This window comes from Rhodoferax antarcticus ANT.BR, from assembly GCF_001938565.1.
Classification (GTDB): Bacteria; Pseudomonadota; Gammaproteobacteria; order Burkholderiales; family Burkholderiaceae_C; genus Rhodoferax; species Rhodoferax antarcticus.
The window spans coordinates 169,571-222,917 of the sequence record NZ_MSYM01000005.1 but is presented as its reverse complement, the minus strand read 5'-3'; the positions used below and the strand labels follow the sequence as shown (position 1 = coordinate 222,917).

The 53,347-nt window shown below is 58.1% G+C and carries 55 protein-coding genes, 1 other RNA gene and 1 pseudogene (1 of these 57 only partly in view); 46 read left to right on the top strand and 11 right to left on the bottom strand.

Annotated features, from left to right (window positions below):
- Nucleotides 1–127 precede the first annotated feature (127 nt).
- The 36 genes and pseudogenes from asnB to BLL52_RS02600 all read left to right on the top strand — a co-directional run bounded on the left by asnB (nucleotide 128) and on the right by BLL52_RS02600 (nucleotide 31,207).
- Nucleotides 128–1,990 carry an asparagine synthase (glutamine-hydrolyzing) gene (gene asnB, locus BLL52_RS02775; RefSeq protein ID WP_075585190.1) on the top strand — a complete coding sequence of 621 codons (1,863 nt, stop codon included), beginning with the start codon at nucleotides 128–130 and terminating at the stop codon, nucleotides 1,988–1,990.
- Nucleotides 1,987–3,048 carry a glycosyltransferase family 2 protein gene (locus tag BLL52_RS02770; protein ID WP_075585189.1) on the top strand — a complete coding sequence of 354 codons (1,062 nt, stop codon included), beginning with the start codon at nucleotides 1,987–1,989 and terminating at the stop codon, nucleotides 3,046–3,048. Before asnB ends, BLL52_RS02770 begins: the two co-directional genes overlap by 4 nt.
- Nucleotides 3,045–4,118 carry a CgeB family protein gene (locus BLL52_RS02765; RefSeq protein ID WP_075585188.1) on the top strand — a complete coding sequence of 358 codons (1,074 nt, stop codon included), beginning with the start codon at nucleotides 3,045–3,047 and terminating at the stop codon, nucleotides 4,116–4,118. Before BLL52_RS02770 ends, BLL52_RS02765 begins: the two co-directional genes overlap by 4 nt.
- On the top strand, nucleotides 4,119–5,048 hold the full coding sequence (locus tag BLL52_RS02760) for a class I SAM-dependent methyltransferase (RefSeq protein WP_075585187.1): 930 nt from the start codon (nucleotides 4,119–4,121) through the stop codon (nucleotides 5,046–5,048).
- A 20-nt stretch (nucleotides 5,049–5,068) separates the two neighbouring features.
- A complete protein-coding gene (locus tag BLL52_RS02755; protein ID WP_075585186.1) occupies nucleotides 5,069–6,211 on the top strand; it encodes a glycosyltransferase family 4 protein in 1,143 nt (380 codons plus the stop codon).
- 84 nt (nucleotides 6,212–6,295) lie between these two features.
- Nucleotides 6,296–7,339 (top strand): polysaccharide biosynthesis protein, encoded by a 1,044-nt coding sequence (locus BLL52_RS02750; protein WP_075585185.1) that lies wholly within the window; start codon nucleotides 6,296–6,298, stop codon nucleotides 7,337–7,339.
- 4 nt (nucleotides 7,340–7,343) lie between these two features.
- Nucleotides 7,344–8,471 (top strand): UDP-2-acetamido-2,6-beta-L-arabino-hexul-4-ose reductase, encoded by a 1,128-nt coding sequence (gene wbjC, locus BLL52_RS02745; protein WP_075585184.1) that lies wholly within the window; start codon nucleotides 7,344–7,346, stop codon nucleotides 8,469–8,471.
- The gene (locus BLL52_RS02740; protein ID WP_139313283.1) at nucleotides 8,459–9,043 is read left to right on the top strand and encodes a conjugal transfer protein TraN; all 585 of its coding nucleotides are present in this window, start codon (nucleotides 8,459–8,461) and stop codon (nucleotides 9,041–9,043) included. Before wbjC ends, BLL52_RS02740 begins: the two co-directional genes overlap by 13 nt.
- Nucleotides 9,043–9,249, top strand: coding sequence for a hypothetical protein (locus BLL52_RS02735; protein ID WP_139313282.1), 207 nt, complete (start codon nucleotides 9,043–9,045; stop codon nucleotides 9,247–9,249). Before BLL52_RS02740 ends, BLL52_RS02735 begins: the two co-directional genes overlap by 1 nt.
- An 89-nt stretch (nucleotides 9,250–9,338) precedes the next feature.
- Nucleotides 9,339–10,475 (top strand): UDP-N-acetyl glucosamine 2-epimerase, encoded by a 1,137-nt coding sequence (locus BLL52_RS02730; protein ID WP_075585181.1) that lies wholly within the window; start codon nucleotides 9,339–9,341, stop codon nucleotides 10,473–10,475.
- A gap of 12 nt (nucleotides 10,476–10,487) precedes the next feature.
- Nucleotides 10,488–11,732 (top strand): glycosyltransferase family 4 protein, encoded by a 1,245-nt coding sequence (locus tag BLL52_RS02725; protein WP_075585180.1) that lies wholly within the window; start codon nucleotides 10,488–10,490, stop codon nucleotides 11,730–11,732.
- A complete protein-coding gene (locus BLL52_RS02720; RefSeq protein ID WP_075585179.1) occupies nucleotides 11,729–12,703 on the top strand; it encodes a UDP-glucose 4-epimerase family protein in 975 nt (324 codons plus the stop codon). Before BLL52_RS02725 ends, BLL52_RS02720 begins: the two co-directional genes overlap by 4 nt.
- An 8-nt stretch (nucleotides 12,704–12,711) precedes the next feature.
- Nucleotides 12,712–12,960 (top strand): type II toxin-antitoxin system RelE/ParE family toxin, encoded by a 249-nt coding sequence (locus BLL52_RS02715; RefSeq protein ID WP_075585178.1) that lies wholly within the window; start codon nucleotides 12,712–12,714, stop codon nucleotides 12,958–12,960.
- On the top strand, nucleotides 12,938–13,261 hold the full coding sequence (locus tag BLL52_RS02710; protein ID WP_075585177.1) for a helix-turn-helix domain-containing protein: 324 nt from the start codon (nucleotides 12,938–12,940) through the stop codon (nucleotides 13,259–13,261). Before BLL52_RS02715 ends, BLL52_RS02710 begins: the two co-directional genes overlap by 23 nt.
- A 33-nt stretch (nucleotides 13,262–13,294) precedes the next feature.
- Complete coding sequence (locus BLL52_RS02705; protein ID WP_075585216.1) at nucleotides 13,295–13,855, top strand: sugar transferase; 561 nt, start codon at nucleotides 13,295–13,297, stop codon at nucleotides 13,853–13,855.
- Between the two features lie 165 nt (nucleotides 13,856–14,020).
- Nucleotides 14,021–14,275, top strand: coding sequence for a UPF0175 family protein (locus BLL52_RS02700; protein ID WP_075585176.1), 255 nt, complete (start codon nucleotides 14,021–14,023; stop codon nucleotides 14,273–14,275).
- Nucleotides 14,272–14,751, top strand: a complete 480-nt coding sequence (locus BLL52_RS02695; RefSeq protein WP_075585175.1) for a PIN domain-containing protein — start codon at nucleotides 14,272–14,274, stop codon at nucleotides 14,749–14,751. The genes BLL52_RS02700 and BLL52_RS02695 overlap by 4 nt, the downstream gene beginning before the upstream one ends.
- Before the next feature lie 117 nt (nucleotides 14,752–14,868).
- Nucleotides 14,869–15,165 (top strand): annotated as a pseudogene (locus BLL52_RS02690) (sugar transferase); the annotation flags it as partial.
- 504 nt (nucleotides 15,166–15,669) lie between these two features.
- On the top strand, nucleotides 15,670–15,951 hold the full coding sequence (locus BLL52_RS02685; RefSeq protein WP_075585173.1) for a hypothetical protein: 282 nt from the start codon (nucleotides 15,670–15,672) through the stop codon (nucleotides 15,949–15,951).
- Nucleotides 15,948–16,340, top strand: a complete 393-nt coding sequence (locus BLL52_RS02680) for a type II toxin-antitoxin system VapC family toxin (protein ID WP_206744487.1) — start codon at nucleotides 15,948–15,950, stop codon at nucleotides 16,338–16,340. Before BLL52_RS02685 ends, BLL52_RS02680 begins: the two co-directional genes overlap by 4 nt.
- Nucleotides 16,337–16,804 carry a HipA domain-containing protein gene (locus tag BLL52_RS02675; protein ID WP_076072293.1) on the top strand — a complete coding sequence of 156 codons (468 nt, stop codon included), beginning with the start codon at nucleotides 16,337–16,339 and terminating at the stop codon, nucleotides 16,802–16,804. Before BLL52_RS02680 ends, BLL52_RS02675 begins: the two co-directional genes overlap by 4 nt.
- Nucleotides 16,801–17,247: a type II toxin-antitoxin system RelB/DinJ family antitoxin gene (locus tag BLL52_RS21235; protein WP_139313281.1), complete on the top strand. Its 447-nt coding sequence runs from the start codon at nucleotides 16,801–16,803 to the stop codon at nucleotides 17,245–17,247. The genes BLL52_RS02675 and BLL52_RS21235 overlap by 4 nt, the downstream gene beginning before the upstream one ends.
- A gap of 19 nt (nucleotides 17,248–17,266) precedes the next feature.
- Nucleotides 17,267–17,443, top strand: a complete 177-nt coding sequence (locus BLL52_RS20680) for a hypothetical protein (RefSeq protein ID WP_156876285.1) — start codon at nucleotides 17,267–17,269, stop codon at nucleotides 17,441–17,443.
- Between the two features lie 188 nt (nucleotides 17,444–17,631).
- Nucleotides 17,632–18,192, top strand: a complete 561-nt coding sequence (locus BLL52_RS02660) for a sugar transferase (protein ID WP_075585170.1) — start codon at nucleotides 17,632–17,634, stop codon at nucleotides 18,190–18,192.
- A 56-nt stretch (nucleotides 18,193–18,248) separates the two neighbouring features.
- Nucleotides 18,249–18,566: an H-NS histone family protein gene (locus tag BLL52_RS02655; RefSeq protein WP_075585169.1), complete on the top strand. Its 318-nt coding sequence runs from the start codon at nucleotides 18,249–18,251 to the stop codon at nucleotides 18,564–18,566.
- Nucleotides 18,567–18,620: 54 nt separating this feature from the next.
- Nucleotides 18,621–20,495, top strand: a complete 1,875-nt coding sequence (locus BLL52_RS02650; RefSeq protein ID WP_075585168.1) for a polysaccharide biosynthesis protein — start codon at nucleotides 18,621–18,623, stop codon at nucleotides 20,493–20,495.
- Between the two features lie 68 nt (nucleotides 20,496–20,563).
- Nucleotides 20,564–20,788, top strand: a complete 225-nt coding sequence (locus BLL52_RS02645) for an AbrB/MazE/SpoVT family DNA-binding domain-containing protein (RefSeq protein ID WP_075585167.1) — start codon at nucleotides 20,564–20,566, stop codon at nucleotides 20,786–20,788.
- 23 nt (nucleotides 20,789–20,811) lie between these two features.
- Complete coding sequence (locus BLL52_RS02640; RefSeq protein ID WP_075585166.1) at nucleotides 20,812–21,231, top strand: PIN domain-containing protein; 420 nt, start codon at nucleotides 20,812–20,814, stop codon at nucleotides 21,229–21,231.
- Between the two features lie 21 nt (nucleotides 21,232–21,252).
- On the top strand, nucleotides 21,253–22,143 hold the full coding sequence (gene argB / locus BLL52_RS02635) for an acetylglutamate kinase (RefSeq protein WP_075585165.1): 891 nt from the start codon (nucleotides 21,253–21,255) through the stop codon (nucleotides 22,141–22,143).
- Between the two features lie 195 nt (nucleotides 22,144–22,338).
- Nucleotides 22,339–23,031: a TetR/AcrR family transcriptional regulator gene (locus BLL52_RS02630; RefSeq protein WP_075585164.1), complete on the top strand. Its 693-nt coding sequence runs from the start codon at nucleotides 22,339–22,341 to the stop codon at nucleotides 23,029–23,031.
- A gap of 18 nt (nucleotides 23,032–23,049) precedes the next feature.
- Nucleotides 23,050–24,846 (top strand): acyl-CoA dehydrogenase C-terminal domain-containing protein, encoded by a 1,797-nt coding sequence (locus BLL52_RS02625; RefSeq protein WP_075585163.1) that lies wholly within the window; start codon nucleotides 23,050–23,052, stop codon nucleotides 24,844–24,846.
- 152 nt (nucleotides 24,847–24,998) lie between these two features.
- A complete protein-coding gene (locus BLL52_RS02620; protein ID WP_075585162.1) occupies nucleotides 24,999–25,433 on the top strand; it encodes a DUF2147 domain-containing protein in 435 nt (144 codons plus the stop codon).
- 16 nt (nucleotides 25,434–25,449) lie between these two features.
- A complete protein-coding gene (locus tag BLL52_RS02615) occupies nucleotides 25,450–27,873 on the top strand; it encodes a 3-hydroxyacyl-CoA dehydrogenase/enoyl-CoA hydratase family protein (RefSeq protein ID WP_075585161.1) in 2,424 nt (807 codons plus the stop codon).
- A 215-nt stretch (nucleotides 27,874–28,088) separates the two neighbouring features.
- Complete coding sequence (locus tag BLL52_RS02610) at nucleotides 28,089–29,285, top strand: acetyl-CoA C-acyltransferase (RefSeq protein ID WP_075585160.1); 1,197 nt, start codon at nucleotides 28,089–28,091, stop codon at nucleotides 29,283–29,285.
- A gap of 549 nt (nucleotides 29,286–29,834) precedes the next feature.
- Complete coding sequence (locus tag BLL52_RS02605; RefSeq protein WP_075585159.1) at nucleotides 29,835–30,599, top strand: enoyl-CoA hydratase; 765 nt, start codon at nucleotides 29,835–29,837, stop codon at nucleotides 30,597–30,599.
- A gap of 122 nt (nucleotides 30,600–30,721) precedes the next feature.
- Entirely contained in the window at nucleotides 30,722–31,207 is a 486-nt protein-coding gene (locus BLL52_RS02600) for a thioesterase family protein (RefSeq protein ID WP_075585215.1), read from the top strand.
- Here BLL52_RS02600 and BLL52_RS02595 read toward each other — a convergent pair.
- On the bottom strand, nucleotides 31,204–31,665 hold the full coding sequence (locus BLL52_RS02595) for an acyl-CoA thioesterase (protein ID WP_075585158.1): 462 nt from the start codon (nucleotides 31,663–31,665) through the stop codon (nucleotides 31,204–31,206). The two genes, BLL52_RS02600 and BLL52_RS02595, sit on opposite strands and share 4 nt — an antisense overlap.
- A gap of 55 nt (nucleotides 31,666–31,720) precedes the next feature.
- Between BLL52_RS02595 and BLL52_RS02590 the strand changes: the two genes are divergently transcribed.
- Complete coding sequence (locus BLL52_RS02590) at nucleotides 31,721–33,586, top strand: ABCB family ABC transporter ATP-binding protein/permease (protein ID WP_075585157.1); 1,866 nt, start codon at nucleotides 31,721–31,723, stop codon at nucleotides 33,584–33,586.
- A 384-nt stretch (nucleotides 33,587–33,970) separates the two neighbouring features.
- Here BLL52_RS02590 and BLL52_RS02585 read toward each other — a convergent pair whose 3' ends face one another.
- Together BLL52_RS02585 and BLL52_RS02580 are read right to left on the bottom strand one after the other, a co-directional pair.
- Nucleotides 33,971–34,270: a flagellar basal body protein gene (locus BLL52_RS02585; RefSeq protein WP_075585156.1), complete on the bottom strand. Its 300-nt coding sequence runs from the start codon at nucleotides 34,268–34,270 to the stop codon at nucleotides 33,971–33,973.
- Between the two features lie 48 nt (nucleotides 34,271–34,318).
- On the bottom strand, nucleotides 34,319–35,626 hold the full coding sequence (locus BLL52_RS02580; protein WP_075585155.1) for an SPOR domain-containing protein: 1,308 nt from the start codon (nucleotides 35,624–35,626) through the stop codon (nucleotides 34,319–34,321).
- 102 nt (nucleotides 35,627–35,728) lie between these two features.
- Between BLL52_RS02580 and BLL52_RS02575 the strand changes: the two genes are divergently transcribed.
- The 7 genes from BLL52_RS02575 (at nucleotide 35,729) to rhtB (ending at nucleotide 41,305) form a co-directional block, all read left to right on the top strand.
- Nucleotides 35,729–36,334 (top strand): hypothetical protein, encoded by a 606-nt coding sequence (locus BLL52_RS02575; protein ID WP_075585154.1) that lies wholly within the window; start codon nucleotides 35,729–35,731, stop codon nucleotides 36,332–36,334.
- Nucleotides 36,335–36,580 (top strand): hypothetical protein, encoded by a 246-nt coding sequence (locus BLL52_RS02570; RefSeq protein WP_241838963.1) that lies wholly within the window; start codon nucleotides 36,335–36,337, stop codon nucleotides 36,578–36,580.
- Nucleotides 36,581–36,693: 113 nt separating this feature from the next.
- A complete protein-coding gene (pyrC, locus tag BLL52_RS02565) occupies nucleotides 36,694–37,749 on the top strand; it encodes a dihydroorotase (protein WP_075585153.1) in 1,056 nt (351 codons plus the stop codon).
- Nucleotides 37,750–37,795: 46 nt separating this feature from the next.
- A complete protein-coding gene (locus BLL52_RS02560; protein ID WP_075585152.1) occupies nucleotides 37,796–38,692 on the top strand; it encodes an NYN domain-containing protein in 897 nt (298 codons plus the stop codon).
- On the top strand, nucleotides 38,692–39,465 hold the full coding sequence (locus tag BLL52_RS02555) for a DUF3025 domain-containing protein (protein WP_083633749.1): 774 nt from the start codon (nucleotides 38,692–38,694) through the stop codon (nucleotides 39,463–39,465). Before BLL52_RS02560 ends, BLL52_RS02555 begins: the two co-directional genes overlap by 1 nt.
- A 117-nt stretch (nucleotides 39,466–39,582) precedes the next feature.
- Complete coding sequence (gene htpX, locus BLL52_RS02550; protein ID WP_075585150.1) at nucleotides 39,583–40,458, top strand: protease HtpX; 876 nt, start codon at nucleotides 39,583–39,585, stop codon at nucleotides 40,456–40,458.
- 217 nt (nucleotides 40,459–40,675) lie between these two features.
- The gene (gene rhtB, locus BLL52_RS02545; protein WP_075585149.1) at nucleotides 40,676–41,305 is read left to right on the top strand and encodes a homoserine/homoserine lactone efflux protein; all 630 of its coding nucleotides are present in this window, start codon (nucleotides 40,676–40,678) and stop codon (nucleotides 41,303–41,305) included.
- Between the two features lie 81 nt (nucleotides 41,306–41,386).
- On the opposite strand, the gene BLL52_RS02540 is transcribed toward rhtB, so the two are convergent.
- The 3 genes from BLL52_RS02540 to cysK all read right to left on the bottom strand — a co-directional run bounded on the left by BLL52_RS02540 (nucleotide 41,387) and on the right by cysK (nucleotide 45,704).
- Nucleotides 41,387–43,177, bottom strand: coding sequence for an NAD(P)/FAD-dependent oxidoreductase (locus BLL52_RS02540; RefSeq protein ID WP_075585148.1), 1,791 nt, complete (start codon nucleotides 43,175–43,177; stop codon nucleotides 41,387–41,389).
- 100 nt (nucleotides 43,178–43,277) lie between these two features.
- Entirely contained in the window at nucleotides 43,278–44,621 is a 1,344-nt protein-coding gene (gene gdhA, locus BLL52_RS02535) for an NADP-specific glutamate dehydrogenase (protein ID WP_075585213.1), read from the bottom strand.
- Between the two features lie 165 nt (nucleotides 44,622–44,786).
- Nucleotides 44,787–45,704 carry a cysteine synthase A gene (cysK, locus tag BLL52_RS02530; RefSeq protein ID WP_075585147.1) on the bottom strand — a complete coding sequence of 306 codons (918 nt, stop codon included), beginning with the start codon at nucleotides 45,702–45,704 and terminating at the stop codon, nucleotides 44,787–44,789.
- Nucleotides 45,705–45,863: 159 nt separating this feature from the next.
- Between cysK and rnpB the strand changes: the two genes are divergently transcribed.
- Nucleotides 45,864–46,207: RNase P RNA component class A (gene rnpB / locus BLL52_RS02525), an RNA gene on the top strand.
- Between the two features lie 60 nt (nucleotides 46,208–46,267).
- On the opposite strand, the gene BLL52_RS02520 is transcribed toward rnpB, so the two are convergent.
- A complete protein-coding gene (locus BLL52_RS02520) occupies nucleotides 46,268–46,789 on the bottom strand; it encodes an Rrf2 family transcriptional regulator (protein WP_075585146.1) in 522 nt (173 codons plus the stop codon).
- Nucleotides 46,790–46,926: 137 nt separating this feature from the next.
- Here BLL52_RS02520 and nhaR point away from each other — a divergent pair, with 137 nt between their 5' ends.
- Complete coding sequence (gene nhaR / locus BLL52_RS02515) at nucleotides 46,927–47,823, top strand: transcriptional activator NhaR (RefSeq protein ID WP_075585145.1); 897 nt, start codon at nucleotides 46,927–46,929, stop codon at nucleotides 47,821–47,823.
- Nucleotides 47,824–47,913: 90 nt separating this feature from the next.
- Here nhaR and BLL52_RS02510 read toward each other — a convergent pair whose 3' ends face one another.
- From BLL52_RS02510 to BLL52_RS21705, 4 genes are all read right to left on the bottom strand, one after another.
- Nucleotides 47,914–48,720 (bottom strand): RNA pseudouridine synthase, encoded by an 807-nt coding sequence (locus BLL52_RS02510; RefSeq protein ID WP_083633746.1) that lies wholly within the window; start codon nucleotides 48,718–48,720, stop codon nucleotides 47,914–47,916.
- A 40-nt stretch (nucleotides 48,721–48,760) separates the two neighbouring features.
- Nucleotides 48,761–49,558: a M90 family metallopeptidase gene (locus BLL52_RS02505; protein WP_075585144.1), complete on the bottom strand. Its 798-nt coding sequence runs from the start codon at nucleotides 49,556–49,558 to the stop codon at nucleotides 48,761–48,763.
- Nucleotides 49,559–49,726: 168 nt separating this feature from the next.
- On the bottom strand, nucleotides 49,727–52,249 hold the full coding sequence (locus BLL52_RS02500; RefSeq protein ID WP_075585143.1) for a putative bifunctional diguanylate cyclase/phosphodiesterase: 2,523 nt from the start codon (nucleotides 52,247–52,249) through the stop codon (nucleotides 49,727–49,729).
- 34 nt (nucleotides 52,250–52,283) lie between these two features.
- Nucleotides 52,284–53,347, bottom strand: partial view of a methyl-accepting chemotaxis protein gene (locus BLL52_RS21705; RefSeq protein ID WP_075585142.1) — the 3' portion only. 697 nt of this gene lie beyond the right edge of the window; only the last 1,064 of its 1,761 coding nucleotides appear in the window; the start codon falls outside the window, past its right edge — the gene reads right to left on this strand; the stop codon is at nucleotides 52,284–52,286.

Genomic DNA, 53,347 nt, shown 5'->3' with positions numbered 1-53,347 from the left:
GCATTTTATAAGAGCCTTCTTACTGGTTTAATATTATTCCTTGTTTACCATATTATTTTGCAATTAGTTCAGAATATTAAATATGTGAATAAGTTGCAGGACGTATCAGATAGAAGGTTGTTAAATAATGTGCGGAATTTATGGCGAAGTATCAATAATTGGCTCTCTGAAGAAATCATGGTGGCGGCATGGCGATACTGCATTGATTCATCGAGGACCTGATGCATCCGGCACTTGGATTTCTGGGTGTGGGAGGGTCGGGTTGGGTCATCGTCGGCTGTCCGTCATTGATCTTTCCGAAACGTCACGACAACCCATGCGCAGTCCAGACGGCCGATACACCATCGTTTTCAACGGCGAGTTGTACAACTTCGCTGAAATTCGACGTGAATTGCAATCACTTGGTCATCGATTTGTGTCAACTGGCGATACGGAAGTCTTGATTGCGGCTTACACGGTTTGGGGCGAGGCGTGTTTATCTCGCCTTAATGGCATGTTTGCCTTTGCAATCCATGACAAGGGCACCTCAACAGTGCCAGCCTCGCTCTTTTTCGCCAGAGACCGCGCTGGAGAAAAACCCTTCTACTTTTCGCACTCACCCAATGAGTTTCGTTTTGCGTCTGAAGTGAAGGCATTGGCACATAGTGGCAATATCAATTTGCAGGCATTAAATCACTATTTGTCGCTTGGTTATGTGCCGGCCGACCTTTGCTTGTTTGAAGGCGTTCACAAACTACCTCCGGCGCATTGGGGGCGGCTAGATTTGATGACCGGTGAATTAATAACTCGCCGGTATTGGGCTTTGCCAGCGAACCAGCCTTTGGTGACGGCAAATGGAGAGGCGCTGGCAGACGAGGCGGGTGCCTTACTTGAAGATTCTGTGCGCTTGCGGTTGGTGGCCGATGTACCGGTGGGCGTGTTGCTGTCAGGTGGCCTGGATTCCAGTCTGGTCGTTGCCGCGGCGGCACGCGTGAGTTCAACTCCAGTGGAGACGTTTACGATTGCCTTGCCTGGGTCATCGCTCGATGAGGCGCATCATGCTGAAAAGGTCGCCAGTTATTTCGGTACCCGGCACCATGTTTTGCCGCTGGACAAACCCAGCCTCAACCTGCTGGACGGTTTGGCCCCTTTCGTTGATGAGCCAATAGCAGATTCCTCCATTCTTCCGGCCTGGCTGGTGTTTGGGTTGGCGCGCAAGCAGGTAACGGTGGCGCTGGGGGGCGATGGGGGAGACGAATTGTTCGGCGGCTACTCTGACTACACAACGAGTATGGCTGATGCGCGCCGTTGGGGTTGGGTGCCGCCGCCTGTCTTGCGCTCCCTAGCGGGTGCGGCCTCACTTTTGCCAGCCGGGGTCCGGGGGCGAAATCGCGTGGCATCCTTGCGGGGGGGGGCTTACCAACAGCTTATCTGGGGGCGTCCCTATTTTGACAGCCAGCTAAGGCGCCGTGTTTTGAAGTCCGGCGCGCTGGCTGAGTTGGGCGCCGGTCTCGAAGCGCCTGAACGCTTTCTTCTTGACCTTTTTCATCAAGGCACCGATCCACTGGACAACATGACGCGCACCCATTTCGGCAGTATTCTTCCCGATGATTTTTTAGTTAAGGTGGACCGCGCCAGCATGGCGCACAGTCTTGAGGTGCGTGCACCATTCCTGGATCATCGGCTCATTGAGTTCGCGTTTGGGCGTGTACCGTCGAATTGGAAGGTGCATGGCGGCGAATCGCGGCGTCTTGAGCGCATGCTGGCAAAGCGCTGGTTGCCACCGGATTTGGACATTAACCGCAAGCAGGGGTTTTCCATTCCTATCAATGAGTGGCTTCGCAGCGAGGGCGAACGAGGCCTCATGGCGCGGATGGAGGGCCTGCCTTCAATGATCAACCTGGATGAGGTGCGCCGCCTGGTGCGTGGCCATATTGCGGGCCGTGCAAATGGCGGGCGCCTTTTTGCCTTATTGATGTTAGCCATTGCCATGCGAAATATTCATCCATGAAAAATAAATCTCTCTGTCGCCCTTTGCTAACGGTTTGTATCCCGGCCTATAACCGTGCCAGTTTGCTATCCCCCCTGCTTGAATCCATCCTCTGCCAGGATTTCGATGACTTTGACGTTTTGATCTGTGAGGATGGATCACCTGATCGCGCTGCGATTGCTGGTGTGGTGCTTCAGTACCAGCAAACGTATCCTGGCCGTATTCACTATGAAGAGAATGCCGTTAATCTGGGCTACGACGGCAATATCCGCCAACTTGTGGAGTGCGCCAACGGTCAATATTGTGTTTTCATGGGGAATGATGATTTGATGTGCTCAGGGGCGCTGGCGGCGATTGCATCAGCCATTCAACGCACACCAGATTGCGGTGTCGTAGTGCGCACCTATGCAACGTTTGAGAAAAGTCCCGATGAGTTAAAGCAGGTTTTTCGGTATTTTCCGCAAGAGCATGTAATACCTGCTGGCGAACAAGCCATGTTCACTGCTTACAGGCGCTCCGTGGTTATACCCGGCATGGTGATTCATCGTGAATCTGCACTTGCAGTTGCCACCACGCGCTTTGATGGCACCTTGCTTTACCAGCTTTACCTGGTTGGCATGATCCTAGCCAAACGCAGTGTAATTTTTGTGCCGCAGATCATTGCTCTTCGGCGCGATGGCACGCCACCAGACTTTGGCAACAGCGCGTCAGAGCGGGGCAAGTTTGTTCCTCATGATCAAACTCCCGAGTCATCGATTCACTTCATGCAGGGCATGCTTGCGATTGCAAAGTTCGTCGGGGATGCGACTCTAGAGAACGTTTTTTCGCCAATACGGTCGGATATTGGTAACTATGCATATCCCATTTTGTCTATCCAGGCCAAGCGTCCGCTACCTGTCTTTGTAAAATATGGGGTGGCGCTTGCCAGACTTGGACTTTGGCGCTATCCCTTGTTCCATTTGTATTTCGTCACATTGCTATTGATTGGCCCCGATCGCTCGGACAGTATCATCAAAATGATCAAACGTCGGTTGGGTCACACGCCGCGTTTTGGCGCAGCCCGTGAAAGTCACAAATGAAGGTGCTCGTTGTTGGTGACTGGCACTCAGATTTGCATGAACAAGAAGTTTTGCGCGCCCTGACCAGGTTGGGACATGAGGTTGGCGAGTTCAAATGGCATCCTTATTTTTCGTTTGAACCGCATGCGCGTTTGGGGGCTTTGGTCAAACGTGTGCAAAACAAGTTTGTGACAGGTCCTGTGCTCACTCAGATTAACCGCGACTTTGTGGCGAAAGCATGTGAATTTCGCCCCGACATTGTGTTTGTCTATCGCGGCACCCACATCGAAGCAAGTGCATTGCAGGCGGTGCGTGCTGCTGTGCCGGGCTGCGTGCTGGTTGGCTACAACAACGATGATCCGTTTGCACCCGCCCAGCCCAAGTACTTGTGGCGGCACTTCATGGCAGCGATTCCCCACTACGATTTGATGCTGGCTTATCGCCATGCGAACGTGGAAGCATTTCGTGTTGCGGGGGCAAAGCGTGTCGAGTTGATGCGCTCTTGGTACGTGGCGGATCGCAACTATCCGGTTGAACTATCTGACGAGGAGAGAGCCAAGTTTTCCACTGACGTTGTGTTTGTGGGTCACTATGAGCCTGATCAACGATTGGACTATCTCGAAGAGATCGTTCGACAGGGATACAGCCTTCGATTGTTTGGTCCTACCAAGTATTGGGCAAAACCACTCGCTCAATCCCAACTTTTACGGCATTTGGCTCCTACTCGAATGGTCTGGGGGACAGACTACAATCGCGCGCTTTGTGGCGCTAAGGTTGCCTTGTGTTTCTTTTCCAAACTGAACCGTGATACTTACACGCGCCGGTGTTTTGAAATACCAGCCACTCGCACACTAATGCTGTCGGAGTATTCTGATGATTTAGCCAGTTTATACATAGAGGGGGTAGAAGCAGATTACTTTAGAAATTGTGATGAAATGATCGATAAAATTAAGTTTTATCTATTGCATCCGAATGTGGCTCAGAAGCTAGCTGTGGCGGGCCACATTAAAGTGCAGCGTGCTGGACATGATATTGATTCGAGATTTAAGTCATTTTTGGCATTACCTATGGTTTCAGAAAGAAAGAAATAAATGAATATTTATATAAATCACGAATCAGTTGGCATGCAGTTATCTAGGTATCTTGGCTTGCATAAACTCTACTGGAGTCTTCGCAGATTACATGTTCCAGTCAATCATGAAGCACTTGTATTAGAGGTTGGTGCGGGTGGCAATCCGTATCCTAGGGCTAATGTGATGTTAGATGCTCTTGAGGAAACTGTGGAGCGTAATGAACAAACATTAATCAGAGACCGCCCGTTAGTTCTTGGTTTAGTTGAGGAATTGCCATTCAAAGATAAAGCATTCGATTTTGTTATTGCCTCACACGTTTTGGAGCACACAGACAATCCTGAGGCATTTTTGAATGAGCTTATGCGTGTCGCTAAAGCTGGGTATATTGAAACGCCCGACGGATGGTTTGAAAAGATTTGTGCGTTTACATATCATCGTCTCGAAGTTAGTAACGATAATGGAACTCTGTTGATTCAAAAAAAGAGTAGTTACAAACCTGAATCTATTGCGTATTTTTGGGACAAAATTAGATCCAATCGAAATTTCATGAAATTTTTAAGAGTTAATCCCGAATTCTATCATATGAGATATTATTGGAAGGATTCTATTAGTTATAAAATCATGAATCCTGAAACTGATGCAAGTTGGGAATATCCGACGGAGCTGGTTAACAGAGGGGGTGTCAAGACAGGTAGTGGCTTTATAATATATTTCAGAGAGCGATATTTAAATATTCGCCGTTTTATTTTTTCGCAAAACAGGAGAAATAAAAAAATAAACATTAACTCATTGTACCGATGCCCAAGCTGTCACTCTGAAGAATTAGTATTCTCGTCCAATATTTCTTGCAAACATTGCAAAGCGATTTACGAAGTTAAGAATGGTACTCCTCGACTCTTTCCAAAGGAAATAATCGGCTTCAATAAATCTAGAATAATTGGCAGTTAATTGATTATTCACAATATAAAATGAATTTAGACATTGATGCCTGCAACATCCGGCAAGGCGGTGGTGTCACGCACCTTTCTCAGTTGTTGCATGCCGCCGATCCGATAGCTGCTGGGTTTAACAGGGTGACGGTGTGGACTTGCAAGGCCACTGCTGCGTCGCTACCCGATAGGCCTTGGCTGGTCAAACGCAGTGCGCCATGGATGGAGGCTGCTTTGCCACTGCGCATGGCTGGACAACAGTTTCGGCTGCCAAAAGAACTGGACGCTGCCGCCTGTGACGTGTTGTTTTCTCCAGGCGGTACCTTGCCCGCTTGGTGTCCTGTGCCTGCAGTCACGATGTCGCAGAACATGCTGCCGTTCGAGCCTTTGGAGGCGGCACTCTTCGGTCGTTTTAGCCCGATGCGTCTCAAGATGCGGCTGTTGCGATCTACACAAGGGCGTTCGTTTCGGAGGGCAGATGGCATTATTTTTTTGACGCAATATGCCGCGACTGCGGTTTCAAAAGCACTGGGCGGCGTGCCGAGTAACTTGGCATTGATTCCTCATGGAGTTGAACCGCGCTTCATTCAGGCTCCGCGTCCTCAGCGGCGGCTTGCAGACTGTTCGGCTCAGAACCCTTTCCGCGTACTTTATGTGTCAATTCTGATGCCCTATAAGCACCAGGTACAGGTGGCGCATGCAGCAAACCAGCTTCGTTCCGCGGGTGTGCCGATCGAGATGAGATTCATTGGCCCTCCTTGGGGTAGGTACGGCCAACAGTTCAGGGCTTTGCTGGACGAGCTTGATCCAAAGCGCGAGTTCTTGCTGTGGTCAGGGGCTGAGCCTTTTGACGCATTGCATAATTTTTATCAAAACGCAGACGCTTTTGTGTTCGCGTCGAGCTGTGAAAATTTGCCCAATATTTTGATTGAGGCGATGGCTGCGGGATTACCTATCGCGAGCTCCGACCGTGGACCTATGCCTGAGGTGTTGGGGGATGCTGGTGTCTATTTTGACCCCGAAATGCCAGCCTCGATTGCCGAAGCACTGCGTAAGCTCGCGCTTGATGCGCCGCTAAGAGCGAATTTGGCAGAAATGGCATGGCGCAAGGCACAAGCATATTCATGGGAGCGCTGCGCACGGGACACCTTTGAATTTATTGCACAGGTGGCACGACAATGAACCGGGTGGGACGAGTAGTTCGCGATATCCATTGGTTTCTGCTAAAAAATCAATTTCCCGTATTGAAGTCACTTATTAAATTACATGTTTACCAATAAAACTCTTCTGATTACGGGGGGCACCGGCTCCTTCGGTAACGCTGTCCTCAAGCGCTTTCTTGATACGGATATTTCTGAAATCCGCATCTTCAGCCGCGATGAGAAAAAACAGGATGACATGCGCAAGCGCTACAACCATCCCAAGCTCAAGTTCTACATCGGCGATGTGCGTGATGCGCGCAGCGTTGCTACTGCAATGCGCGGTGTCGATTACGTTTTTCACGCGGCCGCGCTCAAGCAGGTGCCCTCATGCGAGTTTCACCCGATGCAGGCAGTTCGCACCAACGTATTAGGCACAGAGAACATGTTGGAGGCGGCCATTGCCGCTGGCGTGCAGCGCGTGGTGTGCTTGAGCACCGACAAGGCGGTGTACCCCATCAATGCCATGGGCATCAGCAAGGCAATGATGGAAAAAGTGATGGTGGCCGCCAGCCGCAACCTGGAAGGCACCAACACCGTTATTTGCGGCACGCGCTATGGCAACGTGATGGCCTCGCGCGGATCAGTGATTCCGCTGTTTGTTGAGCAGGTGCTAGCAGGCAAGCCCATTACCGTGACTGACCCAGCCATGACGCGCTTCATGATGACGCTGGACGACGCGGTGGACTTGGTGCTGTACGCGTTTGAGCATGGCAACAATGGCGACATCTTTGTGCAAAAGGCGCCTGCAGCATCAGTGGAGGTGCTTACAAAAGCCATTTTGGCTTTGATGGGTAAGCCCGATCATGAGGTGCGTTGCATTGGAACCCGTCATGGCGAAAAGCTGTTTGAGGCTTTGCTGAGCCGTGAGGAAATGGCCTGTGCGCAGGATCTGGGTGATTACTTTCGTGTACCGCCCGATGGCCGTGATTTGAACTATGCCAAGTTTGTGGAGCAGGGTGAGCAACGGCTGACCCAAAGCTCCCACGCCGAGGAATATCACTCGCACAACACCACCCGGCTGGATATAGCGGGTATGAAGGCGCTGCTGCTCAAGCTCGACTTTATGCAGCGTATCGCGCGTGGTGAACATGCCATGGCCGAGGACTGACGCCATGAAGGTGTTGATTACTGGTGCCGACGGTTTTGTGGGAAAAAACCTGCAACTGCACTTGGCTGAGCGCAAAGATGTGGAGGTGGTTTGCTTCACTCGCAGCCATGAGGTGGCGCAATTGCCACACTTGCTGCAAGGGTTGGACTTTGTGTTTCATCTTGCGGGCGTTAACCGCCCGCAAGACCCGTTTGAGTTCACCACGGGCAATGCGGATTTGACGCAGGCGTTGTGCAAGGCTGTTTGCAATGTGGCCGACGCCACCGGTAAAAAGGTGCCGATTATTTGCACGTCTTCCGCGCAGGCGGGACGGGACAACCTTTACGGTCAGAGCAAGCTAGCGGCCGAGGCCGCACTTCAGGCTGCTGCCCTTAGCCACGGCATTCCGGTTCACATCTTCCGGTTGCCCAATGTCTTCGGCAAATGGTGCAAGCCCAACTACAACTCGGCGGTGGCTACGTTTTGCCACAACATTGCGCGTGGCCTGCCCATTCAGGTGAATGACCCCGCTGCCCCCGTCACGCTGGTTTATGTGGACGATGTGATTCAACGCTTTGTGCAGCTGATGTACGGTGCCGACGCGGCTATAGGGTCAGACGGTTTTGCCACGGTTGCTCCCCAATACACCACTACGGTGGGCGAGTTGGCTCGGCTGATTCAGGCCTTTAAAGACAGCCGCAGCACGCTGATGACAGAGCGCGTGGGCACCGGGCTGGTGCGCGCGCTGTATGCCACTTATGTGAGCTACTTGCCCTTGGAGTCGTTCACCTACACCGTGCCGCAATATGGTGACCCGCGCGGGGTGTTTGCAGAAATGCTCAAAACGCCGGATTGCGGGCAATTCTCATTTTTCACGGCGCACCCCGGCATCACCCGGGGCGGGCACTATCACCACACCAAGACGGAGAAATTTTTGGTAATCAAGGGCCAAGCCCGTTTCAAGTTCCGGCACATGCAATCAGGCCAGACGCATGAGTTGGTCACCTCGGGTGACAAAAGCGAGATAGTGGAAACTGTGCCTGGTTGGACGCATGACATCACCAATATTGGCACGGATGAGATGGTGGTCATGCTGTGGGCCAATGAGGTGTTTGACCGCGAGCGGCCGGATACGTTTGCTTGCCCGGTGTAGTTTTTATGATCCGGTCGAAGGGCTTTCCTGTTGATACTGTGGTCGTATCCTTGTTTGCGCAGGATGCGCCGCTGAAAGCGCACCCAGCGTACAGGCAAGCTAAGGCGGGGGATAAAGACGCGGCGCTGGAGTTAGTGATTGAGGTGGCCGTGAGTTGGCTTTATGCGCAACGTGAGCGTTTTCCGCCTGGATTGCTTTTTGTCGCACCCCATGCCCAAGAGGCCACAGGAGATAACGCCATACCTCAAACGCTCGCCTCGGTTTGTGCTGCAATTTATCAGGGGAAGCCAGATACTGAAATAGTTCAGTCGGATCGGGTTTATCACACAGGCGCAGACCCGATGGAGCGATTGGCTGCGAGGGCACAGTTTGTGGGGCGAGTAACCTCTGGGGCTGAGTATGTTCTTGTTGATGATGTGACCAGCTTGGGAGGCACTCTGGCAGAATTGGCCAATTACATTCAGGTTTTCGGCGGTGTCGTCAAGGCTGTCGTGGTTCTGGTAAATGCGGGTCGCACTCCGGCGTTGGTGCCGAAAAAAAAAGTTTGTTCAATTGATAAAGGAGCGGTTTGATGATGAATTCACCGAAATTTTCGGCGTTGAGCCCGGTGCGCTCACTGCCAACGAAGCCCAATATCTCGCGGGCTTCAGATCTGTTGACGCCCTCAGAAATCGACTTGCTACGGCAGAGCAAGAAATCGATCGCCGATTACGTTCAAAAGGAATTGCCCGGGCGTCTCAAACAGCGTCACTTGGAGCACATGCTGATCAAGGCTTGACATCCCCCGTGTCCGGGGCTGATGATGAAGCCTCGTAGCCGCACCGTGTTTTTGAACAGTGTGCGGTTTTTTTATGTGTAAATGAATCTATGAAAAAACTAAAAGTCATGACCGTGGTGGGAACCCGGCCCGAGATTATTCGCCTATCCCGAGTGTTGGCGCGGCTGGATGAGCATTGCGATCACATCTTGGTGCATACCGGGCAAAACTACGACTATGAGCTAAATCAAGTCTTTTTTGATGACCTGGGCGTGCGCAAACCCGACCACTTTTTGAACAGTGCGGCCAACGCCACCAGCGCCGCGCACACCATTGGCAACCTCATCATTAGGGTGGACCAATTGCTGGCCGACGTGCAGCCCGAGGCCATGCTGGTGCTGGGCGATACCAACAGTTGCCTGTCGGTCATTCCGGCCAAACGGCGCAAGATTCCCATTTTTCACATGGAAGCGGGTAACCGTTGCTTTGATCAGCGTGTGCCCGAAGAAACCAACCGCCGCATCGTGGACCACACGGCCGATGTCAACCTGACCTACAGCGCAATAGCGCGCGACTACCTGCTGCGCGAGGGCTTGCCACCTGACTTGGTCATAAAGACCGGCAGCCCGATGTTTGAGGTGCTGACGCATTACCGACCGCGCATTGATGCATCTGACGTGATGGTGCGGCTAGGGTTGACTGAGGGCGGCTACTTTGTGGTGAGTGCTCACCGCGAAGAAAACATCGAATCGCCGCAATCTTTCACCAAGCTTGTCGCGGTGTTGAATGCCGTGGCTGAAGATCATGGCATGCCGGTGATCGTGTCGACCCACCCGCGCACGCAAAAACGCATCGACGCCACGGGCGCTACGTTTCACCCGCTCGTACGTTTGCTTAAGCCACTGGGTTTTCATGACTATGTGAAGCTTCAACTATCAAGCCGGGCATCGTTGTCCGACAGCGGCACCATTAATGAAGAGTCATCCATCTTGAACTTCCCGGCGCTCAACCTGCGTGAAGCACATGAGCGCCCCGAAGGTATGGAAGAGGCTGCGGTGATGATGGTGGGACTGGAGGTAGACCGGGTGCGCCAGGGTTTGGCGATTTTGGCGACCCAGCCACGCGGCGCTGTGCGTGGCCTGCGCCAGGTGGAAGACTACAGCATGCCCAATGTGTCTGACAAGGTGCTGCGCATCATCCACAGCTACACCGACTACGTGAACCGTGTGGTGTGGAAGAAATATTGAGGCGACTGGCGCGTGAAAATCCTGATCGTCAGTCAATATTTTTGGCCCGAAAATTTCAGAATTAATGACCTCACGCAAGAGCTGGTGCAGCGCGGGCACAGCGTGACGGTATTGACGGGAATCCCCAATTACCCAGCCGGCCGTGTATTTGATGCGTACAGGCAAAACCCCAAGGCATTTGGGCACTATGGCGGTGCCAAGGTATGGCGGGTTCCCATGCTGGCGCGTGGCCATGGTGCCGCGCGTTTGTTTTTGAATTATCTGAGCTTTGTGATCGGAGCTTGTCTTTGCGGGCCGTGGCGGGTGCGGGGCCAGCAAGCTGATGTCATCTTTGTCTTTGAGCCATCGCCCGTTACTGTGGGCCTTCCTGCGGTCTTGCTTGGCGGAATCAAGCATGCGCCAGTTGTTTTTTGGGCGTTGGACTTGTGGCCGGAAACGCTCGCTGCAATAGGCGTGGTGCGTTCACCCAGGGTGTTGGGTTGGGTCGGACAAATGGTTAAGTTCATTTATGAGCGCTGTACGTTGGTATTGGGTCAATCGCGCGGCTTTCTGGGAAGCATTGCCAAGTATTGTTCTGATGCCAACAAGATCCGCTACTTTCCGAGTTGGGCTGAAGAGGTTTTTAGTGAGCCAAATTTGGCGCCGGCACCGGAAGTGCCCGTGCAGGCGGGGGTATTCAATGTGTTGTTCGCCGGAAATATTGGTGAAGCGCAAGACCTGCCTGCCGTGCTTGACGCCGCAGAGGTGCTAAAGCACAACGCCGGCATCCGTTGGCTAATTGTGGGTGACGGACGAATGTCAAATTGGCTTGAAGATGAAGTGTCGCGCCGTGGCTTGCAGAGCAGCGTGATGTTGTTGGGCCGGTTTCCAGTGGAGCGCATGCCGTCTTTTTATGCGCATGCTGACGTACTGATGGTGTCGTTGAAAAAAGATCCGACATTCAGCATGACGATCCCGGGAAAGGTGCAGTCTTACCTGATGGCGGGTATACCGCTTGTTGGCATGCTCGACGGTGAGGGCGCAAAAGTTATTACAGAGGCGAATGCGGGCCTGGTTTGCGCTGCGGGCGACTCAGGCGGTCTTGCAGCAGCGGTACTTGAGTTGGCGGCCATGAGCGTTGCTCAAAGGCATCAGCTTGGCGTGAATGGCCGTGTTTTTGCCCAGAAGGAGTTTGGCCGCACCTTACTGATGGATCGACTAGAGACCCTGATGCTTGAAGCGGTCTTCCTGTACAGGCAAGAAAAGGTGAAGTCGTGATTTTGGTTACTGGGGCAACAGGCTTTGTCGGCAAAGCAATCGTGCAGCGCTTGCTTGCGGACGATGAGTCGCGACGGGTTGCAGTGGCTGCGCGCAGAGTTGGACAGCAGTGGCCAGAGAGGGTGCTACCCCGCGTGACGGGTGAGTTGACACCTTCTGCCGACTGGACGGTTGCGCTTGAGGGCGTATCAGTTGTCATTCACTGTGCTGCACGCGTGCATGTGATGACTGATACAGCCGCTGACCCACTTGAAGAGTTTCGCCGGGTCAACGTGCAAGGCACCTTGAACCTGGCTCGGCAAGCGGCTGCAGCTGGCGTGCGGCGCTTTGTGTTTGTCAGCTCTGTCAAGGTCAACGGCGAGGCGACGCAGTTGGGGTCACTGTTTAAGGCGGACGATGCGCCCGCCCCGCTGGATGCCTATGGCGTGTCCAAGATGGAGGCTGAGCAGGGTTTGCGCGAGCTGGCAGCGCAGACAGGCATGGAGGTGGTCATCATTCGCCCGCCCTTGGTGTATGGCCCTGGGGTCAAGGCCAACTTTGCCGCCATGATGCGCTGGTTGCAGCGTGGCGTGCCTTTGCCTTTAGGTTCCATTCATAACCAGCGCAGTCTGGTGGCGCTCGACAACTTGGTCGATTTGATTGTGCTTTGCCTGACGCATCCCGCTGCAGCCAATCAGACTTTTTTGGTCTCCGATGGCGAAGATGTTTCCACGTCAGAGCTGCTGCGCCGCATGGGGCAAGCGCTTGATAGACCGGCGCGCCTGCTTCCTGTGCCGCAAAGCTGGCTTCGATATGCGGCGGCCATGGTGGGCAAGCCAGATGTAGCGCAGCGCCTGTGCGGGTCTTTGCAGGTGGATATCACCAAAACCCGCCAGCTGCTGGGCTGGACACCGCCGCTGTCGCTGGATGAAGGCTTGAAGCGGGCGGCGGCGGGGTCTCTTGAGTTGACAAATGGTGACACCAGGTGCTAGACTTCCTCATGCCAGCGAAACTTCCTCAACGCGCATTTAAGGCTGCCAAGTTCAGCAAAGATGCGAAAAAAGCCAACATAAGCGATGCCGAGCTTTGCGAAGCTATTCGCCAAGTAATGGCTGGCCAGGCGGATGAGCTCATTGCCTTTCGTTTGCTGGCGAAGAGTTACGCAGGTTTGACAGAGTTACAGGTCAAGCACTTGGTAAACGACCAACATTTTGTGGAAATATGCCATGACGACAAAACCCAAATTTAAAAGTGACGCATTCAAGGCCATCCATGCGTCGGCTACTGCTCTGCACAAGGTTGGCGTGATCGACAAAGCGACTATGCGCGAATTCGATGCATCGTGTATTACCGTACTCACTGCGATTGAGCCAGCGCAAATCAAGCGCATTCGTGAGCGAGCGCATGTGAGCCAGCCCGTATTTGCCCGCTACCTCAATACGAGTGAATCGACTGTTCAAAAGTGGGAGGCCGGCGTTAAGCAACCCAGCGGCATGGCGCTTAAGCTGCTTTCCGTTGTTGAAAAGCATGGTTTGAAGGTGCTGGCTTAACCAGGTAAAAGAAGCGGCAGAAGGGATATGAGTTTGAAGCGGTTTTTTGATCTTTTGCTGGCCCTGGTGGCCGCTGTGGTTTTGGCCATCCCGGTGTTGCTGGTGGCGCTGGCGGTGCGGCTGACCTCTGCCGGGCCGGCCCTGTATTGGTCAGACCGCGTGGGGCGGCACAACAAGCTGTTCAAGATGCCCAAGTTCCGCAGCATGCGCGTGGGCACGCCTGCGGTGGCCACGCATTTGCTGGCAGACGCCAAATCGCATCTCACGCCGATTGGCAGCTTTTTGCGCAAAAGCAGCCTGGACGAGCTGCCGCAGCTGTGGAGCATTCTGGCGGGCGACATGAGCTTTGTCGGGCCGCGCCCAGCGCTGTTTAACCAGCATGATCTGATTGCGCTGCGCACCCAGCACGGCGTGCATGAGCTGGTGCCCGGGCTCACCGGTTGGGCGCAGGTGAATGGGCGCGATGAGTTGCCGATACCAGACAAGGTCAAGCTGGATGCAGCGTACCTGCAGCGCCAGTCGCTGGCGTTTGATAGCCGCATTTTGTGGCTGACCTTCGTCAAAGTGCTGCGACGCGATGGGGTGTCGCACTGATGCGACCACAATTGCGCCGCCTGAAATTAATTGGGGTCAGATTCTAATTAATTATGGTAATTGACCTGTAGTTGGCATTGGGAAGCCCCATCTTACTAACATACGGTGCTATCAAGTGGGAAGCGACTTGAGCCAATATCGCACTAAATTCAACCGGGGAATTGGATGAAGCACATCATTGAAATTGACTGTCCACCAGAAATTCTGATGGGCTTGCACTTGGATGCAGACGGGTTTGCTGAGCTTGTCAAACTGCAGTCAGCCATTGCCTTGTTCAAAGATGGCAAGCTGTCATCTGGTATGGCTGCGCGTTGGTTAGGCCTGCCACGTGTGCATTTCTTGCTGCAAGCCATGCAAGCTGGGGCGACCTTGCTGGCGGACAACGAAGACGACTTGGCTCGCGAAACGGCTTTGCTGTGAAGGTTTTTTCAAACACAACGCCTTTCATCGCTCTATGTAGCGTAGACCTGCTGCACGTTTTGCCGTCAATCTTTGGTGAAATTGTGGTGGCACCGTCGGTGGCGGATGAATGCAGCGAAGGCGGCAGAATTTTGGTGCCAGATCTGAAAAAATTGTCGTGGGTAAGCGTGCAGCCAGTGCAAACCGATAGGCGACTGCCAGCTCTTTTCGAACTTGACAGAGGCGAGCGTGACACCTTGTTGCTTGCGGCAATGGTGCCTGAATCACTGGTGATCGTTGATGAAAAATTGGGTCGAAATATGGCCGAATACATGGGACTTCGGGTTACCGGCACCTTGGGTGTTTTAGCCAAGGCTCGTGTGCAGGGGTTAATCCCATCTTTTTTGAAAGCGACCCACGGTATGCGCGAGCAAGGCATTTTCTTTCATGAGGGACTGATGAACAGAATTGCCACTCGGGTCGGTGAGGGTAATTAGGTAACGTTAATTGGCGTTAATTGGGGTCAGATATCAATTTATTATGGTTAATTGGGCTGTAGCCCGCGTGGTACTTGCACATACAGCTATTTAATTAAGAGCTTTTGTCGATTCATATTGGACGAGTTGCCGCAGCTGTTGAGCATTCTGGCTGGCAACATGAGCTTTGTCGGGCCGCGCCCAGCGCTGTTTAACCAGCATGATCTGATTGCGCTGCGCACCCAGCACGGCGTGCATGAGCTGGTGCCCGGGCTCACCGGTTGGGCGCAGGTGAATGGGCGCGATGAGTTGCCGATCCCTGACAAGGTCAAGCTGGATGCAGCGTACCTGCAGCGCCAGTCGCTGGCGTTTGATAGCCGCATTTTGTGGCTGACCTTCGTCAAAGTGCTGCGACGCGATGGGGTGTCGCACTGATGCGACCACAATTGCGCCGCCTGGATCACGCTCCTAATTAATTGGGGTCAGATTCTAATTAATTATGGTTAATTGGCCTGTAACCCCCGTAATATATGCGCAAGCAGCTATCAAATAGAGAGTGACCGCAAGTTGATGGCGATGCCGGCATTGCTGGCGGCGGTGCGGCTGGGTTCGCCGGGGCCAACGTGCTTGCAGGTGTTGCAACCGGTCTTGAGTAACTCAATTGTTCGCGGCGAGGCTGCTGTGATTCAAACCGACATGAATTTGAGCGCGCCGCTGGTATGCCTATGCCGTGTCTGGTATTGCACTGGATAGCTTGGTCGATTTGATCGTGGCTGTGCGGGTCTTTGCAGGTGGATATCTCCAAAACCCGGCAACTGTTGGGCTGGACGCCGCCGCTATCTCTGGATGAAGGCTTGAAGAAAGCGGCTACAGGTCGAGAAAGACAGGTTTTGTCATGAAATATGATAAGCTGATTATCCAATTTATGGAGAATGCCTTATGAGCACTATCGTATTGACAGTGACCGAGTTTTCACGCGGTTTATCGGATTTTTTAAACCAGGTGCAGTACCAAGGGCAAACGCTGGATATTCAGCGTGGCAAGCGGGTTGTGGCGCGAGTATTGCCCGCCGCAGCACCCAGCGGCTTCCCGTTGGACCGGCTGGATGACCTGCTGCTGAAGGGGCCGCAGATCAGTGGGTCTGAGCGTCAGTCCATGGCCAAAGATGTGGGCGCGTTGCGCTCAAACCTGTTGACGCGAGACGATCCATGGGCCTCATGATTGATACCGACGTATGGGTGTTGGCGGAAAAGTCTGGCGGCAAGCTAGACCTGGCTCGCTGGGCATCTTACGGCGGGGCCTACATGAGCGCCGTGACAGCTAGCGAACTTCTTGTGGGGGTGGAGCGCGCCAACACGGCCGAGCGCAAGGCGCAACGCGCGGCGTTTGTGGAAAACCTGCTGGTCAACATTCCTGTGCTGGATTTTTCTTTGTCAGTTGGCCGTACTCACGCACGCATGCTGGCGGCGCTCTCAAAAGGCGTAACTGCAGGAGCGCACGATGCGCTGATTGCCGCCACTGCGGTGCACCACGGTTATGCGCTACTCACACGCAACGTGGCGGATTTCAAGATATTTGCGGGTCTGAAGGTGGAGTTGTACTCATCGTGAAGCAGGTGTTTGATCTTTTGCTGGCCGACCCCAAGGGGTTAATTGGGGTCAGACCCCACTTAACCCCCCACTTAACCCCACTTAACGCCGTTTGCCCGCGGCTGACCGACAAGATGGCCATGAAGATCGGCAGCAAATACAAGTTTTCTGAAGTGCAGGCAAGGCACTGGGTGCAGTTTGCAAACGATGCTCAGCTGTCCCCGGCGCAGGCTAAAAAGCGCCTTCTCGACATCGCCAAACGCCTGCCCGATCTGGCTCGATCCACGCAAGCTGCTTTAGAAGCGCAAGGCAATGGCCACCCCACCCTGGGCCAGATTGCCACGCTGATCGACCAGCGCTGCACCCTGACCATACGCCGCCTCAAGGCCACCGAAGTATTCGCGGCGGCCGCCGCGAGGGTTGCCGCGATGAGGTGTTGCATTGATGCGCCGCCCACGCGTTGGCATGCAATGCCATTCTGGTGACCAACAACACCCCCGAATTCGAGCGGGTGCCGGGAGTGCGCTTGGAAAATTGGGCGAACGGGCCGTCAGATGTGGACGCAACCATTCAATTGCGCATGAACTCGACCATCAAGGACGGTGCCTTTGCCGTCTTGCGCGAGATGGGCATTAGCCCGTCTGAGGCCGTGCGGGTTTTCATGACCCAGGTTTACAAGACCCGCACGCTCCCCCTGGTCATTGCTGCCGACGGCCCGGAAGATTCCGGTCAACCTGCCGAGGCGAGTTACACCGAATGGCTTCGCACGCGTCTGCAAAAAAACATCAATGCCCTGGACAGCGGAGAAATGAAGAGCTATTCGAACGAAACAGCAAAAGCCGTTCTTCATGCGCGTCTTGAAGCCCGGCGCAGCAAAATGAATTTGCCAGCGAAGGTCAGGCCAAAATCGGATATGGCAGCAAGTTGAAAAAATAGAGGGCTTCGCCATGAGCATTCCTGCCAGCGACCTGTTCCCCGCAAGCCGCAAGCTTGTCATCTCAAAACTGCCTTATGTCGCTTTCATCCGCCAGCTTGACGGCGCAGTTTGGGAAGTGGTTGATATCGTCCACACTTCCAGAAAGCTACCAAAAGCAGAGCAAGAAACCACACAGCAGAGGGAGTGACATGAGCAATATCGGCAAGACCGAATCATCAAGCTCGCGGCCAAGGCTGATGTCAACATTGACAGTTACCGACAGTGGTTAGTCTGACCTTTTGCTTAAGCAACCCTTGATGGGTCGCGCCAGGGCTGAACTCGGTCGGCTGGTGCGCAGTTGGCCGACATCCACGCCTTACATTCTCTACAGAAGGAATGAAGCGACTATTTGATTTATTTCTGCGCCTAGTGGCCGACATTTTTCTGGCGCTGGCGTTGCTAGGCGTGGCGATATTGGTGTGTCTCGCCTCACCGGGGCTGGTCTTATATTGGTCAGACCGGGTTGGCAAAGACAACAAGATATTCAAAATGCCCAAGTTCAGAAGCATGCTGGTGGGCACGCCCGCGGTGGACACGCGTTTGCTGTCCAATCCGGATGCCTATTTAACGCCTGTGGGCAGTTTCTTGCGCAAGAGTAGTCTGGATAAGTTGCCGCAACTCTGGAGCATTATCAAAGGCGATTTGAGTTTTGTCGGCCCCCGGCCTGCGCTGTTTAACCAGCATGACCTGATGGACCTGCGCACCCGTGCTGGCGTGCACCGCCTCAAGCCTGGGCTTACCGGCTGGGCGCAGGTCAATGGACGCGATGAACTGCCCATACCTGACAAAGTGGCGCTTGATATTGAGTATTTGCACTGCCAATCCCTTTTTTTTGATGTAAAAATTATTTTCATGACGGCATTAAAGGTTTTGACAAGAGATAATGTGAGCCATTAAAAGCATGGGAAACATGCAATCAGGGTCTCACAACTTCGTATTTAGAAAGAACAAGAATGTCTTCTTTGATTGAAATTCAAAACCAGATCGCCTTACTGCAAAAGCAGGCTGAAGAAATCAGGGCCGCTGAATTGGCTGCCACCGTGGCAGATATTTTGGGCAAGATGGACGCCTTTGGTATCACGCTGGAGGATCTGGAGCGCGCCAAGGGCCGCGGGCGCAAGCCAGCAGCGGCGGCTGGTAAGTCGGGGAATCCGGCGCCGGTTAAATACCGTGGCCCCAACGGCGAAACCTGGTCTGGTCGCGGCCTGATGCCGCGCTGGTTGTCGGCACTGGTGGCACAGGGGCAATCCAGAGAATCTTTTGCGGTTTAGGGTGGATGCAATAAGCGCCGTGACAGGCGCTTTGGGTCGTCTTGGGGTGGCGTGATGCAAAGCAGAGTGTTGGCGTGGCCGCTTTATGTGAAGCGGCTGGTGGTGGTGGCGCTGGACGTGGTTCTGGCGCTGCTGGCCACTTGGGTGGCGTTCGCGCTGCGGTTGGATGGTTTTTATTGGCCCACTGGCGCACAGTGGGCTGTTTTTTTGATGGCGCCGGTATTGTCGGTGCCGGTCTTTGTCCGCTTCGGGCTATACCGTGCGATCTTTCGCTATTCAGGGCAGGCAGCCTTGCATGCCACCGGCATGGCGGTGTTGGTTTATGCGGTTCTTTTGACGGCCATCTTGTGGTGGATGCGTTTGCCTGGCGTACCACGTAGCCTGGGTATTTTGCAGCCGCTGGTTTTTCTGTTCCTGGTCGGCTCCAGTCGGGCAGTGGCGCGTTTCTGGCTGGCAGATTTGGCGCGTGCACAAACGGGTGTTGTAGGGCGTTTGCTGATCTACGGCGCGGGCACCTCAGGGGTGCAAACGTCTGCGGCCTTGCGCCTGTCGCAGCAATATTCTCTGGTCGGTTTTGTCGACGACGATGCCAACAAGGTGGGGCGCAGTATCAATGGCACGCGGGTGTACGCTTCTGCCATGGTGCCGGAACTGGTGGCTGAACACAACGTGACCGACATTTTGCTGGCGCTGCCTAGTGCCACCCGGGATTGTCGCAATGCCATCGTGCAAAAGCTGCGCCCGCTGCCGGTGCATGTGCGCTCATTGCCAGGGCTCTCAGACTTGGCCAGCGGTCGCGTCACCGTGCAAGACTTTCGTGAACTCGACATTGAAGACCTGCTGGGCCGTGAGCCGGTGCCGCCGCTTGGTGATTTGCTCGCGCGCGATCTGGCCGGCCAGGTGGTACTGGTCAGCGGTGCAGGCGGCAGCATTGGCGGTGAATTGACGCGCCAAATTGTGTTGCAGCGGCCAAACCAGTTGCTGCTGCTGGACCACAACGAGTTTGGCCTTTACGCCATTCACCAGGATTTGCAGGCCATCTGCAAGGCGGCTGGCCTGAGCGTTGAACTGGTGCCGTTGCTGGGCAGTGTGATCAATCCGCAGCGCCTGCAGGCGGTGTGTGACAGGTATCGCCCTGCCACGGTCTACCACGCGGCGGCCTACAAGCACGTGCCCATGGTGGAAGATAACCCGGGCGAGGGCGTGCGCAACAATGTCTTTGGCACCTTGAACCTGGCGCAGGCCGCAGCCAATAGCGGCGCCAAGCGCTTTGTGCTGATCAGCACCGACAAGGCGGTGCGCCCCACCAATGTCATGGGTGCCACCAAGCGTATGGCGGAGCTGGTGCTGCAGGCGCTGGCCGACAAAAGTTCGGACACAACGTTTTGCATGGTGCGGTTTGGCAATGTGCTGGGCTCCAGCGGCAGCGTGGTGCCACTGTTTCGCAAACAGATAGCTGCAGGTGGCCCGGTCACGGTGACGCATACCGAGGTCACCCGCTATTTCATGACCATCCCGGAGGCGGCCCAGCTGGTGCTGCAGGCGGGTGCCATGGGGCAGGGCGGAGATGTGTTTGTGCTGGACATGGGCGAGCCAGTCAAGATCATCGACCTGGCGCGCAACATGGTGCAACTCTCAGGCTTGAAAGTGCGTGACGCAGAGCATACCGAGGGTGATATCGAGATCGCTGTCACCGGCCTGCGCCCCGGCGAAAAGCTGTATGAAGAGCTGCTGATTGGCGACAACCCGGCGCCCACCGAGCACCCGCGCATCATGAAAGCGCATGAAGTCCATTTGCCTTGGCCAGTGCTGGCACCTCATCTGCAGGCCCTTGAACAAGCAGCAGAAGCTGGGAATACGACCGCCATCAAGGCGGTGCTGACAAGCTGTGTCCATGGCTACACCACGCAACCGCTAGCGGAGGTTTAAGTTGGGCATGGCACATCGGGCTGGTCGAATTACACTTTAGTTATTTAGGTAATTCAAAGGAGCGGACGATGCAGAGCACCATCACGCAACGCGGACAAACCGTCGTGCCCATGTTGATTCGGCGGCAGTTCCACTTGGGGCCAACCGACAAACTGGAGTGGCTGGTTGAGGGCGGTGTGATTCATGTGGTGCCGGTCCGCAGTGACCCTATTGCAGCATTTCGTGGGCAGGGTAAGGGCGGTGCCACGTTGCGCTTGCTGGCCGACCGCGCGCAAGACCGGTTGAATGACTGATCCGGCAACGAATCTGACACGTCGTGCAACGTTATTTGCTGGATACGTCTGCTTTGCTGGCCCTGCGTGATGATGAGCCGGGCGCGGATCGGGTCGCTGAGATTCTTGCACTAGCGACGACTGGCGCGGTGCGTTGTTACGGTTGTTTTGTGTCTTTGATGGAAGTGCTGGAGCGCGTTTGGCGCGATGAGAGCGAGTCTGCCGGCCGCCTGGCTTACCAGCAATGTCTGTCACTGCCCATCGAGTGGGTGCACGAAAGTGAAGCGCTCTTGATCAGAGCGGCAGAAATTAAGGCGCAACATCCGTTGTCTCTGGCAGATGCGTGGATAGCCGCTTGCGCCGCAGAGACGGGTGCCGTTTTGCTGCACAAACACCCCGAGTTCAATCCCCTAAAGCTGGCACAAGAAGTTTTACCGTTCAAGCTTCCCGCACCTCCATCCTGACTTACCGACATTGAGCCCACCATGACCGAACCTACCACCATTCATTCCCATGATCAGGCGCAGACCCTGGCCCAGGCACTGCCCTACATCCGCAAGTTCCATGGTAAGACCATGGTCATCAAATACGGCGGTAACGCTATGACCGACCCGGCCTTGCAGCAAGCCTTTGCCGAAGACGTGGTGCTGCTGAAATTGGTTGGCATCAACCCGGTGGTGGTGCATGGCGGTGGCCCGCAGATTGAAGGTTTGCTCAAGCGCTTGGGCAAACAGGGCGAGTTCATCCAGGGCATGCGGGTCACCGACGCCGAAACCATGGAAGTGGTCGAGTGGGTCTTGGCGGGCCAGGTGCAGCAAGACATCGTTGGCCTGATCAACCAAGCCGGTGGCAAGGCGGTCGGCCTGACCGGGCGTGACGGCGCCATGATCCGGGCGCAAAAACTCAAGATGCTCGACAGTGCGGACCCAAGCAAGGAGCATGACGTGGGCCAGGTGGGCGACATCGTCAGCATCGACCCCAGTGTGGTCAAAGCGCTGCAAGACGACGCCTTCATCCCCGTCATCAGCCCGATCGGGTTTGGTGAAGCCAACGAGAGCTACAACATCAATGCCGACGTGGTCGCCGCCAAACTCGCCACCGTGCTCAAAGCGGAAAAGCTGCTCATGCTCACCAACATCAGCGGCGTGCTCAACAAGGAAGGTGTTTTGCTCACTGACCTGACCGCGCGGCGCATTGACGAGCTGTTTGCGGACGGCACTATTCAAGGCGGCATGTTGCCCAAGATTGCCGGTGCGCTGGACGCTGCCAAGAGTGGCGTCAACGCGGTGCACATTGTGGATGGCCGTGTGCCGCATGTGCTGCTGCTTGAAATCCTCACCGATCAGGCCTTTGGCACGATGATTCGTTCACATTGATGTTATAAAAATCATAGCTACTCACGCTTTACCTATAAGGGCTACAGGCTATTTTGATATAAATGTTGGCGAACTTCACGGGTAAACCCGTGGTTGACTTAGACCCTGTTCCCTAGAAGCGGCCCGGATACTGGCCCACCAACACCAATCTGGTCGAAATGCTGCAAAATAGAACGATCGTTCTTTTTCTGCACCATGACCCCTCCAGTCCCCCGCCACCTTCCTGCCAGTCATAAACTCGCCAGCAGCCCGCCCGCCGGTAAGTTACGCAGCGAGCGCGCGCTGCAAAAAGGCCAGCTCACCAAGCAGCTCATCATTGATGCGGCTTTGGGGCTGGCTGGGCAGATTGGCCTGGAGGGTCTGAGCATTGGCGTGCTGGCCGAAGTCACCCACATGAGCAAGTCGGGCGTGTTTGCCCACTTTGGCTCGCGTGAAGAGTTACAGCTTTTGGTGGTGCGTGAGTATTACCAGCGCTTCGCCGACGAAGTGTTTGATCCTGCCATGAAGGCTCCCCGCGGCTTGCCCAGGGTGCGGGCGCTGTTTGCCAACTGGATGAAGCGCGTGGCCATCGAGTTGCAGTCCGGCTGCATTTTTATCAGTGGCGCGGTCGCGTTTGATGACCGCCCCGGCCCGGTGCGCGACGCCTTGGCCACATCGGTGCAAACCTGGCTCGACGCACTCAAGCGTGCCGTGGTGCAGGCGCGCGAGGCAGGCCACCTGGTGCCCGATGCCGATGCGCCGCAAATCGCGTTCGAGATCCATGGCCTGATCCTCTCGCTGCACTATGAAGCTCGCTTTTTAAAGAACCCAGGTGCCATTGAGCGTGCCCATATCGGGTTTGAAAACATATTGCTGCGCTACGGCACGCACGCCACCCAACCACTCTGATTTTCAAGGAGACCCACCATGACCACCTACACCCCACCGCTGCGCGACATGCAATTCGTCATGCACGAAGTGCTCAACGTCAGCGCTGATCTGCAGCAGATTCCCATGCATGCCGACATGGACGCCGACACCATCAACGCGGTGCTGGAAGAGGGCGGCAAGTTTGCCGCAGACGTGCTGCTGCCCCTCAACCGCGGTGGTGATGAGGAACACTGTGTGTTGGACATCAGCACCCATGAGGTCACCACGCCGACCGGCTTCAAAGCTGCGTACAAGCAATATGTGGAGGCTGGCTGGGCGGCGCTGGCGTGTGATCCGGCTTATGGCGGCCAGGGTCTGCCGCTGGTGGTGAACCAGTGTTTTTACGAGATGATGAACTCGGCCAACCAGGCCTGGGCGATGTACCCCGGCCTAACCCACGGCGCCTATGCCGCGCTTTACACCAACGGCACCGAGCAGCAAAAAGAAACCTACCTGCACAAGATGACCAGTGGCGAGTGGACTGGCACCATGTGCATGACCGAGCCACATTGCGGCACCGACCTGGGGCTGATGCGCACCAAGTCCGAGCCACAGGCCGACGGCACCCACCGGCTCACCGGCACCAAAATTTTCATCAGCGCGGGTGAGCATGATCTAAGCGACAACATCATTCATCTGGTGTTGGCCCGCCTGCCCGATGCGCCGCCCGGCATCAAGGGGGTGAGCCTGTTCATCGTGCCCAAGTATTTGGTGAATGCGGACGGTACGCGCGGCGCGCGTAACACCATTTTTGCCTCGCGGCTGGAACACAAGATGGGCATCAAGGCCAGCGCCACCGCCCAGATCGAGCTCGAAGGCGCCGTTGGCACCCTGGTGGGCGAGCCCAACAAGGGCATGCACGGCATGTTTGTGATGATGAACGCGGCCCGCCTTGGCGTAGGCAACCAGTCGCTGGGCTTGACCGAAGTGGCTTTCCAGAACGCGCTGGCTTATGCCAAAGAGCGCACCCAAATGCGCAGTCTGTCCGGCACCAAGGCCAAAAACCAGCCCGCTGACCCGATCATCGTGCACCCCGATGTGCGCAAGATGCTGCTCACCGCCAAGGCCTACGCCGAAGGTGGTCGGGCCTTGATGTGCTTTAGCTCTATGCTCCTGGAAAAAGAGCACAACCACCCTGACGAGAAGGTGCGCAAAGAGTCCGGCGAACTGCTGGCCCTGCTCACCCCTATCGTCAAGGCCTTCACCACCGACAACGGCCACATCGCCACCAACGCCTGCATGCAGGTGTTTGGCGGTCATGGCTACATCCGTGACAACGGCATGGAGCAGTTTGCACGCGACAACCGCATCAACATGCTTTATGAGGGCACCAACACTATCCAGAGTCTGGATTTGCTGGGCCGCAAGGTGCTGGGCAACCAGGGCGCTACGCTGAAGAAATTTGGCAAGCTCATCGGCGCGCTGGTGGCCGAGGAAGGCGTCAACGAGAAGATGGCCGAGTTCATCACCCCGGTGGCGATTCTGGGCGAGCAGATGACCAAGTTCACCACCGAAATCGGTTTCAAAGGCTTTCAGAACCCCGACGAAGTGGGCGCCGCTGCGGTGGACTACCTGCGCGTGGCCGGGCACCTGGTGTTTGGCTACTTCTGGGCGCGCATGGCGCAAGTGGCGCTGCGCCAGATTGCTGGCGGCAGCACCGACCCGTTTTACACCGCCAAACTGCAAACCGCGCGTTTCTACTTTGCCAAACTGTTCCCCGAAACAGCAACCCTGATGCGCACCGCACGCACCGGCTCCAAAGTGCTGATGGACACCGACGCCGCCCTGGCCTGACACTAACCTTTATGCGCAGTTCAGCCACCCCTGAGCATGAAGATCAGCGTCATGGCGATCCGCGCAGCGACGCGGCAATGCATGGGTATACCGACAGCGCCTTGAATCCACCTCACCGGAGACTTTATATGAAAAATCACCCTCTAGCCCTTATGAATAAAGCGCTGGCAGCTATTGTTACAGTAGCATTCAGCACGCTGGCTGCAGCCCAAATGACGCCGGTGGGCAGCTGGCACAGCTTTGATGAGAAGACCGGCGAGCTCAAAAGCCTGGTGGTCATCAGTGAAACTGGCGGCGTGCTCACCGGCCACATCGAACAACTGCTGCGCAAAAACGCTGACCCCAAAAAGCTCTGCACCGAATGCACTGACGACCGCAAGGACAAGCCGGTGCTGGGCATGGAAATCATCCGCGGCGCCAAAAAGGCTGAGGGCAAAGACATGTGGGAAGACGGCAAGATCCTCGACCCCGAAAACGGCAAGAGCTACACGCTGCGCCTGACGCCGATTGAAGACGGCAAAAAGCTCGAAGTGCGCGGCTCGGTGCTGTTCATCAGCCGCACACAAACCTGGCAACGCGTTCAGTAATTACAGGAAAACCAACATGTCTCGATTCAATGTGAAAAAAGTCGCCGTCCTTGGCGCGGGTGTCATGGGTGCGCAGATTGCTGCGCATCTGGTCAATGTCAAAGTGCCGGTCATCCTGTTTGACCTGCCCGACAGCAAATCAGGCTCGAAAAACGGCATCGTCACCCGTGCGGTCGATGGCCTCAAGAAGCTCAAGCCGTCACCTTTGGGCATGCCCGAAGATGCCGCATTGATTGGCCAGGCCAATTACGAAGAGCATCTGGAGCAACTGCGTGACTGTGACCTGATCATTGAAGCCATTGCCGAGCGCATGGACTGGAAGCTCGATCTGTACAAAAAGATCGCGCCGTTCATTGCCCCGCATGCCATCGTGGCGTCCAACACCTCGGGCTTGTCGATCACCAAGCTCAGCGAAGTGCTGCCTGAGGAAATCAAACCGCGCTTTTGCGGCATCCACTTCTTCAACCCGCCGCGCTACATGCTGCTGGTGGAGCTGATCAACACGCCCACCACCCAGCCGCACATCCTCGACGACCTGGAAGCCTTTGTCACCAGCAGCCTGGGCAAAGGCGTGGTACGCGCCAAAGACACGCCCAACTTCATCGCCAACCGCGTCGGCGTGGCGGGCATGCTGGCCACCATGAAAGAGGTGGAAAACTTTGGCCTGAGCTATGACGTGGTGGACGACCTGACCGGCAAAAAGCTGGGCCGCGCCAGCTCCGGCACCTTCCGCACCGCCGACGTGGTGGGCCTAGACACCATGGCGCATGTCATCAAGACGTTGCAGGACACGCTGAGTGGGGACGCTACCGCAGGGGCTGGCAAGTTTGATCCGTTTTACGCCAGCTTCGCCACACCAGCCGTCCTGAAAACCCTGCTGGAGATGGGCAACCTGGGCCAGAAAACCAAGGCGGGCTTTTTCAAGAAGGTTGGCCGCGACATCCAGCGCTTCGATCTGGCCAGCAAAACCTATGTGCCCGCCGGTGAAAAGGCCGACGAGGTTTACGCCCGCATGCTGAAAAAACCAGCTGCCGAGCGCCTGCAATTGCTGCGCAACGCCGAAGGCGCACAAGGCCAGTTCCTCTGGGCCATCCTGCGCAACGCCTTCCACTACGCCGCGGTGCACTTGGCCGAAGTGGCCGATAACGCCCGCGATGTGGACTTCTGCATGCGCTGGGGCTTTGGCATGAAGCAGGGCCCGTTTGAGCTCTGGCAGGAAGCCGGTTGGCTGACGGTTGCCAACATGGTCAGGGAAGACATCGACGCAGGCAAAGCCCTGTGCAATGCGCCGCTGCCCGACTGGGTGTTCAGCGGCCCGGTGGCAGATGCCGGTGGTGTGCACACCCCGCAAGGCTCCTGGAACCCGACCACTGGCCAATTTGTGCCTGTGCGCAGCTTGCCGGTGTACGCGCGCCAGCATTTCCCTGAAAGCGTGCTGGGCGCGAGGGCACCGTCCGCCTCGAACGCTGGCAAGACGCTGTTTGAAGACGACGCCATTCGCCTGTGGACACTGGACGATGAGATTGTTATCGCCAGCATCAAGACCAAGATGCACGCCATCAGCCCCGACGTGGTTGAAGGCTTGGTGCAAGCTGTGGACCTGGCCGAAGCGTCTTACAAGGGCGTGGTGATCTGGTCGAACGACGAGATGTTTTCGGCCGGTGCTGACCTGCAAGCCATGCTGCCCGCCTTCATGATGGGTGGCGTCAAAGCCATCGACGCGGCCGAGGCTGAGATGCAGCGCGCCATGCTGAGAATCCGCTACGCCAACGTGCCGGTGGTGTCTGCCGTGCGCGGCTTGGCGCTGGGCGGCGGCTGCGAGCTGGCTATGTATTCCGCCAAGCGCGTGGTGGCCATGGAGAGCTATATCGGCCTGGTTGAAGTTGGCGTAGGCCTGGTCCCTGGGGCTGGCGGCCTGACCTACATTGCCAGGCGTGCTGCAGAAAACGCAGCAAAGTCAACTGGCAAAGACCTGCTGCCGTTCCTCTCAGAGGGCTTCACCGCCGCCGCCATGGCCAAGGTCGGCACCAGCGCCATCGAGTCGCGCAAACTCGGCTACCTGCAGATGAGCGACGTGATCGTGGCGCACAAGGACGAACTGCTGTTTGTCGCCCTGAGCGAAGCCAAAGCCATGGCCAACGCTGGTTACCGCGCGCCGCACAAGCGCCCCTTTGCGGTGATTGGCCGCAGCGGCGTGGCCACCATCAAGGGTTCGCTGGTCAACATGCGCGACGGCGGTTTCATCAGCCAGCATGACTATCACATCGCCAGCCTGATCGCCAACGTGGTCTGCGGCGGCGATGTGGACGCCGGTAGCCTGGTGACCGAGGAGTATTTGATGACGCTGGAGCGCCAAGCGTTCTGCTCGCTGCTGAACCATCCCAAAACGCAAGAGCGCGTGATGGGCATGATGTCAACCGGCAAACCAGTTCGCAATTGAGTTCGTGATTGATCAAGCTACTGCGGAGCCGCCATGCGTCGTTGCAGCCCCAAAACAAGCCTCACGTACAAAGGTACGTTCCGGTTGTTTTCGGGCACCCGCGCCTAGCCTGACGGCTGCTCGCGACGCTTGCTCAACCACAAACAACTGCCTCACAGCGACAAACAGCTGAACTAGCACGACCACCCCATTTTTCTGATCAATTGAGGATCACCATGAAACAAGTTCAAGACGCCTACATCGTTGCCGCCACGCGCTCACCTATTGGTAAGTCGCATCGCGGGTTTTTCCGCAACACCCGGCCGGATGATTTGCTGGTCAAGGTGCTGCAGTCGGCACTGGCGCAAGTGCCAGGCCTGGACCCGGGCGCCATTGAAGATGTGGTTTGCGGCTGCGCCATTCCCGAAGGCCAGCAGGGCCTGAACATTGCCCGCATCGGTGCGGTGCTGGCTGGCTTGCCGGTGAGCGTGGGCGGGATTACCGTGAACCGCTTTTGTGCATCAGGCCTGAGCGCGATCCAAATGGCCGCCGACCGGATTCGCGTGGGCGAGGCCGACGTGATGATTGCCGCCGGGGTCGAGAGCATGAGCATGGTGCCGATGATGGGCAACTCGCCCTCCATGTCGCCGGCCATGTTTGACAACGACGAAAACATCGGCATCGCCTACGGCATGGGCCTGACTGCCGAGAAAGTGGCGAACCAGTGGAAAGTCAGCCGCGAAGCGCAGGACGCGTTTGCGGTCGAGTCGCACCGCCGCGCCTTGGCCGCCCAAGCCGCCGGTTACTTTGCTGCTGAGATCACGCCGATTGAGGTGATTGACCGCTCGCCGAATCTGCAAACGGGTGAAGTCATCGAGAAAAAGCGCATCGTGAGCTTAGACGAGGGCGCGCGCGCCGACACCTCGCTGGAAGGTTTGGCCAAACTGCGCACAGTATTTGCCGCACGAGGCTCGGTCACCGCAGGCAATAGTTCGCAAACCTCGGACGGCGCGGGTGCGCTGATCCTGGTCAGTGAAAAAGCGCTCAAGCAATACGGGCTGACACCGCTGGCGCGTTTTGTCAGCTTTGCCGCCAAAGGCGTGCCGCCGCAGTTCATGGGCATTGGCCCGATCGAAGCGATTCCGGTGGCCTTGCGCAATGCGGGTCTGAGCCTGTCGGACATCGACTGGATCGAGCTCAACGAAGCGTTTGCCGCGCAGTCTTTGGCGGTCATCAATACGCTGGGGTTGGACGTGGCCAAGGTCAACCCGATGGGCGGCGCCATTGCGCTGGGCCACCCGTTGGGCGCCACCGGGGCGATTCGCGCCGCCACCGTCATCCATGCCTTGCAGCGCCAGCAGCTCAAGTACGGCATGGTCAGCATGTGCATCGGCATGGGCCAAGGCGCGGCGGGGATTTTTGAGCGGGTTTGATTTTTCGATGAGTTCAGGGTGGGGTACGCCGCACAGTGCGATTGTGTTGGCGTTGCGTCCCTTGCAGATTGAGTCCGGAGCAGGTGTCCGAGTGCATTCAACTCGTGAAGTTTTGGCGCATCGCCGCGCGGTAGCCGGTTGGGGCGCCCCCCTCATGCTGGAGTACCAGAAAAATCGGGGGCCGCCCCAACCGGCTACCGCGCTGAGGTGTTGGGCGGGCGCTGGGTTTGAAGACTTCAAGGCCAGTGGTTGGCGTTCAGGCGGTACGTCGGGCGCAACCCCAGTCTTTTGTCATCGATGCCAACGCTGCCAGCGAGAGAGGTCCTTGGGGCGGCTGACGATTTCTGGTACCCCAGTATGAGAAAGCTGCCCCAAGGACCTCTCTCGCGGGTGACCGCCAACAGCGGTTAAATAAACGCTCTGCCTAATGACAAAGGCCGATGCCGCACAAGAACCTGGCAGCCAAGTAGCCAAGTAGCCAAGTACCCAGGCAGCAAGCCAGCAAAGCCCGTATGACAGAATCAAAATTCATTTAGCGAGAAATCCAGCATGACAGATCTTCTGATAGACACCGCCGAGCGGGTCATGACCATCACCCTCAACCGGGTCGACAAGAAAAACTCATTCACCGCCGCCATGTACGCCGACATGGCCGATGCGCTGGCGGATGCCTCGCTCGAAGACGCCATCCGCGTGGTCGTGTTTCAGGGGCATGAAACGGTGTTCAGCGCGGGCAACGACATTGCCGACTTTTTGAAAGCGCCGCCCACCGCGCTGGACGCGCCGGTGTTTCGCTTCCTGCGCAACCTGGCCAGCTTTCCCAAGCCCATTGTGGCCTCGGTGTGTGGCCCGGCGGTGGGCATTGGCACCACGCTGCTGTTTCATTGTGATCTGGTCTACGCGGGTGACAACGCGGCGTTTTCCATGCCTTTTGTGAACCTGGGCGTGTGCCCTGAAGCGGCGTCTAGCCTGCTGGCACCGCAGCGCATGGGCTATGGCCGCGCGGCAGAGGCGCTGATGCTGGGCGACCCGTTTAGCGCCGAGGCGGCGCTGGAGATGGGCCTGATTTGCCGCATCGTGCCGCCCGCCGAGGCCAATGCGCTGGCGCAGCGCCAGGCGCAACGCTTGGCCGCCAAACCCAGCAAATCTGTGTTGGAAACCAAACGTCTGATGAAACTCAGCTACGCCAGCGCGGTGGACGAACGCATGACGCAAGAGGGTGTGATCTTTGCCCGCATGCTGGGCGAGCCAGCTGCTAAAGAGGCGTTCGGCGCCTTTCTGGGCAAACGTCGGCCAGATTTCAGTCAGCTCTGAGCCAGCATTTCAACGGGTCTTACCCTGTGCGTTTTATACGCTAAATATGCCTCTAGCCCTTATAAACAAAGCGCAGGCAGCTATTCTTTTGTATCGATATGACCCATTCCAAAAGCAGTGACATGACCAGTGACCTAATCAGCACACCGGTCAGTTTTGAGCCCGAATTTATCGCAGGCATCAAAAAGGTGTTTGAAGAGTTGATCGTCTTCAACCAGTTACTGGGTCTGAAAATCACCAGCTTGCTGCCCGAGCGCGTCACCGCTCGCATCGACATGCGCAACGACCTGGTGGGCCATTTCGCCTGCAACCGCATCCATGGCGGCGTCATCAGCGCCGGGTTGGACGCTATGGGCGGGCTGGCGGTGATGGCGGCGATTGGCGCGCGCCACATGGACGAGCCGGTGCAGCATCGCCTGCAGCGCTTTGCCAAGCTCGGCACCATCGACCTGCGGGTGGATTACCTGCGCCCGGGCATTGGCGAGTGGTTTGAGCTGCGCGCCGAGGTGATGCGCCTGGGCTCCCGCGTGGCCTCCACCCGTATGGAGTTTTTGGGAGCAGACGGCAAGCTACTGTCCACTGCGGCGGCTGCTTACATTGTGTCCTAAGGGGTGGCTGGTGCCGGCTTGGGCACCTCGCGCGGTTTGCCGTGCTCGTCCAGCGCCACATAGGTGAGCAGTGCCTCGGTCACTTTGGTGTAGCTGCCCTGGGCGCGAAAGTGCTCTGCATAGACCTCGACCTTGACGGTGATCGAAGTGCGGCCAATGCGCAGCAGCTTGCCGTAAAAACTCAAAATGTCGCCCACGCGCACCGGCTGTTTGAAGATGAACTCATTCACCGCCACCGTGGCCATGCGCCCATCCGCATAAGGTGCGGCAATCACTGCGCCGGCCAAGTCCACCTGCGCCATCACCCAGCCGCCAAAAATGTCGCCGTTGGCGTTCACGTCGCGCGGCATCGGAATCACTTTGAGCACCAATTTTTCGTCAAGCGGCAGTTGCAACTTGGGCGATGTTTCTTCTGGCAATGGCTTTGTGGGCGAGCGGGTGCTGGGGTGGTCAGACATGGGCACAATCCTGGGTTGATCAATTGCCATGGATTGTCCCCTGAGATTTCCATTTATGCGCCGCCCCCGTTCCACCTTGCCCAGCGAAACTTTCCCCCCGGACTCATCCAAACCTGCCCCCGCGCCTGAGCGCTCTGACTGGTCGACCCTGCAGCGCCTGTTTCCCTACCTGTGGCAGTACAAATGGCGGGTGATGGCCGCGCTGGCCTTCATGGTGGGTGCCAAGGTGGCCAACGTCGGCGTGCCGGTGTTGCTCAAGGAACTCATCGACACCATGAACCCCAAGGCGGGCCTTGATGCGACCGCGCTGCTGGTGGTGCCGCTGGGGCTGCTGGTGGCTTATGGGTTGCTGCGGCTGTCGACCACGCTGTTTGCCGAGTTGCGCGAGCTGATCTTTGCCAAAGCCACCGAGGGTGCGTCGCGCAGCATCAGTTTGCAGGTGTTCCGCCACCTGCACGCGTTAAGCCTGCGCTTTCACCTGGAACGCCAGACCGGCGGCATGACGCGTGACATAGAGCGCGGCACCCGCGCTGTGCATTCGCTCATCAGCTATTCTTTGTATAGCGTTTTCCCGACGCTGTTCGAAGTTGCGCTGGTGCTGGGCTACCTGGCCGTCAAGTTTGATGTGTGGTTTGCCGGCATCACCATCATCGCGCTGGTGGTCTACATCACCTTCACCATTGTGGTCACCGAGTGGCGCACCCAGTTCAGAAAGCAGATGAACGAGCTGGACAGTACCGCGCACAGCCGCGCCATCGACTCGCTGCTGAACTACGAGACGGTCAAATACTTCAACAACGAAGAATTCGAGGCCAAGCGCTATGACGACAACCTGGAGCGCTACCGCAAGGTTGCGCTGAAAAGCCAGAGCACGCTGAGCCTGCTCAACACCGGTCAGCAGCTCATCATTGCGGCCGGGCTGGTGGCCATGTTGTGGCGTGCCACCCAGGGCGTGGTCGATGGCCGCATGACGCTGGGCGACCTGGTGATGGTTAACGCCTTCATGATCCAGCTTTATATTCCGCTGGGTTTTCTGGGGGTGCTGTACCGCGAGATCAAGCAGGGCCTGACCGACCTGGAAAAGATGTTCGGCCTGATGGAGCGCGAACGCGAGATTGCCGATCAGCCCGGCGCGCTGCCCTTGGCGCTGGAGGACGCCAGCGCCACGGCGCTCAAGGCCAATGCGGGCAACGCCAGTGTGTCGTTCAGGCACGTCCAGTTTGCCTATGAACCGGCGCGCCCGATCCTGCATGACATCAGCTTTGACATTCCGGCCGGCAAAACCGTGGCCGTGGTGGGGCCGTCGGGCTCGGGCAAATCGACGCTGGCGCGGCTGCTGTTCAGGTTTTACGACGTGCAAAGCGGCCAGATACTGATTGCCGGGCAGGACATCAAACAGGTCACGCAGGCCAGCGTGCGCGCCGCCATCGGCATCGTGCCGCAAGACACGGTGCTGTTCAACGACACGGTGGAATACAACATTGCCTACGGCCGCCCCGGCGCTGACCGCGCTGAGGTCGAGGGCGCCGCCAAAGCTGCGCACATTCACAGCTTTATTGCTGCCACGCCCAAGGGTTACGACACCATGGTGGGCGAGCGCGGCCTGAAACTCTCGGGCGGTGAAAAGCAGCGCGTGGCGATTGCCCGCACGCTGCTGAAAAACCCGCCGATTCTGATCTTTGACGAAGCCACCAGCGCGCTGGACAGCGCCAATGAGCGCGCCATTCAGGCCGAGCTGCAAAGCGTGGCGCAAAACAAAACCACCCTGGTCATCGCCCATCGTTTATCGACGGTGGTGGATGCGCATGAGATTCTGGTGATGGAGGCCGGGCACATCCTGGAGCGCGGCACCCACGCCGCGCTGCTGGCGGCCAACGGACGTTATGCGCAAATGTGGGCGCTGCAACAGAGTGTGGAATAGTTACAAGCTTTTTTGGCAAAACCCCGAGTCCAGGCCTCTAGCCCATATAGGTAAAGGGCTGACAGCTATCGAAATTGAATATTTGGGTGACTTGGTCAGCGTTTGAAAGCCCGAGTTTCAGAGGTCAGGTTTTTGGGTTTGCGCGAGCGAGCGCACTGCCATGGGTAGCTACGCGGCTGTCCCCCGGCCCTGCGGGCCTCCTCCTTGATGCCGCTGCGCCACCCATGACAGCGCACTCACCTGAGTCTTTGGCTGATTCACCCCATGGCTTGTCAATCGTCAAGGTCTGCATGGCTACGCACCAGAGTTGAACCTCAATCCGAATGGGTATCGCCCGGAGCCTTCAGCGAATCCGTTGGTGTCCGAGTCTTGTCTGCGCGGTTTTCAAGCCTTCAGATCAAGCAGCGCGCCGGCCATTTTGTCGCTGGTCTTGAACACCGCCAAGTTGGCGAGAAAAGCGTTTTTTGCCTGAAGTTGGGCCACCACATCGGTTTCCAGCGCGCTGCCGGGGGTGCTGGCTGCGGTGACCGATGCCGATACGCCGCCCTGTGATTGCGCTTTGAGCGTGACCTCTTGGCGAGTAAAGCCTTCGGTATTGAGGTTGGCCACATTGTGGGCAGTCGCTTGCAGCTGCGTCTGGGCGGCGTTCATGCCTGAGAGGGCGATGGCTGAAAGTGAAGTCATGAACAAATGCTCCGGTGCTATGGGGAAAACTCGATTTAACCCCCTGGCTCAGGGTTTGACAAGCGCTGCGTCCAGTTTCAGGGCATGAATTTTTTTGACAGCGGCTTGAGCCTGCGCGCGTTGGGCAAACGGCCCCACACGCACGCGGGTGCGCGGCCCCTGGGGGGTCTGCAGTTCCTGGGAAAAAGCCGGCAAGCCCGCCGCTTTCAGCCGGGCCAGTGTCTTGCGCGCGTTGTCAGGTTGTGCGAACAGGCCGGCGTTGACCAAGAAGCGCTCAGTTGCAGCGATTGCTGGGGGCTTGAGTTTGGCAACGGATGGCCCGTTGGCTGGCGCAGAGCTGGCCTGTGCTGGCGTTGGCGCTAGCCCGACTCGGGCGGAAAGTTCTGCAGCTACGGGCACTGAGGCTGCTGTAGCGGCGGAGGCTGCCGAAACTGCCTTTAATGCTGCATGTGCTGCTTTTGATGCCCGTGCTGCTAAGACCGCCGATGGAGCCGGTGACGGTAGTGCTACCGCTGCCGCTGATGCCGTCGAAGCTGCAGGTTCAGGTGCTGGCGCAGATTCAGGCGCAGCTACCGCTGTGGCTGATGAAGTTGCAGCAGCGGGCTCAGCTACGGCTGAATCGGACGCTACTGCGGCTGGAGCGCTCCCAAAGGCGCCAGCGCTGGCTTCACTGGCCGCCGGGGCAATCTCAGCCACCGCGTTGGCCGTCTGGCTGGCGGGTATTGCAGGCGCAGCCACAACCATGGTCGTCGTTTCAGCGGCCGGGGTGCCAATTGACGCCCCAGACTCGGGCAGCAGCCAATAGGCCAGCGCCGCCGCAGCCAGCAGCAGCAACCCATTGACGATCAGGATGCGGATGAGCCGCCCCCGCGAAGCGGCGCGCTGACGCAACTGTGTGCACGCCAGTTCCAGAGTTGGGTTGGCCTCAATGGCTGCCACCATCGCCTTGCGGCTGTGATTGAAAAACAGCGCATTGCCCCAAGCACCGGGCACCAGCACACCAAGACTCAGGCAAGCGCCGATCAAGCCATAAAGCACCTCGGGCGGCCAGTCAAACACCAACTGGCGCAAGCCGAGCAGTAGCACCACCATGCCCAGCAGCACAGCAGCAAACACCACCGCCACCCCCCACAGACCCCGCAAGAGAATCCAGTTCAGGCTGAACAGACAGGCCGACCAGTTCCACGACAAAGTGGCTTCTCCGGCGGCTTCAAACCGGCTGAAGATGGGAAGGTAATAATCCTCCCCCATCGGGCCAATCACCGCACGGTGCAGCGCAGGCATGGCCAACCCTGGAGAATTGTCCAGCGAGACGGCAGCTTCGAAGGGTGTAACGGGTGCATCGGGTTCGGTCATGGTTTATTTTGGCATGGGCATCCACGGGCGAATAGGGTCTTTCATAAACTATTGATTAAATAGCAACAAGCGCATGCAGGAAAAGGGCTAGAAGACTTATTTATGGATATTTTTATTTCTGTTTTCATCATTGGTTGGGGTTTGCATTCCTTCACCCAGCGCGACCAGAACGTGCGCATTGCACTGCTGGGCACGTTTCTGGCCAGGTACCCGATCGAAAAGCTGATGGAAAGCTTGATTCAGGGTTATCTGCGCGCCCTGGGTGAGACGGACAAAGAGCGCCAGGACGCCATCTGGAGCGCCCTGAAAACCACTGAAACGGATCTGGTGCAGCAGTTCAATGCTTTTGCGCTGGCGTTTTCCAAAGTGCCCGAGCCGCAGGCACGCATCAGCAAGGTACCCTTTGCCTTGCCCCAGATAACCAAATGGTTGCCGGGTTACACCTTTGATGCGCGCAAAGTGTTCAATGTGCATGCTCATGCCATCGCCCAAGCGGCTCGCGCGGGCGATGACGCCCCCTCCAAAGAGAAGGCTTTCACCATGATGGCGGAGCTTTTTTTGATGCAGCACACCTGCCACTGGTTTTGCCGCTCCAGGATGGTCGCGTCCGCCCGGCTGATGGCGCGGCATAAAAGCCCTTACGCCCAGGTGCTGCGCTCGGTGGCAGCGCAAACGCGCAAGGCCTACGGCGCGCTGGTGGGGGTCTGAATGCCAGGCGCCAAGTTGTTGCATCGGCTCAAAGCGGTCTTGTCTGGCAGCAAACTGCCGCCCACCGACTACCAGCGCGCGCAAGCGCTGATCGCCGCCATTGACGCAGGCGGCATCCCGCTCAACGCCGTCCGGGTGAACGACATTGCCCGTAAGCTGGGCCTCGATGTGCCAGTCACAGCCCCGGTCGAGGACACCATTGCCCGCATTCGCGTGGCCCTGCAGCGCCAGGCGCCACCCGGTTAACCTATCGACACCCAGTGCCAGAGCTCGGTGCACTGGCAGCCTGGGCAACCGGACCTTGCAGCCAGGGCAGGCCGGTCTGCTCAAGCCACCTGGCATTTGGGACAATACGGCGCATGACCTCCACGCCCACCCCCCTTCAAAGCCTCACCCTCACCCGCCCGGACGACTGGCACCTGCATGTGCGCGACGGTAACGCGCTGGCCACCGTGGTGCCGCACACTGCAGCCCAGTTTGCCCGCGCCATCATCATGCCCAATTTGCGCCCACCGGTGACCACCGCCGCGCAGGCACTGGCTTACCGCGAACGCATCATGGCCGCAGTGCCCGCTGGCCTGCATTTTGAGCCGCTGATGACGCTGTACCTCACCGACAACCTGCCTGCCGATGAGATCGTCCGCGCCAAAGAGGCAGGTGTGGTTGCTCTCAAGCTGTATCCGGCGGGCGCCACCACCAACAGCGACGCCGGCGTGACCGACATGCGCAAAACCTACCCCACGCTGGAAGCCATGCAGCGCGTGGGCTTGCCGCTGCTGGTGCATGGCGAGGTGACCTCGCCCGATATCGACCTGTTTGACCGCGAAGCGATGTTCATCGACACCCAGCTCATTCCCCTGCGCCGCGACTTTCCCGAGCTCAAAATCGTCATGGAGCACATCACCACGCTTGAGGCAGCGCAGTACGTGCAGGCGGCTGATGCCCGTTTTCAGGCGGCCACGCTTACTGCGCACCACCTGCTGTACAACCGCAACGCGATCTTTACCGGCGGCATCCGCCCGCATTACTACTGCCTGCCGGTGCTCAAACGCGAAACCCATCGCCAAGCCCTGCTGGCTGCGGCGACCAGTGGTGATGCGAAGTTTTTCCTCGGCACCGACAGCGCGCCGCACGCGGTGCACCTGAAAGAGCACGCCTCGGGTTGCGCCGGCTGTTACACCGCCCACGCCGCCATGGAGTTGTATGCGCAGGCCTTTGACTCGGTGGACGCATTGGACAAGCTGGAAGCCTTTGCCAGCTTCTTTGGCGCTGACTTCTACGGCTTGCCACGCAATACCGGCAGCATCACGCTCAAGCGCGAAAGCTGGACGCCGCCTGCCAGCTACATCTTCGGCCAGGCTGAGCTCAAGCCGCTGGCCAGCGGTGAGGCCCTGGCCTGGCGGCTGGTGGGCTGAGCTTCGCCCAGTGGCTCCAGCCCCGCGAGCAACACAAGGAAACGCCATGAACATTTTTCTGATTGATGCGGACAACCTGAATTCAGGTGCCTGGGTGGATGAGGCTTTTCGGGTGCTGGAAGAAACCGAAGGTCGCCTGCCAGTGCGCCGCGCCTACGGCAGCGCGGAAAACCTCAAAGCCCTGGCCGACACCCTGCGCGCCTGGGCGGTGCGCCCGTTCGTCAACCTGGCACTGACCAAAAACACCACCGACATGGCGCTGGCGGTGGACGCCATGGAGCTTGCCTGCCAGGTGCCCGCACCCAAGCTGATCGTCATCGGCTCGGGTGATGCCGACTTCACCCCGCTGGTGGTGCGCCTGCGCGAGCGCGGCATTCGCGTGGTGTGCGTGTCTGAGCGCAGCAAAATGGGCCGCGAAGCCATTCCCGCCTATGACCGGGTGATTTTGGTCGGGCCAGACCTGGCGGCATCAGATGCTGCGCCGCTGCCCAGCCTGGCCGCCCCCGCACGCAAGACACCGCGCAAAACGACACCCCGAAAAACCGCCAGCAGCGGAGCATCTGCCGACAAAGCTGCCGCAGCCACGCCAGCGCCCGCCAAAACGCCTGCGAAAAAGGTCGTCGCCAAAACTACCGCACCGCAGAAAAAGCCAGTTGTCAGCCCGCCAGCAGGCAACCCGGTACCGACGCCAGTGGCGGTTGAGGCGGTGAGCCACCAAATGGCGCTGCTGGATGTGGCGACGATTCTGGCCGCCGTGCCAGCGCTGCAAAGCGGGCAACCGCAGCCGCTGGCCGCCGTTGCCAAGGCGCTGCTGGATGCCAAACTGCGTGGCAAAAACATGACCTCTACCAAGTTGCTGAAGAAGTTCCCCAGCCAGTTTGTGTTGGCCCCGCCTGAGAAACCCAGAACGGTGCAATACATCGCTGCGCCGCAGCCGTCTTGATCGCAGCCATCAACTGGCACGCGCCCTGGCTCGCATCTTGGCGCGCCGTGGGCGAGCCTGCTGCGCATGAGGTGCTGGCAGGCGTGTTGCAGCCAGACGCACTCAACCAGGTCGCCCAGACGCTCTGGCCAGCGCCCGCCCAGCCGCCAGTGCGCTTTGTGCCGCAGTCTGACCTGCCGCCGGGCATGGCTTATGAGCAATACATTTTTGATAGCGCTCGGTGCCCTACTCGTGAGGGCTTGCATGACTTTTTTAATGCACTGGCGTGGCTGAACTTCCCGCACACCAAGCGCCGTCTTAACCACTTGCATGTGGCGCAAATCGCCCACAGCGGTATCGCCCCGGTGCGCGGCCCGGCGCGCGATGCGCTCACCGTGTTTGACGAAAACGTCGCCCTGCTACGAGCGCCAGATGCACTGTGGGAAGCCTTGGCCGCCAAAGACTGGCCCCAGGTGTTTGGCCCGCTGCGCCCGCTTTGGGCAGAGTCGTCTTTGGTGCTGTTTGGCCATGCGCTGCTGGAGAAACTGGTTTACCCAAGAAAAGCGGTCACAGCCCACGTCTATCGTGCGTTTCCAGCTACAGACAGCATAGCGGACCTGGACGCCTGGCTCGCCGCCGACCTGACGGCAGAAAAGTTTGCCGCCAAACCCTTTGCCCATCTGCCGGTGCTGGGTGTGCCGCACTGGTGGCCAGCCAACGAGGTGCCCGGCTTTTACGACGATCTGGGTGTTTTCAGGGCGGCTCGGGTGACGGCGGTGGCAGCGTCCAAATAGCCAGACGGCGTGTGGAATTGGCGCCGGTTTGGTTTGGCTGCAAGGTGGTAACCCTTACCATTTGCACTTCTTGGCGGTGCATCTGTTGTTAAGCCGCTTAATCTTTTAGAGGACTCCATGAAGCGCATTGTTCTTTTTGTTCTCACCAACGTCCTTGTGGTGGCGGTGCTGGGCATTGTTGCCAGCGTGCTGGGATTGAACCGTTTTCTGACGCCCAACGGCCTAGATCTGGGCGCACTCCTTGGGTTTGCGCTGCTAATTGGTTTTGGCGGCGCCATCATCTCCTTGCTGATCAGCAAGCCGGTGGCGAAGTGGAGTTCGGGTGTGCGGGTGATCAACGAGCCGTCAAACGCCGACGAGGCCTGGATTGTCGAAACCGTGCGCAAACTGTCTGACATAGCCGGTATCGGCATGCCTGAGGTGGGTATTTTTGAAGGCGCACCTAACGCCTTTGCCACCGGCGCGTTCAAGAATTCGGCGCTGGTGGCGGTCAGCACCGGTTTGCTGCAGGGTATGACACATGAAGAGATCGAGGCCGTGCTTGCCCACGAGATTGCTCACGTGGCCAACGGCGACATGGTCACCATGACACTGATTCAGGGTGTGATGAACACCTTTGTGGTGTTCTTGAGCCGGGTGATCGGCTCCTTGGTGGACAGTTTCCTGCGCAAGGGCGACCAGTCGAACTCCGGCCCCGGCATTGGCTATTACGTCACCACCATCGTGCTGGACATCGTGCTGGGTTTTGCCGCTGCCATCGTGGTGGCTTGGTTTAGCCGCCACCGTGAGTTCCGCGCCGACGCGGGTGCCGCCAAGTTGATGGGCCGCAAGCAACCCATGATCAATGCGCTGGCCCGACTCGGTGGTCTGGCGCACAGTGAACTGCCGAAAAGCGTGGCAGCATTTGGTATTGCTGGGGGTATGGGCAAGCTGTTTTCGACCCACCCGCCGCTGGAAGATCGCATTGCCGCGCTGCAAAACGAACAGGTTTAAAGCACCACCGATTTCGAGTTTCCGGGTATTTCACCCCCAGCAGCGGTTAGTCCGCGCTGGGGGCCTTTTTTTGGACGCAGGACGGCGCCGCACTCAGCTGCGCGGCTGCCGCCCGCCCTGTGGGTTCCCCCTTGATGCCGCTGCGCCGAATGCCATGCCGCCCTTAGCTCGACTACCTGAACGGCTCAAGTCCAGCCAGAACCGCTAGACTCATCCCATGGAACTTTCAACCTGGCTCACCTTTTTTGCCGCCTCCTGGGCCATCAGTATTTCACCTGGCCCAGGGGCAATAGCTTCTATGAGCGCCGGGCTCAATCACGGTTTCAAACACGGCTACGTCACCATTTTTGGCTTGGTGCTGGGCATCTGGACACAGTTGGCAATCGTCGGCGTCGGTCTGGGGGCGCTGATGGCCACCTCCGCCACCGCGTTTGTCGTGGTCAAGTGGGTAGGTGTGGCTTATCTGGTCTGGCTGGGCATCCAGCAGTGGCGTGCGCCAGCGCGGCCGATGGTTGCGGCGTCGGACTCGGGCGAGGTGGTGACGCAGCGCACGCTGATTTTGAAAGCCTGGATGATCAATGTGGTCAACCCCAAGGGCACGGTGTTTTTGCTGGCGGTGGTGCCGCAGTTCATCAGCACAGGTGAGCCGCTGCTGCCGCAGTACCTGATCATTGGCGCCACACTGGCTTTCACCGATATGGTGGTGATGTCGGGCTACACCGCACTGGCCTCGCGGGTGCTTGGGGCGCTCAAAAAGCCCGCCCACATCCGCGCCATGAACCGCACCTTTGGCAGCCTGTTTGTGATTGCCGGTTCGCTGCTGGCGCTGTTCAAACGCTCGGCTTGAGGACGCACGAAGGCTTCCATTTGATACATTTAGCATAGCGCCAAGCGCTTGTTCTATAAGGGATTGAGGCTATTTTCATGTCTAAAAGTCGACCACCTGCCGCGCCAGTGCCTCAGCCAGCTTGATGCCATCCACCGCCGCCGACAGAATGCCGCCGGCATAACCCGCACCTTCACCCCCAGGGTACAGACCCGCGGTATTGGTGCTTTGGAAATCATCGCCGCGCGGCATGCGTAACGGTGACGAGGTGCGGGTTTCCACCCCGGTCAACACCGCATCAGGCATGTCAAAGCCTTTGATCTTCTTGCCAAAAGCGGGCAACGCTTCGCGCAGCGCGGTTATCGCGTAGTCGGGCAGGGCGCTGTGCAGGTCACCGAGTTTCACGCCTGGCTGGTACGACGGAACCACGCTGCCCAGGCTGGCGGACGGGATGCCGTGGACGAATTCTTCCACCAGCTGTGCGGGGGCCTCATAGTTGCTGCCGCCCAAAACAAAGGCGTTTGCTTCAAGCTGGCGCTGCAGGTTGATGCCCGCCAAGGGGTGCACGGCGAGCGCATCAGCTGCTCTTAAATAAAGAGCTTCCTGCGCATACTGCATACCGGCTAGAGGCCCAAAAGCCTCTATAAAAGTAGCCGCATCCTGCGGATAGTCAACGGGCTCAATGCCGACCACCAGCCCGGCGTTGGCGTTGCGTTCGTTGCGTGAATACTGGCTCATACCATTGGTCACCACCCGGCCCGGCTCGGACGTGGCCGCTACCACCATGCCACCTGGGCACATGCAAAAGCTGTACACCGCGCGGCCATTGCTGGCGTGGTGCACCAGCTTGTAGGCCGCTGCCCCCAGCACCGAGTTGCCAGCGTGGCGGCCCCACAGGGCGCGGTCGATCACACTTTGCGGGTGCTCCACCCGAAAACCCACCGAAAACGGTTTGGCCAGCAGCGTGACCCCACGTTGGTGCAGCATGGCAAAGGTGTCGCGCGCGCTGTGGCCCAGCGCCAAAATGACCTGGTCGGCGCGCAGCTCGTAGGTCAGGCCGGTGGCCTGCTCCAGTACGGTCAGGCCGCGCACCTGCCTTGCGGTTGTCAGATCAACATCCATCACCCGTTGCTCGAAGCGGATCTCGCCGCCCAGCGCGATGATGCGTTCGCGCAGGTTTTCCACCACTTTCACCAGCTTGAAGGTGCCAATGTGTGGGTGCGCCTCTACCAAAATCTCGGGTGGCGCACCAAAATTGACGAATTCGCTCATCACCCGGCGCCCCAAGTGGCGCGGGTCTTTGATCTGGCTCCACAGTTTGCCGTCTGAAAACGTGCCCGCGCCGCCTTCGCCAAACTGCACATTGCTCTCGGGGTTGAGCACCTGTTTGCGCCACAGGCCCCAGGTGTCTTTGGTGCGCTCACGCACCTTGCGGCCACGTTCCAGCACGATGGGCTTGAAACCCATTTGCGCCAGCGTTAGCGCCGCAAACATGCCGCACGGCCCAAACCCCACCACCACCGGGCGCAGGGGTAGATCAGCGGGCGCTGTGGCCACCAACTGGTAAGCCATATCCGGGGTGGGGACGATGTGCGGGTTGCCTGCATGCTGCTGCAGCAGGGTTTGCGCCAGCGTTGGGTCGCGCAGGCTGACGTCGACGATGTACACCGCCCGTAATTCGGCCTGGCGGGCATCGAAACTGCGCTTGAAAACTTTTAAATCGATCAGGTCAGCGTCAGCTATGCCCAGCGCCTGCCGCGCCAGCACCCGCAACGCTGCCAGCGGATGCGGCAGCGGTGCCCGGTCATCGTCGGTTTCAGCCGCTTGCGTTTCGCGCAGCGGCACCACGGGCAGGGCAGACAGGGGGAGTTTGAGTTCTGAGAGTCGGATCATGGTGGCTTGTGGTCATCAAGCAAACGCCAATGATAAAGCCCTGCCGGGCAGCGCACGGCAGGGCTTGGAGCTGGTTTAGCTCAGGGTATTTGGCAGCGGCTCAGACCACGCCTTGGGCGTGCATGGCGTCGGCCACTTTGACGAACCCGGCAATATTGGCGCCGTCCACGTAGCTGATGGAGCCGTCAGCGCGTCGGCCATGCTGCACGCAGGCCTGGTGGATGTCGCGCATGATGCGGTGCAGGCGGGCATCGACCTCGTCCCGCGACCATGCCAAGCGCATGGCGTTTTGGCTCATTTCCAGGCCGGATGTGGCCACCCCGCCCGCGTTGCTGGCTTTGCCCGGTGCGTAGAGCACCTTGGCCGCGTCGAAGACTTTGACCGCTTCCAGGGTGCACGGCATATTGGCGCCTTCGGCCACACACTTGACACCGTGCTTCACCAGCAGCACGGCATCGTCGCTGTCAAGTTCGTTTTGCGTGGCACAAGGCAGGGCCACATCCACTGGCACCTGCCAGGGACTCAGACCTGCCTCATAGCGCACACCTGCGCGATTCGCATAGTCGCTAACGCGGCCGTACTGCTCGTTTTTGATCTCCATCAACAGCGCCAGTTTTTCCGGGGTGAAACCGTCCTCGTCGATGACGGTGCCGTTGGAATCCGACACGGTGACCACTTTGGCACCCAGTGCCGTGGCTTTCTCCACAGCGTACTGAGCCACATTGCCCGAGCCCGACACGCTCACCCGCAGGCCGTCAAAACTCATGCCTTTTAGTTTGAGCATTTCTTCGGCAAAGTACACCGTGCCGTAGCCGGTAGCTTCTGGCCGGATCAGCGAGCCGCCAAAGGACAGCCCCTTGCCGGTAAAGACGCAGTCAGAGCGGTTGCTGAGCTTCTTCACCATGCCAGCGATGAAACCCACTTCGCGCCCGCCCACGCCAATGTCGCCAGCCGGCACATCGGTGTCGGAGCCCACATGGCGGAACAATTCGGTGGCAAACGCCTGACAAAAGCGCATCACCTCGCCACGGCTTTTGCCTTTGGGATCAAAGTTGGCGCCACCTTTGGCACCGCCCATAGGCAAGGTGGTCAAGGCGTTTTTCAAGGTTTGCTCAAAGGCCAGAAACTTCAGAATCGACAAATTCACCGAGGGGTGAAAGCGCAAGCCCCCCTTGAACGGCCCCAGAGCCATGCTGTGCTGAATGCGGTAGCCGCGATTGACCTGGACCCGGCCTTGATCATCAGTCCAGCAGACCCGAAAGATGATGGTCCGCTCTGGCTCTACCAGCCGCGCCAGCAAGCCTTCCTCCGCGTACTTTGGATTGGCCTCGATGAAAGGCCACAGACTGTCTATGACCTCGGTGACTGCTTGCAAAAATTCGGGTTGACCGGGGCTGCGTTGATCGAGGTGCTCTAAAAAGGTGCGGACTGAGGAAAACTTCATATCAAAATGCTCCATTAAGGTGCATTGATCATACCTTGGTCGAGGGTAAATCCGGAGCGCGAGCTTGACAGAAAGGCAGCTAACACCACGGCCTGAGAACACATCAGCGGGCAAAAGCCTCAGTGCCCGCCCAGATTTCCTCGCAGCCAGTTTTCGGCCTGCCCCTCAACTTGGCAAGAAGCCTTCTACCGATAAATAACGCTCACCGGTGTCGTAGTTGAAGCCCAGCACCGTGGCGCCATCAGGCAGCTCAGGCAACTTTTGTGCAATGGCCGCCAGCGTTGCGCCGCTAGAGATGCCCACCAGCAGGCCTTCTTCAGTGGCACTGCGGCGGGCGAAATCGCGGGCCACATCGCCGTCAACCTGAATCACGCCGTCGAGTAACTCGGTGTCAAGGTTCTTCGGAATAAACCCCGCGCCAATGCCCTGAATCGGGTGGGGTGCGGGGCTGCCGCCAGAAATGACCGGTGAGGCGGCGGGCTCTACCGCATACACCTGGAGTTTTGGCCATTTGGCTTTGAGCACCCGCGCCACCCCGCTTAGGTGGCCGCCGGTGCCGACGCCGGTGATCAGCACGTCAATGCCGTTGGGGAAATCCGCCAGGATTTCCTGGGCGGTGGTGCGGGCGTGCACTTCGGGGTTGACCGGGTTGTCAAACTGCTGCGGCATCCAGGAGCCAGGCAGGCTGAGTGAGAGCTCTTGCGCACGGGTGATTGCACCGGTCATGCCAAGCGCACGCGGTGTCAAATCAAAGCTGGCGCCGTAAGCCAGCATCAGGCGCCGGCGCTCGATGCTCATGCTCTCGGGCATCACCAGAATCAGGGGGTAACCCTTGACCGCAGCCACCATGGCCAAGCCCACACCGGTGTTGCCAGAGGTCGGCTCAATGATGGTGCCGCCAGGTTGCAGTTCACCCGATGCCTCGGCAGCTTCTACCATGGCCAACGCAATGCGGTCTTTGATCGAGCCGCCCGGATTACCGCGCTCGGATTTGATGTACACCTGGTGCGTCGGACCAAACAGGCGGTTGATGCGGATGTGCGGCGTGTTGCCAATGGTTTGAAGGACGTTATCAACTTTCATCTGGACTCCAGAAAATGTTCAGTGGGGATGGTGCGCGAATCTATTTTGAACCAGTTGTTCTGTTGATCTGGCTATAAGCTTATGCCGGATTCCAGCTTTGGTGCGGGCCGGCGGGTCGATGGGGGCGCAGCCTGTTGATTGCACCGATAATCACGCTGTGAAGCCCGCCAGACTGCCGCTGGTGCAATCTTGGAAACAAGGCACTGGAGGAACGTCCGGACTGCATAGGGCAGCGTAGCAGCTAACGGCTGTCCACTGAAAGGTCGCAAGACTATAAGGTGAGGATCAGAGCAACAGAGACGAGTCGCAGCGGGGCAACCTGATGCGGGTGAAACGGGCAATCTCTACGCGCAGCAATACCAAGTAGGCCAGCGTTGATGGGGCCCCCAGAGCTGGCGGGTAGGTAGCACCGAGCTGTTGGGTGACCAACAGCCCAGATTAATGGCAGTCACGTTTGGGGCAACCCAGACGCACAGAATCCGGCTTATCGGTGGGCTTCACACTTTTAAATTTATAGCGCCTAACGCAGGCGCTATGAGGGCTGGAGGCCAATTAGCCTCGTATTAACCGCGTGCCAACAGCGACTGACCCAGCGCAAATACCGAGTTCGGTGCCGTCGTGCGCACGGTGTGTGCTGATGGTTTTTTGAACACGCCGCGATTCGGTGCAGGCTTTTGCTCAATCTTCACACCCTTGGCCAACTGCTCCAGCACCAAGCTGCGCAAGGTGACCGACTGCATGAACTCGGCTACCTTGGCATTCATCGAGTCCCACAAGTCTTGCGCCATGTCTTTGGAAGCGCTTTGCTCGGTCTCTTGCTTGGGTGCCGGATCTTCCACCGCGCCAATAATGTCAGCGACCGTGATGGCATCGGTACGGTGCCCCAAGGTGTAACCGCCACCGGGTCCGCGGGTGCTGTGCACCAAGCCTTGTTGACGCAGCCGACTGAACATTTGCTCCAGGTACGACAGCGAAATCTGCTGGCGCGCTGAAATGTCCGACAACGGCACTGGCCCGAGCTTTTCGCGCAGGGCCACATCAATCATGGCGGTGACGGCAAAACGACCTTTGGTACTTAAACGCATTTTTATTACTCCTTCAATGTCTGTAAAGGTGACACGAACACAACTATAAAGTTCAACTCACTTCGCGTAAATTCGAATTTAAGACATTTAAACTTCGATAAAAACGAATAATCAACCCGCCAATTGAGGCCAATCGCATGAATTTCAAGCACCTTTATTATTTTTGGGTCACCGCGCGCGCCGGCGGCATCATGCGCGCCGGCGAGCAGTTGCACACCACGCCGCAAACGCTCTCGGGCCAGATCAAGCTGCTCGAAGACTGGCTCGGGCGCAAGCTGTTTCGCAAAAATGGCCGCCAGCTGGAGCTCACCGAGCATGGCCGCCTCGCGCTGGGTTATGCCGACCAGATCTTCAGCCTGGGGCAAGAGCTGGAGACCGCCCTACGCCAGTCGCGGGGGGCGCAAAAACGGCTGGACTTCCGGGTTGGGGTGACCGACTCGGTGTCCAAATCACTTGCCTACCGCCTGCTGGAGCCGGCTCTGTCCATGGACCAACCCGTCAAACTCATTGCCAGTGAGGGCAGCTTTGACGATTTGCTGGCGGCGCTGGCGTTGCACCGGCTGGATTTGGTGATTGCCGACGAGCCAATGCCCCGGCGCGTCAGCGTCAAAGCCTTTAGCCACGCGCTGGGCCGCAGTGCGATGAGCTTTTTCTGCGCCCCGGGGCTGAAATCCCGGGTCAAGGGGCCATTTCCCGGCTGTCTGGATGGCTTGCCGATGTTGGTGCCCGGGGCGTCGTCGGCGGTGCGTCGGCAACTCGAAGGCTGGTTTGCCCGGCACCAGTTGGCACCGGTGGTGGTGGGTGAGCTTGACGACGCGGCGCTGATGAAAGCGTTTGGCCGTGAAGGTCAGGGCGTGTTCATGGCACCAACCGTGCTCGAAGAGGAAACCTGCACCCAGTTTGACGTCTCGGTCATTGGCCGCACCGACGAACTGGTAGAAGAGTTTTATGCGGTGTCTGTGGAGCGGCGCATCAGCCACCCGTGCGTGCTAGCAATCACCGACGCCGCGCGCGGACAACTGTTCAGTGTTTAGGGGTTAAATGCTGCTCTAGCCCTTATCCTATATGCCGAAAGCGCTACAAAATACAAAGCATTCGGCGGGTGATATCAACCCGGTGCAGGTTCAAAACCGCTCGTGTGCCGCCAGAAAGCGCCATTGTCCTTCTGGCAGATGCGCCAAGGTCACCCGGCCGATGCGCTGGCGCTTCATGCTCATGATCTGCAGCCCGGCGCGCTCGCACAGGTAAGCCGCCAGCCCGGGGTGCGCGCCCTTGACGGCAAAGCGCAGCCGCGTTGATGCCTCACCGGTGCTGTTGATACTGACTTTCACTGGTGGCAGCGTGTCGCGCTCGCTCGCCGGCGGGGTGTTCATGCGATGCAGCGCCTCAGGAGAGACCTCGCCTTGCACTTCCACCACGTATTCGTGTTCGATGAGCCCAGCGTCCTCGGTCAGCTTGCGCAGCACCCGCCAGTCTTGGGTGAAAACCACCAGTCCGCTGGCGGCACTCTCCAGTGGCACGCCAGCAGTCAGCTTGGCAAAGTGCCGCTTGAGGACCCGCTCTGGCGATTCATCTTGCGGCCAATGCGTGGCAAGCTGTAGCAGTGTTTGTGCGGGTTTGACGCGCTTGTTGGCCGTGCCCAGCGGGGCCATCGCCTCGAAGCCGGGTGGTTTGTGCAGCAGCAGGGTGACTTCGCTCAACGCCATCAGGTTGGCGGTGGTGTCAATCAGCACAGTTTGATCGGTGACGCGGGCCATGGGCTCTTCGACCCGCTGGCCGTTGACCTGCACCCAGCCGCCCTCGATGAGTTGCTCGGCTTCGCGGCGCGAGCACTGCGCCAGCGCGGCAACGCGTTTGGACAGGCGTTCACCGCTCTGGTCGAGCGGGGGCGGCACTTTCTTCGGGGGAACAGGTTTGTGTGGCTTGATCATGGAGCGGCCATGGTAACCGCCTGCCTGCGCGGCGTTTCCCTCAGCGCCAGCTCAGCGGGTCAAGTTGGTAAAACTGGCTCAATTCACCGTACAGGTCGGGGTGGGCCTCGGCCATGCGCGCGGGCTGTTCAAAAAACACCTCCGAGATCACCGCAAAAAACTCAGCGGGGTCGGTAGCGCCATAGTCACTGAACAGCGACGGCTCGCCGCGCGCCGCGCGGGCCTGCAGCGCGGCAAACTCGTCACCCAGCACACGCGACCAGCGCTGGTAGTGCGCGCGCCGCGCCAGCAGCGGCGCACCGTTGGCGCTGCCGGTTTCCTGATCGAGCTGGTGGGCAAATTCGTGGATGGCAACGTTTTGCCCGTCGTCCACCGTGGCCGCGCCGTGCAGTGTGTCCTGCCACGACAGAATGACCTGGCCTTCTGACCAGGATTCGCCCGCCAGCACCTGGCGTGCGCGGTGCGCCACACCCACCCCATCGGTGTGGTCGCGCTCCACCACAAAACTGTCCGGGTAGACCAGAATCTGGCGTAATTTCGGGTAGTAAGCGCTGGAGCGGTTCAGAATCAGCAGGCAAGCCTGAGCCGCAATCGTGACCCGAATGTCGTCGTTGACCTGCAGTCCATTGCACCCAATAAACGCTTTCTCGGCCGTAAACACCTGAATATGCTGCTTTAGCCGCAGTTGCAAATCAGCGGGCAGCAAGCGCACATAAGGCACGCGTCGCTTCAAAATCTCACGCCAGCGGGTCGGAAAAGGTTTTGCCCGCAAGGCCTTGCGCCGACGTTCAATCCACCACGGCTGGCCGACGACCCACAGCACCGGCAGCAGGCCCATCAATGCGAGGAGGGTGGTCGACAGGGCGGGCGTTTCGATAGCAATTCAACCGAGGAAGTTCATGGGCAGGGTAGCTGGGTGCTTTTGCAGGGTTTTCAATAGCGCGCTGGGTTAGGCCGGTGGGCGCAAGGCACCGCTGAGGATGCTACAGAAGGCTTGAAGCCAAGCTTATTGCGCAATAGCCTCAAAATCAAATTCATGTCTGTCGCGGGACTCGAGCAGGCGTGCGGTCAACTCACTGACAGGCATCGCCTTGGCAAACAGCCAGCCCTGATACACCTCACACCCCAGGTTGCGCAAAAACGCCAGTTGCGAAGGCGTTTCGACGCCTTCGGCTACGAGCGTCATGTCCAAGCTGTGGGCCAGCGCAATGATGGCTCGGCAAATCTTGGCATCCCCCTGATCTGCTGCAATGTCCTTGACGAAGGTGCGGTCAATCTTCAGCACCGAAACCGGCAACGACTTCAGATACGCCAGCGACGAATAACCGGTGCCAAAGTCATCGAGCGCCACCGTGCAGCCCAAGGCCACCAGCGCACTGAGTTCTGCGTGGGCTGCTTCAGGTTGCTCCATGGCGATGGATTCGGTGATTTCAATTTCAAGCAAGTGCGCCGGGGCGCCGGTGCGCTGTAGCACGGCGCGCACCTGATCGGCCACATTGCCTTGGCGAAACTGCTGTGCCGAAAAATTCACGGCCACTTGCAAGGGCGTGCCAGCACGGTGCCAGGCGGCAATCTGCTGGCACGCCGTCTCCAGCACCCAGGCTGATATGGGCAGGATCAGCCCGGTGGACTCCGCCACCGGAATGAACCGCGCTGGCGAGACATCCCCCAACTCGTCATCGTGCCAGCGCAATAAAGCTTCTGCGCCCAGCATGGTTTCGCCGTTGGCAGCCATCTTGGGTTGGTAAAACAGCCTCAGGCGCCCATTGTCCAGAGCTTCTTTCAGGCGCACTTGAACCCGCATGTTTTCTTGGGCCCGCAATTCAAACTGGGGCGAGTAACAGGCGTAGCTTCCGTGTACCGAGCGTTTGGCCTGGTACATCGCCATGTCGGCAAAGCGCAGCAAAGCGTCTGCGTTTTGCCCGTCGCCAGGGTAAAAAGCAATCCCGATGCTGCCACTGGAATGAATCTCCTGGCCGATGAGCGTGTAGGTTTTTCCCATGGTGGCAATCAGTTTTGCAGCCACCGCCATGGCTTCGTCGGTGCTTTGCATATCGGCAAGCAAAATGGCAAACTCGTCGCCGCCAAGGCGCGCCAGCGTGTCGCTTTGGCGCAGCGAGGCACCAAGGCGCTGTGATACCAACACCAGCAACTCGTCGCCTACCGCATGGCCAAAGCTGTCATTGACCGTCTTGAAATCGTCCAGGTCAAGCATCAGCACGGCCACATGCCGACCCGTTCTTTTGGCTTGGGTCAAGGCTTGGCTCAATTGCAGATTGAACATCCAGCGGTTGGGCAAGCCGGTCAGCTCGTCGTGGGTCGCACGGTGACGCAGCGACTCCTCAAACCCCTTGCGCTCGGTCAGGTCGCGGATATAGGCAATGGCGTAACTTTGTCCCTTGTCCTCCCAGTGGCCCAGGGAAATATCCACCGGCAACATGCTGCCATCTTGCCGCTGCAGCTGCACGTCCATGCAGCCCATAGTTCGACCGTGCGGATCGATAAAATATCCACGCATGTCGGCACCGTGGCGCTCGCGCTGGTGCTCGGGTAGGAAGATGTCCACATTCTGACCAAGCAGCTGATCCTTGGCATATCCAGTCAGCCTTTCGACTGCGGGGTTGGTCATCAATATCAAGCCAGACTGGTTTACCCAAAGAATGCCATCGGGTGCCGCATTCAACACCTGTTGCTCGCGCAGGTGCTGAGCGCTTAAGCGCTGTAGTGGCCGGTTGATGGCCTCATTGAACGTGGCATGAAACAAATACAGGTAGGCCGCTACCTTGTACAGGTGCCCTAGCATGTTGGCCACATCGATGCCGTTTACGCCCAGAATGGTAAAAAACGATTCTGACGCTATCGACAGTGCCACGGCAAAGCCCAGGGCCATCGCACATTCGTCGACCAGTTCGACGCGGCGCAGCCAAAGCACCAGCAAGGTCAGCAAGTGCACGGCAATGATCGCCCACTCCAGCCTGATCTTCAGCGGCGTCAGACCTTGCCCGGCGACAAACAACTGTGGCAAACGGTCCGGCCAAAGCAGTCCGAAAAACGCCAGCGCAGCCACAATGCTCAGCATCACCAACGCAGCCAGGCGTTTGTGCAAGGTGCTGAGCTCGGGTGCGCGTGGCAAAGACGCATACACCAAAATGGAAACGGCCGCCAGCATGCGCGCACACAGCCAGAAGAACGCGGCTTTCTGGGGCGAATTGGCCGAAATCGCGTCGGGCATGCCGGCATAGCTCATGGTGTGCAGCGCATCCAACAGGGCCACGCCCAAGAAACCGACCCCCATTAGCACCACGGCGCCATTGCGTGCCGACAGCACCGCCCGGTAGCCCGTCAGAAAAACCAGTGCCGCCACGACCACTGCAAAAATTTCGACCGCATTGTGAAAAAACAGAAACAAGGCCGGGTCGAGCACCATGGGCTGCACCGGGTGATAGACCCACCACCAGGCGGGCACGGCCAGGGCCAGCAGCGTCAAAGCTATCGCTTTTTGCAACGTATGGGCGCGATGGCATTGCATGGCAGTCAGCAGGGAAAAGCCTTAAGGCGTGAAGTTAAAAGCTGGACCAGTTGGTTTCAGCCAACTGAGGCGCTACCGCGCGCGCCTGAAGGGCCCTTGACGGGTGTTGCATCCGCATGGCAACGGCTCTTGAAGTGTCAATCATCGGCCTCAGGATGGCGCTCTTGGCGGCAGCTGATGCCTCGTACAGGTGCCAATTGGTGTCCGCTTTGAGCCGCGTGGCAGTTGTTGGGGTTCCTGCTGGGGTCTTGTCGTCCTCCAGCTTGAACACCTCCATGGACGCCACCAAGTCCTGCGCCTGCTCGGTCAGGCTCGATGCTGCAGCCGCCATTTCTTCTACCAGTGCGGCGTTTTGCTGGGTGACCTGGTCCATGTGCATCACCGCTTCGCCCACTTGCGACACGCCCAGGCTTTGCTCATGGCTGGCCGCGCTGATCTCACCCATCAGGTCGGTCACGCGCTTAATGGCTGTGACTACCTCGGTCATGGTGACACCAGCCTTGTCCACCAAAGCGCTGCCTTGATCTACCCGGGCCACACTGGTGTCAATCAATGCCTTGATCTCTTTGGCGGCAGAGGCGCTGCGCCCAGCCAGCGCTCTCACTTCAGTGGCCACCACGGCAAAGCCCCGGCCCTGCTCACCGGCGCGCGCTGCCTCGACCGCCGCGTTGAGCGCCAAAATATTGGTCTGAAAGGCAATACCGTCAATCACGCTGATGATGTCGGCAATCTTGCGCGAGGCGTCGTTGATACCCCGCATGGTGGCTACCACCTCGGTCACCACCTCGCCACCCTGCACCGCCACCGTGCTGGCCTCTTGCGCAAACTGGTTGGCCTGGCGCGCGTTGTCAGCGTTTTGCTTGACGGTGGCGCTGAGCTGCTCCATGGAAGCGGCGGTTTGCTCCAGGGCGCTGGCCTGGGTTTCAGTGCGGGCGCTCAGGTCGTGGTTGCCCGCGGCGATCTGGGCGCTGGCCGTGGCCACACCGTCGGCCCCGTGTCGCACCTTGCTCACCACTCCGATCAGATTGACCTGCATGGTGGCAAACGATGACAACACGTGGCTGATTTCATCCTTGCCTTCCACGGTCACGATGTGGC

Bases quoted from the DNA above. Each gene is read 5' to 3' on its own strand.
- BLL52_RS02610 (WP_075585160.1), top strand. From the start codon at position 28,089: ATGAAACAAGTTCAAGACGCCTACATCGTTGCCGCCACGCGCTCACCT.
- BLL52_RS02500 (WP_075585143.1), bottom strand. From the start codon at position 52,249: ATGCAATGCCATCGCGCCCATACGTTGCAAAAAGCGATAGCTTTGACG.
- wbjC (WP_075585184.1), top strand. From the start codon at position 7,344: ATGAAGGTGTTGATTACTGGTGCCGACGGTTTTGTGGGAAAAAACCTG.
- BLL52_RS02655 (WP_075585169.1), top strand. From the start codon at position 18,249: ATGTCTTCTTTGATTGAAATTCAAAACCAGATCGCCTTACTGCAAAAG.
- BLL52_RS02765 (WP_075585188.1), top strand. From the start codon at position 3,045: ATGAAGGTGCTCGTTGTTGGTGACTGGCACTCAGATTTGCATGAACAA.
- BLL52_RS02600 (WP_075585215.1), top strand. From the start codon at position 30,722: ATGACCAGTGACCTAATCAGCACACCGGTCAGTTTTGAGCCCGAATTT.
- BLL52_RS02760 (WP_075585187.1), top strand. From the start codon at position 4,119: ATGAATATTTATATAAATCACGAATCAGTTGGCATGCAGTTATCTAGG.
- BLL52_RS02585 (WP_075585156.1), bottom strand. From the start codon at position 34,270: ATGACTTCACTTTCAGCCATCGCCCTCTCAGGCATGAACGCCGCCCAG.
- BLL52_RS02715 (WP_075585178.1), top strand. From the start codon at position 12,712: ATGCCAGCGAAACTTCCTCAACGCGCATTTAAGGCTGCCAAGTTCAGC.
- BLL52_RS02560 (WP_075585152.1), top strand. From the start codon at position 37,796: ATGAACATTTTTCTGATTGATGCGGACAACCTGAATTCAGGTGCCTGG.
- BLL52_RS02700 (WP_075585176.1), top strand. From the start codon at position 14,021: ATGAAGCACATCATTGAAATTGACTGTCCACCAGAAATTCTGATGGGC.
- rhtB (WP_075585149.1), top strand. From the start codon at position 40,676: ATGGAACTTTCAACCTGGCTCACCTTTTTTGCCGCCTCCTGGGCCATC.
- BLL52_RS20680 (WP_156876285.1), top strand. From the start codon at position 17,267: ATGAGCATTCCTGCCAGCGACCTGTTCCCCGCAAGCCGCAAGCTTGTC.
- BLL52_RS02680 (WP_206744487.1), top strand. From the start codon at position 15,948: ATGATTGATACCGACGTATGGGTGTTGGCGGAAAAGTCTGGCGGCAAG.
- BLL52_RS02770 (WP_075585189.1), top strand. From the start codon at position 1,987: ATGAAAAATAAATCTCTCTGTCGCCCTTTGCTAACGGTTTGTATCCCG.
- BLL52_RS02595 (WP_075585158.1), bottom strand. From the start codon at position 31,665: ATGTCTGACCACCCCAGCACCCGCTCGCCCACAAAGCCATTGCCAGAA.
- htpX (WP_075585150.1), top strand. From the start codon at position 39,583: ATGAAGCGCATTGTTCTTTTTGTTCTCACCAACGTCCTTGTGGTGGCG.
- BLL52_RS02755 (WP_075585186.1), top strand. From the start codon at position 5,069: ATGAATTTAGACATTGATGCCTGCAACATCCGGCAAGGCGGTGGTGTC.
- BLL52_RS02660 (WP_075585170.1), top strand. From the start codon at position 17,632: ATGAAGCGACTATTTGATTTATTTCTGCGCCTAGTGGCCGACATTTTT.
- BLL52_RS02510 (WP_083633746.1), bottom strand. From the start codon at position 48,720: ATGATCAAGCCACACAAACCTGTTCCCCCGAAGAAAGTGCCGCCCCCG.
- BLL52_RS02710 (WP_075585177.1), top strand. From the start codon at position 12,938: ATGACGACAAAACCCAAATTTAAAAGTGACGCATTCAAGGCCATCCAT.
- BLL52_RS02590 (WP_075585157.1), top strand. From the start codon at position 31,721: ATGCGCCGCCCCCGTTCCACCTTGCCCAGCGAAACTTTCCCCCCGGAC.
- gdhA (WP_075585213.1), bottom strand. From the start codon at position 44,621: ATGAAGTTTTCCTCAGTCCGCACCTTTTTAGAGCACCTCGATCAACGC.
- BLL52_RS02645 (WP_075585167.1), top strand. From the start codon at position 20,564: ATGCAGAGCACCATCACGCAACGCGGACAAACCGTCGTGCCCATGTTG.
- BLL52_RS02575 (WP_075585154.1), top strand. From the start codon at position 35,729: ATGGATATTTTTATTTCTGTTTTCATCATTGGTTGGGGTTTGCATTCC.
- BLL52_RS02625 (WP_075585163.1), top strand. From the start codon at position 23,050: ATGACCACCTACACCCCACCGCTGCGCGACATGCAATTCGTCATGCAC.
- BLL52_RS02520 (WP_075585146.1), bottom strand. From the start codon at position 46,789: ATGCGTTTAAGTACCAAAGGTCGTTTTGCCGTCACCGCCATGATTGAT.
- argB (WP_075585165.1), top strand. From the start codon at position 21,253: ATGACCGAACCTACCACCATTCATTCCCATGATCAGGCGCAGACCCTG.
- BLL52_RS02650 (WP_075585168.1), top strand. From the start codon at position 18,621: ATGCAAAGCAGAGTGTTGGCGTGGCCGCTTTATGTGAAGCGGCTGGTG.
- BLL52_RS02505 (WP_075585144.1), bottom strand. From the start codon at position 49,558: ATGGGCCTGCTGCCGGTGCTGTGGGTCGTCGGCCAGCCGTGGTGGATT.
- cysK (WP_075585147.1), bottom strand. From the start codon at position 45,704: ATGAAAGTTGATAACGTCCTTCAAACCATTGGCAACACGCCGCACATC.
- BLL52_RS02630 (WP_075585164.1), top strand. From the start codon at position 22,339: ATGACCCCTCCAGTCCCCCGCCACCTTCCTGCCAGTCATAAACTCGCC.
- BLL52_RS02735 (WP_139313282.1), top strand. From the start codon at position 9,043: ATGATGAATTCACCGAAATTTTCGGCGTTGAGCCCGGTGCGCTCACTG.
- BLL52_RS02620 (WP_075585162.1), top strand. From the start codon at position 24,999: ATGAATAAAGCGCTGGCAGCTATTGTTACAGTAGCATTCAGCACGCTG.
- pyrC (WP_075585153.1), top strand. From the start codon at position 36,694: ATGACCTCCACGCCCACCCCCCTTCAAAGCCTCACCCTCACCCGCCCG.
- BLL52_RS02540 (WP_075585148.1), bottom strand. From the start codon at position 43,177: ATGATCCGACTCTCAGAACTCAAACTCCCCCTGTCTGCCCTGCCCGTG.
- asnB (WP_075585190.1), top strand. From the start codon at position 128: ATGTGCGGAATTTATGGCGAAGTATCAATAATTGGCTCTCTGAAGAAA.
- BLL52_RS02730 (WP_075585181.1), top strand. From the start codon at position 9,339: ATGAAAAAACTAAAAGTCATGACCGTGGTGGGAACCCGGCCCGAGATT.
- BLL52_RS02605 (WP_075585159.1), top strand. From the start codon at position 29,835: ATGACAGATCTTCTGATAGACACCGCCGAGCGGGTCATGACCATCACC.
- BLL52_RS02615 (WP_075585161.1), top strand. From the start codon at position 25,450: ATGTCTCGATTCAATGTGAAAAAAGTCGCCGTCCTTGGCGCGGGTGTC.
- BLL52_RS02580 (WP_075585155.1), bottom strand. From the start codon at position 35,626: ATGACCGAACCCGATGCACCCGTTACACCCTTCGAAGCTGCCGTCTCG.
- BLL52_RS02570 (WP_241838963.1), top strand. From the start codon at position 36,335: ATGCCAGGCGCCAAGTTGTTGCATCGGCTCAAAGCGGTCTTGTCTGGC.
- nhaR (WP_075585145.1), top strand. From the start codon at position 46,927: ATGAATTTCAAGCACCTTTATTATTTTTGGGTCACCGCGCGCGCCGGC.
- BLL52_RS02685 (WP_075585173.1), top strand. From the start codon at position 15,670: ATGAGCACTATCGTATTGACAGTGACCGAGTTTTCACGCGGTTTATCG.
- BLL52_RS02750 (WP_075585185.1), top strand. From the start codon at position 6,296: ATGTTTACCAATAAAACTCTTCTGATTACGGGGGGCACCGGCTCCTTC.